Annotated in this window: 49 protein-coding genes (2 of these 49 cut by a window edge); 29 read left to right on the top strand and 20 right to left on the bottom strand. The window is 59.4% G+C overall.

The features are described 5' to 3' along the window. Window positions 1–9,583, bottom strand: the 5' portion of a protein-coding gene (locus tag KGB14_RS01870) for a non-ribosomal peptide synthetase (protein WP_223483838.1). Its footprint begins 3,401 nt before the window's first position; the window shows 9,583 of its 12,984 coding nt (coding positions 1–9,583); it begins with the start codon at window positions 9,581–9,583; the stop codon falls past the left edge of the window. Window positions 9,584–9,961: 378 nt separating this feature from the next. On the opposite strand from KGB14_RS01870, the gene KGB14_RS01865 reads away from it, so the two are divergent. Next, window positions 9,962–10,510 (top strand): RNA polymerase factor sigma-70, encoded by a 549-nt coding sequence (locus tag KGB14_RS01865; RefSeq protein ID WP_223483837.1) that lies wholly within the window; start codon window positions 9,962–9,964, stop codon window positions 10,508–10,510. A gap of 154 nt (window positions 10,511–10,664) precedes the next feature. Here the strand turns inward: KGB14_RS01865 and KGB14_RS01860 are convergent, their stop codons facing one another. The 3 genes from KGB14_RS01860 to KGB14_RS01850 form a co-directional block, all read right to left on the bottom strand. Further along, a complete protein-coding gene (locus KGB14_RS01860; RefSeq protein WP_223483836.1) occupies window positions 10,665–11,678 on the bottom strand; it encodes a GNAT family N-acetyltransferase in 1,014 nt (337 codons plus the stop codon). 100 nt (window positions 11,679–11,778) lie between these two features. Beyond that, window positions 11,779–12,576, bottom strand: a complete 798-nt coding sequence (locus KGB14_RS01855) for a substrate-binding periplasmic protein (protein WP_223483835.1) — start codon at window positions 12,574–12,576, stop codon at window positions 11,779–11,781. Between the two features lie 89 nt (window positions 12,577–12,665). Then, window positions 12,666–13,292, bottom strand: coding sequence for a TetR/AcrR family transcriptional regulator (locus KGB14_RS01850; protein ID WP_223483834.1), 627 nt, complete (start codon window positions 13,290–13,292; stop codon window positions 12,666–12,668). A 178-nt stretch (window positions 13,293–13,470) separates the two neighbouring features. Between KGB14_RS01850 and KGB14_RS01845 the strand changes: the two genes are divergently transcribed. The 8 genes from KGB14_RS01845 (at window position 13,471) to KGB14_RS01810 (ending at window position 22,844) form a co-directional block, all read left to right on the top strand. Then, window positions 13,471–15,273, top strand: a complete 1,803-nt coding sequence (locus KGB14_RS01845; RefSeq protein WP_223483833.1) for an acyclic terpene utilization AtuA family protein — start codon at window positions 13,471–13,473, stop codon at window positions 15,271–15,273. Between the two features lie 12 nt (window positions 15,274–15,285). Beyond that, a complete protein-coding gene (locus KGB14_RS01840) occupies window positions 15,286–16,200 on the top strand; it encodes an SDR family oxidoreductase (protein ID WP_223483832.1) in 915 nt (304 codons plus the stop codon). A gap of 2 nt (window positions 16,201–16,202) precedes the next feature. Next, on the top strand, window positions 16,203–17,819 hold the full coding sequence (gene atuC, locus KGB14_RS01835; protein WP_223483831.1) for a geranyl-CoA carboxylase subunit beta: 1,617 nt from the start codon (window positions 16,203–16,205) through the stop codon (window positions 17,817–17,819). A gap of 24 nt (window positions 17,820–17,843) precedes the next feature. Next, a complete protein-coding gene (atuD, locus tag KGB14_RS01830) occupies window positions 17,844–19,001 on the top strand; it encodes a citronellyl-CoA dehydrogenase (protein ID WP_223483830.1) in 1,158 nt (385 codons plus the stop codon). Further along, window positions 18,998–19,795 (top strand): enoyl-CoA hydratase/isomerase family protein, encoded by a 798-nt coding sequence (locus KGB14_RS01825; protein ID WP_223483829.1) that lies wholly within the window; start codon window positions 18,998–19,000, stop codon window positions 19,793–19,795. The genes atuD and KGB14_RS01825 overlap by 4 nt, the downstream gene beginning before the upstream one ends. 108 nt (window positions 19,796–19,903) lie before the next feature. Beyond that, window positions 19,904–21,865 carry an acetyl/propionyl/methylcrotonyl-CoA carboxylase subunit alpha gene (locus tag KGB14_RS01820; protein WP_223483828.1) on the top strand — a complete coding sequence of 654 codons (1,962 nt, stop codon included), beginning with the start codon at window positions 19,904–19,906 and terminating at the stop codon, window positions 21,863–21,865. A gap of 71 nt (window positions 21,866–21,936) precedes the next feature. Continuing rightward, the gene (locus KGB14_RS01815) at window positions 21,937–22,485 is read left to right on the top strand and encodes an exonuclease domain-containing protein (protein ID WP_223483827.1); all 549 of its coding nucleotides are present in this window, start codon (window positions 21,937–21,939) and stop codon (window positions 22,483–22,485) included. Window positions 22,486–22,559: 74 nt separating this feature from the next. Next, window positions 22,560–22,844: a pyrimidine/purine nucleoside phosphorylase gene (locus KGB14_RS01810; RefSeq protein WP_045058110.1), complete on the top strand. Its 285-nt coding sequence runs from the start codon at window positions 22,560–22,562 to the stop codon at window positions 22,842–22,844. Window positions 22,845–22,917: 73 nt separating this feature from the next. Here the strand turns inward: KGB14_RS01810 and KGB14_RS01805 are convergent, their stop codons facing one another. Together KGB14_RS01805 and KGB14_RS01800 are read right to left on the bottom strand one after the other, a co-directional pair. After that, window positions 22,918–23,721 carry an MOSC domain-containing protein gene (locus KGB14_RS01805; protein ID WP_223483826.1) on the bottom strand — a complete coding sequence of 268 codons (804 nt, stop codon included), beginning with the start codon at window positions 23,719–23,721 and terminating at the stop codon, window positions 22,918–22,920. Between the two features lie 267 nt (window positions 23,722–23,988). Then, complete coding sequence (locus tag KGB14_RS01800) at window positions 23,989–24,924, bottom strand: chemotaxis protein CheV (RefSeq protein ID WP_223483825.1); 936 nt, start codon at window positions 24,922–24,924, stop codon at window positions 23,989–23,991. A 463-nt stretch (window positions 24,925–25,387) separates the two neighbouring features. On the opposite strand from KGB14_RS01800, the gene KGB14_RS01795 reads away from it, so the two are divergent. The 3 genes from KGB14_RS01795 to KGB14_RS01785 all read left to right on the top strand — a co-directional run bounded on the left by KGB14_RS01795 (window position 25,388) and on the right by KGB14_RS01785 (window position 27,901). After that, a complete protein-coding gene (locus tag KGB14_RS01795; RefSeq protein ID WP_223483824.1) occupies window positions 25,388–25,858 on the top strand; it encodes a hypothetical protein in 471 nt (156 codons plus the stop codon). Window positions 25,859–26,351: 493 nt separating this feature from the next. After that, window positions 26,352–27,245, top strand: a complete 894-nt coding sequence (locus tag KGB14_RS01790) for a sensor histidine kinase (protein WP_223483872.1) — start codon at window positions 26,352–26,354, stop codon at window positions 27,243–27,245. Then, the gene (locus KGB14_RS01785; protein ID WP_223483823.1) at window positions 27,242–27,901 is read left to right on the top strand and encodes a response regulator transcription factor; all 660 of its coding nucleotides are present in this window, start codon (window positions 27,242–27,244) and stop codon (window positions 27,899–27,901) included. Before KGB14_RS01790 ends, KGB14_RS01785 begins: the two co-directional genes overlap by 4 nt. Here KGB14_RS01785 and yegS read toward each other — a convergent pair. Next, window positions 27,885–28,802 carry a lipid kinase YegS gene (yegS, locus tag KGB14_RS01780; RefSeq protein WP_223483822.1) on the bottom strand — a complete coding sequence of 306 codons (918 nt, stop codon included), beginning with the start codon at window positions 28,800–28,802 and terminating at the stop codon, window positions 27,885–27,887. The genes KGB14_RS01785 and yegS overlap by 17 nt on opposite strands. A gap of 323 nt (window positions 28,803–29,125) precedes the next feature. On the opposite strand from yegS, the gene KGB14_RS01775 reads away from it, so the two are divergent. After that, window positions 29,126–29,434 (top strand): hypothetical protein, encoded by a 309-nt coding sequence (locus KGB14_RS01775; RefSeq protein WP_223483821.1) that lies wholly within the window; start codon window positions 29,126–29,128, stop codon window positions 29,432–29,434. A 61-nt stretch (window positions 29,435–29,495) separates the two neighbouring features. Here the strand turns inward: KGB14_RS01775 and glp are convergent, their stop codons facing one another. Both glp and moaB read right to left on the bottom strand, forming a co-directional pair. After that, on the bottom strand, window positions 29,496–30,722 hold the full coding sequence (gene glp, locus KGB14_RS01770) for a gephyrin-like molybdotransferase Glp (protein ID WP_223483820.1): 1,227 nt from the start codon (window positions 30,720–30,722) through the stop codon (window positions 29,496–29,498). Further along, window positions 30,706–31,245, bottom strand: coding sequence for a molybdenum cofactor biosynthesis protein B (gene moaB, locus KGB14_RS01765; protein WP_007895059.1), 540 nt, complete (start codon window positions 31,243–31,245; stop codon window positions 30,706–30,708). The genes glp and moaB overlap by 17 nt, the downstream gene beginning before the upstream one ends. A gap of 81 nt (window positions 31,246–31,326) precedes the next feature. Between moaB and mobA the strand changes: the two genes are divergently transcribed. Then, a complete protein-coding gene (gene mobA / locus KGB14_RS01760; RefSeq protein ID WP_223483819.1) occupies window positions 31,327–31,929 on the top strand; it encodes a molybdenum cofactor guanylyltransferase MobA in 603 nt (200 codons plus the stop codon). Between the two features lie 76 nt (window positions 31,930–32,005). Further along, window positions 32,006–32,227, top strand: coding sequence for a YgdI/YgdR family lipoprotein (locus tag KGB14_RS01755; RefSeq protein WP_223483818.1), 222 nt, complete (start codon window positions 32,006–32,008; stop codon window positions 32,225–32,227). Window positions 32,228–32,315: 88 nt separating this feature from the next. On the opposite strand, the gene KGB14_RS01750 is transcribed toward KGB14_RS01755, so the two are convergent. The 3 genes from KGB14_RS01750 to KGB14_RS01740 form a co-directional block, all read right to left on the bottom strand. Further along, complete coding sequence (locus KGB14_RS01750) at window positions 32,316–33,206, bottom strand: pseudouridine synthase (RefSeq protein WP_223483817.1); 891 nt, start codon at window positions 33,204–33,206, stop codon at window positions 32,316–32,318. Between the two features lie 72 nt (window positions 33,207–33,278). Beyond that, window positions 33,279–33,599, bottom strand: a complete 321-nt coding sequence (locus KGB14_RS01745; protein ID WP_008075636.1) for a hypothetical protein — start codon at window positions 33,597–33,599, stop codon at window positions 33,279–33,281. A gap of 166 nt (window positions 33,600–33,765) precedes the next feature. Next, complete coding sequence (locus KGB14_RS01740; protein WP_223483816.1) at window positions 33,766–34,002, bottom strand: glutaredoxin family protein; 237 nt, start codon at window positions 34,000–34,002, stop codon at window positions 33,766–33,768. 206 nt (window positions 34,003–34,208) lie between these two features. On the opposite strand from KGB14_RS01740, the gene KGB14_RS01735 reads away from it, so the two are divergent. Continuing rightward, on the top strand, window positions 34,209–35,918 hold the full coding sequence (locus tag KGB14_RS01735) for a cation:proton antiporter (protein ID WP_223483815.1): 1,710 nt from the start codon (window positions 34,209–34,211) through the stop codon (window positions 35,916–35,918). Between the two features lies 1 nt (window position 35,919). On the opposite strand, the gene KGB14_RS01730 is transcribed toward KGB14_RS01735, so the two are convergent. Continuing rightward, window positions 35,920–37,128: an ammonium transporter gene (locus KGB14_RS01730; protein WP_223483814.1), complete on the bottom strand. Its 1,209-nt coding sequence runs from the start codon at window positions 37,126–37,128 to the stop codon at window positions 35,920–35,922. Between the two features lie 304 nt (window positions 37,129–37,432). Here KGB14_RS01730 and KGB14_RS01725 point away from each other — a divergent pair, with 304 nt between their 5' ends. The 9 genes from KGB14_RS01725 to KGB14_RS01685 all read left to right on the top strand — a co-directional run bounded on the left by KGB14_RS01725 (window position 37,433) and on the right by KGB14_RS01685 (window position 46,455). After that, complete coding sequence (locus KGB14_RS01725) at window positions 37,433–37,747, top strand: YqjD family protein (RefSeq protein ID WP_007895050.1); 315 nt, start codon at window positions 37,433–37,435, stop codon at window positions 37,745–37,747. A gap of 1 nt (window position 37,748) precedes the next feature. Beyond that, window positions 37,749–38,138, top strand: a complete 390-nt coding sequence (locus KGB14_RS01720) for a phage holin family protein (RefSeq protein ID WP_223483813.1) — start codon at window positions 37,749–37,751, stop codon at window positions 38,136–38,138. After that, a complete protein-coding gene (locus tag KGB14_RS01715) occupies window positions 38,135–38,476 on the top strand; it encodes a hypothetical protein (protein ID WP_223483812.1) in 342 nt (113 codons plus the stop codon). Before KGB14_RS01720 ends, KGB14_RS01715 begins: the two co-directional genes overlap by 4 nt. 123 nt (window positions 38,477–38,599) lie before the next feature. Next, window positions 38,600–39,763, top strand: a complete 1,164-nt coding sequence (locus KGB14_RS01710) for an EAL domain-containing protein (RefSeq protein ID WP_223483811.1) — start codon at window positions 38,600–38,602, stop codon at window positions 39,761–39,763. A 67-nt stretch (window positions 39,764–39,830) separates the two neighbouring features. Beyond that, complete coding sequence (locus tag KGB14_RS01705; RefSeq protein ID WP_223483810.1) at window positions 39,831–41,162, top strand: deoxyguanosinetriphosphate triphosphohydrolase; 1,332 nt, start codon at window positions 39,831–39,833, stop codon at window positions 41,160–41,162. A 167-nt stretch (window positions 41,163–41,329) separates the two neighbouring features. Then, window positions 41,330–41,734 carry a response regulator gene (locus KGB14_RS01700; protein WP_223483809.1) on the top strand — a complete coding sequence of 135 codons (405 nt, stop codon included), beginning with the start codon at window positions 41,330–41,332 and terminating at the stop codon, window positions 41,732–41,734. Between the two features lie 254 nt (window positions 41,735–41,988). Continuing rightward, window positions 41,989–42,615: a response regulator transcription factor gene (locus KGB14_RS01695; RefSeq protein ID WP_223483808.1), complete on the top strand. Its 627-nt coding sequence runs from the start codon at window positions 41,989–41,991 to the stop codon at window positions 42,613–42,615. Window positions 42,616–42,623: 8 nt separating this feature from the next. Next, window positions 42,624–46,268, top strand: a complete 3,645-nt coding sequence (locus tag KGB14_RS01690) for a transporter substrate-binding domain-containing protein (protein WP_223483807.1) — start codon at window positions 42,624–42,626, stop codon at window positions 46,266–46,268. A 49-nt stretch (window positions 46,269–46,317) separates the two neighbouring features. Then, window positions 46,318–46,455, top strand: a complete 138-nt coding sequence (locus tag KGB14_RS01685) for a hypothetical protein (RefSeq protein ID WP_223483874.1) — start codon at window positions 46,318–46,320, stop codon at window positions 46,453–46,455. On the opposite strand, the gene KGB14_RS01680 is transcribed toward KGB14_RS01685, so the two are convergent. Both KGB14_RS01680 and KGB14_RS01675 read right to left on the bottom strand, forming a co-directional pair. Next, a complete protein-coding gene (locus KGB14_RS01680) occupies window positions 46,456–46,938 on the bottom strand; it encodes a GAF domain-containing protein (protein WP_223483806.1) in 483 nt (160 codons plus the stop codon). It lies immediately after the preceding gene. Further along, window positions 46,935–47,825, bottom strand: coding sequence for an ATP-binding protein (locus tag KGB14_RS01675; protein ID WP_223483805.1), 891 nt, complete (start codon window positions 47,823–47,825; stop codon window positions 46,935–46,937). The genes KGB14_RS01680 and KGB14_RS01675 overlap by 4 nt, the downstream gene beginning before the upstream one ends. Before the next feature lie 166 nt (window positions 47,826–47,991). On the opposite strand from KGB14_RS01675, the gene KGB14_RS01670 reads away from it, so the two are divergent. Next, window positions 47,992–50,313, top strand: coding sequence for a response regulator (locus KGB14_RS01670; RefSeq protein WP_223483871.1), 2,322 nt, complete (start codon window positions 47,992–47,994; stop codon window positions 50,311–50,313). Here the strand turns inward: KGB14_RS01670 and KGB14_RS01665 are convergent. The 3 genes from KGB14_RS01665 to msrB form a co-directional block, all read right to left on the bottom strand. Then, a complete protein-coding gene (locus tag KGB14_RS01665; protein ID WP_223483804.1) occupies window positions 50,297–50,758 on the bottom strand; it encodes a MarR family winged helix-turn-helix transcriptional regulator in 462 nt (153 codons plus the stop codon). The genes KGB14_RS01670 and KGB14_RS01665 overlap by 17 nt on opposite strands. Then, window positions 50,755–51,240 (bottom strand): glutathione peroxidase, encoded by a 486-nt coding sequence (locus KGB14_RS01660; protein ID WP_223483803.1) that lies wholly within the window; start codon window positions 51,238–51,240, stop codon window positions 50,755–50,757. Before KGB14_RS01660 ends, KGB14_RS01665 begins: the two co-directional genes overlap by 4 nt. 229 nt (window positions 51,241–51,469) lie before the next feature. Further along, entirely contained in the window at window positions 51,470–51,865 is a 396-nt protein-coding gene (gene msrB / locus KGB14_RS01655) for a peptide-methionine (R)-S-oxide reductase MsrB (RefSeq protein WP_192344089.1), read from the bottom strand. Between the two features lie 225 nt (window positions 51,866–52,090). Between msrB and KGB14_RS01650 the strand changes: the two genes are divergently transcribed. Together KGB14_RS01650 and htpX are read left to right on the top strand one after the other, a co-directional pair. After that, the gene (locus tag KGB14_RS01650) at window positions 52,091–53,302 is read left to right on the top strand and encodes a pyridoxal phosphate-dependent aminotransferase (protein ID WP_223483802.1); all 1,212 of its coding nucleotides are present in this window, start codon (window positions 52,091–52,093) and stop codon (window positions 53,300–53,302) included. A 317-nt stretch (window positions 53,303–53,619) separates the two neighbouring features. After that, window positions 53,620–54,507 carry a protease HtpX gene (htpX, locus tag KGB14_RS01645; protein WP_008075669.1) on the top strand — a complete coding sequence of 296 codons (888 nt, stop codon included), beginning with the start codon at window positions 53,620–53,622 and terminating at the stop codon, window positions 54,505–54,507. 189 nt (window positions 54,508–54,696) lie between these two features. Here the strand turns inward: htpX and KGB14_RS01640 are convergent, their stop codons facing one another. After that, window positions 54,697–55,353: a thiopurine S-methyltransferase gene (locus KGB14_RS01640; protein ID WP_223483801.1), complete on the bottom strand. Its 657-nt coding sequence runs from the start codon at window positions 55,351–55,353 to the stop codon at window positions 54,697–54,699. Between the two features lie 103 nt (window positions 55,354–55,456). Here KGB14_RS01640 and KGB14_RS01635 point away from each other — a divergent pair, with 103 nt between their 5' ends. Further along, entirely contained in the window at window positions 55,457–56,224 is a 768-nt protein-coding gene (locus KGB14_RS01635; RefSeq protein WP_223483800.1) for a DODA-type extradiol aromatic ring-opening family dioxygenase, read from the top strand. A gap of 187 nt (window positions 56,225–56,411) precedes the next feature. Here KGB14_RS01635 and KGB14_RS01630 read toward each other — a convergent pair whose 3' ends face one another. Continuing rightward, window positions 56,412–57,671 carry the 3' portion of a DEAD/DEAH box helicase gene (locus KGB14_RS01630; protein ID WP_223483799.1) on the bottom strand. It continues 414 nt past the right edge of the window, so the window shows 1,260 of its 1,674 coding nt (coding positions 415–1,674); its start codon lies beyond the right edge, outside the window; the stop codon is at window positions 56,412–56,414.

The following is a 57,671-nucleotide window of genomic DNA, read 5'->3' as shown; positions in this document are numbered from 1 at the left end:
TTTGCAGGTCGTAGCGTTCGGCGCTGAAGGTCCAGCGCAGCACCAACTCACCGCCATAGACCTGACTGTCGACGCTCAGCTCGTTGGGCAGCGGAGCGTGTGGATCATGGGCCGCGCCCACCGGCTCATCGAGCGGACGGAACAGCGCATCGCTACCAAAACTCTGATCGAACTGACCCAGGTAGTTGAAGGTGATCGGCGCCACCGGCAGCGCGGCCATGGTCTGACGGCACACACCGTCGGCCAGGTAACGCAGCACGCCATACCCCAAACCTTTATGCGGCACCGCGCGCAGTTGCTCCTTGATCGCCTTGATCGACGCACCCTGTTCATTCACAGGTGTGAGGCGCAGCGGATAGGCGCTGGTGAACCAGCCAACGGTGCGGGTCAGGTCGATCTCGTCGAACAGGGTTTCGCGGCCGTGGCCTTCGAGTTGAATCAACGCCGATTCGTGACCGCTCCAGCGGCACACCACACGGGCCAATGCGGTCAGCAGCAAGTCGTTGACCTGAGTGCGATAAGCCGTCGGCGCCTGCTGCAGCAACTGGCGAGTGCGCTCGCTGTCGAGGCGCACGCTGACGGTGTGCGCGTGACGATTTTGCTGACCACCCTGCGGACGATCACACGGCAATTCAGCACTTGGACCAGCCAGTTGCGTCTGCCACCAACTCAATTCTTCACGCAGGGATTCGCTGCCGGCGTAGGCCTGCAACCGTGCGGCCCAATCCTTGAAGCCGCTGGTTTTCGCCGGCAGTTTTACCGACAGCCGGGACTCCAGTTGACGATAAACCGTTTGCAGATCGTCCAGCAGCACCCGCCACGACACCCCGTCCACCACCAGGTGGTGAATGGCAATGAACAGCCGTTGCTGCCCCTGAGGATCATCCACCAGCAGTGCCCGCATCAGCGGCCCTTGCTCAAGGTCGAGGCTGCGCTGGGCATCGGCGAACAGCGCGGCGCATTTGTCCAGGACAGGCACGTGCACCTGCCACAGCACAGCCGCATCGGAAACCGCCTGATGCTCGGCCTGCCAATGGCCGGCGACGTCGGTAAAGCGCAGGCGCAAGGCGTCGTGCTGTTCGATCACCGCCAGCAGCGCTTGCTCCAGACGATGGGGTTCCAGTGCCATCGTCGGTTCCAGCAGCAACGCCTGGTTCCAGTGTTGACGTTCCGGGATTTCAGTGTCGAAGAACCAGTGTTGAATCGGCGTCAAATGCGTTTCGCCCGTCAGCAAACCTTGCTCGGCCGTGACTTGCTCGGTGCGGGTCGCGACGGCGGCGAGGGTTTGCACGGTCTGGTGCTGGAACAGGTCACGCGGGCTGAAGTGGATGCCCTGCTGCCGCGCACGGCTGACCACCTGGATCGACAGAATCGAATCGCCACCCAGTTCGAAGAAGTTGTCGTTGAGGCCGACCTGCTGGACGTTCAGCACTTCACACCAAATGCCGGCCAGGGTCAGTTCAAGTTCGTTGCTCGGCGCCACGTACTGCTGACGGTTCAACTCCGGGTCCGGGGCCGGCAGTGCGCGACGGTCGAGTTTGCCGTTGGCGGTCAGCGGCATGCTGGCCAGCAGGATCAAGTGCGTCGGCACCATGTAATCCGGCAACTGAGAGTTGAGGTGCGCCTTCAACGCTTCGCACCATGCAGCTTGTTGCGCTTCATCCTGTTCGGCGACGTGGGTGACCAGGTAGCCGACCAATTGCTTGCCGCTCGGTGCGTCGAGGGCCAGCACCACCGCTTCACGCACGGATGCGTGTTCCAGCAAACGGGTTTCGATCTCGCCCGGTTCGATGCGAAAACCACGGATCTTCACTTGATGATCGATTCGGCCGAGGTACTCCACCAAGCCATCGGCGCGCTGGCGCACCAGGTCACCGGTGCGATACAGACGCCCGCCGTTCACTGCAAAAGGATCGGCAACAAACCGTTCAGCGGTCATGCCCGGACGCTGGTGATACCCCTGCGCCAGACCGGCGCCGCCGACATACAACTCGCCCGTCGCGCCTTGCGGCACCAACGCCAGATCAGCGTCGAGGATGTAGGCGACGCGAGCGCCAATCACACTGCCGATCGGCACGCTGCCCAGCCCTTCTTCCAATTGCTCGGGTGCCAGGCTGGCAAGCGGCATGACCACGGTTTCGGTCGGCCCGTAAGCATTGAAAAACAGGCTCGGCTTGAACGCCGCGCGAATTCGTTGCAGGTGTTCGCCGGTCAGGGCCTCACCGCCGGTGATGCACATGCGCACCGGCAGGGTTTCGCCCTGGGTCACCAGCCATTGCGCCAACTGGCTGCCATAGCTTGGGGTGAAACCAAGAATGTTGATGCGGTGCCGACGAATCAGCCCGCAGATTTCTTGCGCATCCCACTGGCCTTGCGCACGCAGGACCACCTGCGCACCGCTCAACAGCGGCACCAGTAGACGCTCGGTGGCGGCATCGAAGTTGATCGAGTAGAAGTGCAATTCGCAGTCGTTCGGGCGCATGCCGAAGCGTTCGATCACCGCACGGCAGTGCATGGCGATTTCACCGTGGGACACCACCACGCCTTTCGGTTTGCCGGTGGAGCCGGAGGTGTAAATCAGGTACGCCTGATGTTGCGGCAGGCTGATAAATGGCAGTTCGCTGGCTGGGTAGTTGGCCAGTGCAGCGGCGTCGTCTTCCAGGCACCAGCGACCGACGCTGGCCGGCAACTCACCGAGCGCCGCGAACATCGCCGCATCGCTAAGCAGCAAACCGATGCTGCTGTCTTCGATCATGTAATGCAGGCGATCCAGCGGGTATTCCGGGTCCAGCGGCACATAGGCGCCGCCCGCCTTGAGAATTGCCAGAAGGCCGACGACCATCTCCAGCGAACGCGCAAGCATAAGGCCGACCCGCACCTGCGGCCCGACACCGCGCTCGCGCAGCATCCAGGCCAGACGATTGGCGCGACTGTCGAGCTCGGCATAGCTCAGGGTTTGCCCGGCGAAGGTCAGGGCCGGCGCGTCCTTGCGCACCAGGGCTTGCTCGCTGAACAGATGATGGATGCATTGATCGAGGCGATGCTCGCCCGGCTCGATGCCGAGGCTGTCCAACAGGTTTTGCTGTTCGGTGGCCTCCAGCAATGGCAGTTCGCTGAGGCGTTGCTGCGGATCGGCGAGCAACGCTTCCAGCAGGTTGCGCCAGTGCCCGGCCATGCGCGCAATGCGCGGCTCGTCGAACAAATCAGTGCTGTAAGTCAGGCAGCAACCGAGGCGATGGTCGAGGTCGGTGACTTCCAGGTTGAGGTCGAACTTGGTCGCTCGCGCATCGTTGGCCAGGTACTCGACGGTCATCCCGGCCAGGGTGCGGCTCTGCTGGAATTCCCAGCGCTGCACGTTGCACATCACCTGGAACAGCGGGTTGTACGCCGCACTGCGCGGTGGCTGCAAGGCTTCCACCAGATGATCGAACGGCAGGTCCTGATGGGACTGGCCTTCGATCACGGTGTGGCGAACCTGCTCGAACAACTCGCCGACAGACATCTGCCCATCGAGCCGGCAACGCAGCACTTGAGTGTTGAGGAACGCGCCGATCAGCCCTTCGCTTTCCGGGCGAATGCGGTTGGCCACCGGCGCGCCGATGCGCAGATCGGTCTGGCCACTGTAGCGGTAAAGCAGCACTGCCAGCGCGGCGGTCATGGTCATGAACAGGGTCAGACCGTTTTGGGCGTTGAAGGCACGGACCCGTGCCGCGAGGTCATCGCTCAGATCGAAACGGAACAGTTCGCCCTGATGGCTTTGCACCGGCGGACGCGGGCGATCGGCTGGCAGTTCCAGCAGCGGATGTTCGCGGCCCAGTTGCGCGGTCCAGTAATCGAGCTGGCGTTGACGTTCGCCGGACTCCAGCCACTGACGCTGCCACACGCTGTAATCCAGGTACTGCACCGGCAGCGGTTGCAACGGTGACTCGCGGTCATCGACGAAGGCTTCGTAGAGCGCGCTCAGTTCCCGGGCAAAAATGTCCATCGCCCAGCCTTCGGTGACGATGTGGTGCAGGGTGAGGACGAAGTAATGCTCCTGTTCGGCGGTCTTGACCAGGCAAGCACGCAGCAGCGGCCCGGTTTCCAGATTGAACGGCTTATGGGCTTCGTCATCGGCCAGTTGCTGGACCTGCCATTCGCGGCCATCGGCATCCAGCGTGGTGAAATCCTTCCAGTCCATGCGCAGGCCAGTGTCCGGATGAACCTGTTGCCGGGCCACGCCGTCGATGCTCGGGAAGGTCGTACGCAGGGTTTCGTGACGCATGATCAGCGCTTGCAGCGCCGCTTCGAAACGCCCGACATCCAGCACGCCGCGCAACCGCGCCATGCCGCCGACGTTGTAGGCCGGGCTGTCCGGTTCCATCTGCCAGAGGAACCACATGCGCTGCTGGGAATAGGACAACGGCACCGGTTGGCGGCGGTCGACCTTCTCGATCGGTGGCTGCTTGTTGGTTTTGCCGCTGGCCTGGATCAAGCGAACCTGTTCGGCGAATGCACCCAGTTCGCTGTTTTCGAACAGCGCCCGCAACGGCAACTCGACGTCGCAAGCCTGGCGGGTGCGGGAAATGATTTGCGTGGCCAACAGCGAGTGGCCGCCGAGGGCGAAGAAGTCGTCGCGCAGGCCGATCTGTGTTTGGCCCAGCACTTCACGCCAGATGCTGGCGATTTGTTGCTCAAGGGCAGTGACCGGTTCGACGTGCTCGCGAACTTGCCACTGGGGCTCCGGCAAGGCACGACGGTCGAGTTTGCCGCTCGGGCTGAGCGGCATTTCATCCAGACGCATGAGTTGCGCCGGGACCATGTATTCCGGCAGCGCTGCCGTCAGCGCGGTTTTCAGGCGCGTGGTTTGAGCATCGATGGTTTCGCTGGTTTCAGTGGCGGTGTAGTAGCCGATCAACTGCCCACCCGCCGCCGTTTCACGCACCAGCACCACCGCTTGGGCGACTCCGGGCTGCGCCAGCAGACGCGCTTCGATCTCTTGCGGCTCGACACGAAAACCACGCAGTTTGACCTGCTGATCGAGACGACCGAGGTATTCGATCGCGCCGTCGGCAGTCCAGCGGGCACGGTCGCCGGTGCGGTACAGACGTGCGCCCTGCTCGCCCAGCGGATCGACCACAAAACGTTCGGCGGTCAGCGCCGGACGGCCCAGATAGCCCCGGGCCAGACCGATACCGCTGATGCACAGTTCACCCGGCACACCGGCCGGCACCGGGTTGAGGTCGTCGTCGAGTACGCGGCACAACACGTTGCCCAATGGCCGGCCAATCGGCGAGCGCTCGCCATCAGCCGTTGTGCAGTGCCAGTGGGTGACGTTGATCGCCGTTTCGGTCGGGCCGTAGCGATTGTGCAGTTGCACCGCCGGCAGGTGTTCCAGTACGCGATTGCGCAGTTCGGCGGGCAACGCTTCGCCGCCGCAGAACAGCCGGCGCAGGCTGGTGCATTCGGCGCTGAGCGGTTCGTCAATGAACAACGCCAGCAACGGCGGCACAAAGTGCAGCGTGGTCACACCGTGCTGTTGAATCAGTTGCGCGATGCGATGCGGATCACGATGTTCACCGGGACCGGCGATCAACAAACGGCAGCCAGTGATCAACGGCCAGAAGCATTCCCACACCGACACGTCGAAACTGATCGGCGCCTTTTGCATCAGCACGTCAGTTTCGTCCAGGCGGTAGGTGGCTTGCATCCATTGCAGGCGTTCCGCGAGCGCCGCATGAGTATTGCCAACACCCTTCGGCTGACCGGTGGAACCGGAGGTGTAAATCACATAAGCCAGGTTGTCGCCGTTCAGATGCAAACCCGGCGCATGGCTTGGCCAGCTCTCCAGATGCAGGGCGTCCATGGCGATCACGCTGACGCCGTCGGTGGCCGGCAGGCGGCCGAGCAATTCGGTCTGAGTCAGCAGCAGCTCGACGCCACTGTCGCTGAGCATCCAGGCCAGACGCTCGGCCGGGTAATCCGGGTCCAGCGGCACATAAGCGCCACCGGCCTTGATGATCGCCAGCAAGCCGATCAGTAACTGCGGCGAACGCTCGGCGGCGATCGCCACGCACACGTCCGGGCCGACGCCTTTGTCGCGCAGGTAATGCGCCAGGCGGTTGGCCTGGGCGTGCAGTTCGGCGAAGTCCAGGCTGCCGCCATCCCACACCAACGCGGTGCGCTCCGGGGTCTGGCGCGCTTGTTCGTTGAGCAATTCTGGCAGCCAATGACTGGCTGGCGTGCAGGGTGCGGTGCCCCAGGCGGATTGTTGATCGTGTTCGCACGGGGTCAGCAATTGCAGGTCGCCGATGGCGGTCGTCGATTGTTCGCAGACCGCTCGCAGCAGGTTGGCGAAATGCTCGGCCAGGCGCTCGATGGTCGTCGGGTCAAACAACTCGCTGGCGTAGTCGAACGACAGGCTCAGGCGACCGTTGCGATCTTCCTCGCTGTGCAGTTGCAGGTCGAACTTGGCTTCGCGGCTGTGCCATGGCAGCTCCTCGGCGAGCAACCCTGGCAAGCGACGCAGCGCGCTGAGATCCCGTTGCTGATGGTTGAACATGACCTGAAACAGGCCTTGTTCGCGGGCCTGCGGGAAGGCTTCGAGCAGTTGTTCGAACGGTAGATCCTGATGCGCTTGCGCGCCCAATGCGGCGTGACGGGTTTGCGCCAGTAGCTCAACGAACGGCAGTCGCGAATCCACCTCGGCGCGTAATACCTGGGTGTTGATGAAGAAGCCGATCAGCCCTTGGGTTTCCAGGCGCGGACGGTTGGCATTCGGCACGCCGATGCGGATGTCGCGTTGCCCGCTGTAACGATGCAGCAGGCTCTGGAATGCCGCGAGCAACAGCATGAACGGCGTCGATTCATGGGCCTGGGCAGTCTGGCGAATGGCATCGCTCAGGCTCGCGTCCAAGCGCAGCGTGTGTCGGGCGGCGCTGTGAGTGTGTTGGGTCGAACGCGGATGGTCGGTGGCCAGGCTCAAGGTCGGATGATCAACGCCCAACTGCGCTTTCCAATAAGCGAGTTGACGCTCGCCCTCCCCTTGCGCCAACCATTGGCGCTGCCAACTGCCGTAGTCGGCGTATTGAGTCGGCAAGCCTGGAAGACTGACGGTCTGGCCTTGAGAGGCCGCCGCGTACAGTCGCGAGAACTCGTCGATCAGCACGTTCAGCGACCAGCCGTCAGCGATGATGTGGTGCATCGTCACCAGCAATTGATGGTCCTCATCGCCGAGGCGCACCAGCGTCACCCACAGCAGCGGGCCTTTTTCCAGATCGAACCGGGTACGGGCTTCGTCCTCGCGGATGTGCTGCGCACGGGCTTCACGCTCGGCGGACGGCAGGTCGCTGATGTCGATTACTTGCAGGTTGAATTCGCCGGCAGCAATGACCTGTTGCAAGGCCACGCCATCACGCTCGAAAAACCGCGTGCTCAGGGATTCGTGACGTTCGATCAGTTGCTGGAAACAGGCGCGCAAGGCGTCTTCGTCCAGTTCACCGCGCAGGCGCAAGGCACCGGGAATGGTGTAGGCGCTGCTCTGCGGGTCGAGTTGCCAGGTGATCCATAAACGGTTTTGCGCCAGGGATTGCGGCATGGCTTCGCTGCGCGACAAGGGCATGATCGCGCCCTGAGCCACGCCGCCATCCTGTTGTTGCTGAGCAACCGCGGCGGCGAACGCGCCGAGGGTTGGCGCTTCGAACAACAGCCGCAGGTTCAACTCCAGACCCAACGCTTCACGCAGTCGCGCGACCACTTGAGTGGCGGCGATGGAGTTGCCGCCGAGCAAGAAGAAATGGTCATCGGCACTGACCTGTTTGACGCTGAGCTGTTGGCACCAGATATTGCCGATCAGGGTTTGCAACTCTGAGCCAGTGCTGGTTTCAGACGTGCTTGCGATGTCTGCCGACGGGAATAGCGCATAGCGGTCGAGGCTGCCATCGGCCAGACGATTGCGGCAGGCCGAGCGTTGCAACTTGCCGCTGGACGTCTTCGGCAGCGCGCCCGGATTGAGCAACACCACCACGCTCGGCGCCTCCTGATACGCCTCGGCCACCGCTTGGCGAATGGCTTTGATCAGCGCCTCGGGCGGCAGGATTTTTTGCACACTGCGGCTGATTTCCGCAGCGATGCCGATGCCCTCCTGCCCCTCGATGTTGACCGCGAACGCGGCCACGCGACCTTTGCGCACCACCTCCACTTCACCCTCGATGGTCTGCTCGATGTCCTGCGGATAGAGGTTGTGACCGCGAACGATCAGCATGTCTTTCAGGCGCCCGGTGATGAACAGTTCCCCGTCACGCAAAAAGCCCAGGTCGCCGGTGCGCAGCCAGGTGCGGCCGGCGTGCTGGACGAACGTCTTGGCCGTGGCTTCGGGGTTGCGCCAGTAGCCATGGGCGATGCTCGGCCCGGTGGCCCAGACTTCACCGACCGCGTTGTCGGCGAGTTCGTCGAGCGATACGGCATCGACAATCAGCACCGCGTGATCCGGCTGACTGATGCCGCAACTCATGATCGAATGGCCATCGCCCGGCTCGGCACGGTTCTGCGCCAACGCCTGATCATCCACGCGCAACGATGGAATGCCCTGACCGCGTGGACTGCCGGCAACAAACAGTGTCGCTTCCGCGAGGCCGTAAGAGGCCATGAAACTGTCCGAGGTAAAGCCACAAGCCGCGAACTTCTCGGCGAAGCGCTCCAGGGTGTCGAGGCGAATCGGTTCGGACCCTGAATACGCCACGCGCCAGCCGCTCAGGTCGAGGCGCTCCAGCGCCGATTCGCTGACCCGTTCGCTGCACAACCGATAGGCGAAGTCTGGCCCGCCGCTGATGGTGCCGCCGTATTCGCTGATCGCTTCCAGCCAGCGCAATGGCCGGCCGAGGAAGTAGGCCGGCGACATCAACACACACGGCACGCCGCTGAAAATCGGCTGCAACAGACCGCCGATCAAGCCCATGTCGTGATACAGCGGCAGCCAACTGACAATCACATCGTCAGGATTGAGATCGATGCCAAAGCCATGGCGAATCAGCCGTTCATTGGCCACCAGGTTGCCGTGGCTGACTTGCACACCTTTAGGCAACGCGGTGGAGCCGGAGGTGTATTGCAGGAAGGCGATGTGCTCGCCGTGCAAGTCCGGCGCGACCCAGCGTTCGGCCAGGGCGCTGTCGAGGGTGTCGACACACAGCAGCGGCGGCGCCTCGTTGATTTGCAGTAACGCGTCACGCAGGTCGGCGCTGGTCAGCAGCAAGCGCGGTTCGGCATCGCCAATGATCGACAGCAAGCGTTCCTGGTGATGACGACGGGTCGATTCAGGCGGATAGGCCGGCACCGCAATGACACCTGCGTACAGGCAGCCGAAAAACGCCGCGACGTAATCCGGGCCGCTGGGAAACAGCAGCACCGCGCGATCGCCGAACGACACCTGGGCCTGCAACGCGCCGGCAATGGTTCGCGCCCGCTGATCCAGCTCACGATAACTGAGCACCACAGCCTGATCCCGGGTTTCGGCGAGAAAACGCAAGGCCACCCGGTCCGGCGTCAGGGCCGCGCGGCGCTGAAGGGCTTGGACCAGTGTGCTGGGGAGTTCGAACGCGTCGGTCATGAGGTTTCCTGCCTGAATTCGGCTTGCAAGTGGAATCGGTTTTCGTACGTCACACCCGTTCATGGGCATGCAGGACGCGGTCTTCGCCGACCGCGCAAGGCTTGGGAATGCTGTTTTTGGCGGGGCTTGCGCCCGCAGCCATTCACCAATGAGAACGGATGAGGTCTTGAAATAATTAGTCGCCAGGCTTGAGCGCCAGCAGGCTTGCGGTCAGTAGGCGAGTCAGCGTGTCGCGGTTCTCATGCTGCTCTTTCGATGGGAATCAATTCTATTTCTCAATTGACAATCATTATCATTCAACCTAATTTGTCGCTCGATGTTCAGGACGACTCCGCCCCCCTGTCGTCCACGACCCTATTTGCAGCAAGGTGATTTCCAATGACGGAACAAGTATCCACAAGCAGGTGCGATTCACCGCTACTTCAGGCCTTCGTCGACAACCGACTGATTCTGGTCAAAATTGCCGCCCGCATTACCGGCTGCCGATCACGCGCCGAAGACGTGGTGCAGGATGCGTTCTTCCGCTTGCAATCGGCGCCGCAGATCACCTCGTCAATCAAGGCGCAGCTCAGCTACCTGTTCCAGATCGTGCGCAACCTGGCGATCGATCATTACCGCAAGCAGGCGCTGGAGCAGAAGTATTCGGGCCCGGAAGAGGAAGGCCTGAACGTGGTGATTCAGGGCGCTTCGCCGGAAACCTCGCACATCAATTTCTCGACCCTGGAAAACATTGCCGATGCGCTGACGGAGCTGCCCAACCGCACCCGTTATGCCTTCGAGATGTACCGCCTGCACGGCGTGCCGCAAAAAGACATCGCCAAGGAACTCGGCGTCTCGCCAACCCTGGTGAACTTCATGATTCGTGATGCACTGGTGCATTGCCGCAAGGTGTCGGGCAATCGTGCGGATACCTTCGTGCGCCGTTAATATCTGAAATCTCGGCGCCCCCATCGCGAGCAGGCTCGCTCCCACATTCTATTTTTGGTGTTCACAAATTATGTGTTCACAGGAGATTCAATGTGGGAGCGAGCCTGCTCGCGATGGCTGACTCAAGACCAAAGCAAGTCTTGAGCCTTACGCATCAAGCCAACGAACACCGATCAAAAAACCGCTCACGCCCCAGCATCATCAACGCCGCGCGCTTGTGCGGGAAGTCGAACTCTTTTTCACAGTGAAAACACTGGTTGTGCAGATGCCCGATCATCTTCGCGTTGTCGGCGCGAGGCTCGGCGACCACCCGTTGAGTGCGTGGATCATCAAGAAACAGGTAATGCACCAGCGCCGATAACCAACTCGCCACTTTATGCGGGCCACGGTGATGCTCTTCGCCCACCAGCATGTGAATGCCACGGTCGTAATCGCCGGCGTCATAGAACGGCGCAATGCGATCTTCCTTGGCCCAATAGGCTTCGAAATAGGCAAACGGCTGATCATCGAAGCAACCGATCAGTGTCAGTGTGTGCGGATCAGCTTGGAGCTTGCTCAGGTATTCCCGATGTTTTTCGAGACTGCCCTCCTCCTGCCAGAAATTCGCCACACGCGGGCTGTTTTGCCAGCGGTTGAAGCGCGCCAGGTCATGCTCGATTTCTACCGTGCGCAAGGAAACCCACGCGCCGAGCCGCGCATCGAAGCGTCGATAGACTTCACCCCGGGGTTTGACCGCACGCAATGGATGGCGCTTACCGCCACTGATGACCATTTGCTGCGGATAGCTGCCGGTGCGCGATTCACCCAGCCAAGGCTGAGGCAATTGCCAGAACAACGTGCGCTCGCAACGATACTGAGCGGTAACGTCGGTGGGGATCAGCAATCCGCTGAGCAAGGCTTGCGTGGGCATCTCATCGAGGTGCCAGGTCAGCCGCTGGCAAGCCGGATCACGGGCAAACAGCCAATAACAGGCCGCCCAGAAAGCCTGGCCGTCCGGGCGGTCGAAGCGCTCCTCCAGCCACAGGTGCAACTCGGGCTCGCGGGTCAGCCGCAACTCGATCAGCGGCTGCCCTAGCAGGCTGAGGCTCAGGCGGCTTGCGGTTTCATCGGCTACAAGACGGCTGCCTGACGGCAATGCCAGGGTGGTCAGGTCATTCAGATTGGACATGGGAGGGGCTCACGGTAATCGTCGACAGTTCAACGATGTGACGTGAGCCGGGGCAGATAATTTAAGCACCGTCGCCAAAATGCGCGACCCATCGCCCGCTTCAGGTTTTTTTGCCCACCGGCACCAGGGCAATTTTGTAGGGGTCGAAAATCTTCAGCATCTGGCCGTTGTTTCGCAGGCCTTGCAGCAACTTGCCGAAGGCTTCGCCAGTAATCGGCGCCTGCGGGCGAATCAGCGCGTAATGGTGATAGACCTGATCGATGCGTTGCGACACCAGCAACTGCTCGCCGACTGTCTCGTTACGCAGCAGGTAATCGCTCAGATAGGAACGTGTCACCAAGGCAACGTCTGCTCGCCCGCGCAGCACCATCAGCAGGTTACTGTCGTGGGAATAGGTCAGCGTGGCGTTGTAGGTGTCGGCCAGATACTTGGGGTCGGCATTGAAATTGGCAAACTCGTAGTGATAGCCGCTGTACAGTGCCAGGCGCTTGCCCGCCAGGTCCTTGAAGTAATTCTCATCGCGATCGGGTTTCTTCTGCGCGACAAAGATTTCTGCATCTTCCAGGCCCATGTCGACGTCGGTATGCGCAATGTCCTTCCAGCCCCAGTCCGGGTTCTCGAAAATCGCCATATCGACCCGGCCTTCCTTGAAGTCGTTGAAACGTCGAGGAATGGAGGTGGGCACCAGCACAAACTGATAGTCGGTTTGCAGCTGATTCAGCGCTTCTACCAGCTGCGGCAGCAGACCGGTATCGGCGCCGGACTCCGGGCGCACGGTATAAGGCGGAAAATGCGCGGCACCGACCCGCACCAGTTGTGCGGCCTGAGACGGCAACACCCAGCACACTGCAAGCGCCGCCAGCAAAAGCCGCGACGCCGTTCGAATTGGTGAAGACATCAAGACAGCCACTCCCCGAAAAAACTAATCAATGCATTCAAGCTAGGCGGTTTCGCCAACTTAGCCAGTTTCCTGCCGAGATAGACGGCTCACTGCCGTTCTTCAAGCACCAGAATCAGCGCCTCAACGGCCAATTGATCGAGGCTCATGCTGCCATCGGCACGAAACCAGGTGGTGGTCCAGGACAACGCGCCCGTCAGGAAACGGCGGGTGATGAACACGTCGCCACGGATAAAACCCGCGTCCTTGGCTTCACCCAGCACCTGCAGCCAGATGGCTTCATAAATATCACGCAGCGCCAACACTTGCGCCTGGCCTTCGGCTGACAGCGAACGCCACTCATACACCAGCACCGCCATGGCCTCGCCGCTGCCGCCCATGATCGACTGCAATTCGCAGCGAATCAGCGCCAACACACGCTCCCGCACGTTGCCAGCCTCGGCCAGGGCCGCGCGCATCAATGCGGTGTTGTAGCGAATAGTCTCCTCCATCACGGCCCGCAGGATCTCGTCCTTGCTTTTGAAGTGATGAAAGATACTGCCTGACTGAATGCCCACCGCACCGGCCAGATCGCGCACGGTGGTCCGTTCATAACCTTTGTTGCGAAACAGGTGAGCGGCCACTTGCAGCAGTTTGCCGCGAGCGCTGTCCGGGTCGGTCAATTGGCCGTTGTCGACCAATTCGCGCATCACCCTCAGGGCTTTTTGCTCGTCCACCCGTTCTCTCCTACAGTCGATCAATCAATTGCGCCGCTGCCCGCTGAAACAGTGGGGTTGCGCGGGCAATTTAAGCTGGCGGGGGCGACCAAGCAAGCGCTTGGGAAGAAGATAGTTCAGCCGTTTACAAACCAAGCGCTTGCTTGGTAGTCTCGAAGCACTTCTGTCGGAGGTGGTTATGGAATTGACTGCGCCTGAAACAATCCGCATCGGTTGCGCCAGCGCATTCTGGGGCGACACCTCGACCGCCGCCGCGCAACTGGTGGAAGGCGGGCGGCTGGACTACCTGGTGTTCGATTATCTGGCCGAGATCACCATGTCGATCATGGCCGGGGCGCGGATGAAAGATCCTGCCACCGGTTACGCCAACGACTTCATCGAAGTGCTCAGCCCCCTCCTCAACCAGCTCGCGGAACAACAGATCCGGGTGATCAGCAATGCCGGCGGCGTCAATCCACGAGCTTGCGCCTCTGCCCTGCAAGCTGCCTGCGACAAGGCCGGGGTGGCGCTGAAGATTGCCGTGCTGTCGGGTGACGACCTGCAACCACAATTCAAACACCTGAGCAGCCTGGGCCTCCATGAGATGTTCAGTGGCGCGCCCCTGCCGCCGATGTGCGTGTCGACCAACGCCTACCTCGGCGCGCCGGGGATCGTCGAAGCCCTGCGTCTGGGTGCCGACATTGTGATTACCGGGCGCGTGGTCGACAGCGCCGTGGTCAGCGCCGCACTGGTGCATGAGTTTGGCTGGTCGTGGCACGACTACGACAAACTAGCCCAGGCTGCACTGGCCGGGCACCTGATTGAATGTGGTGCCCAGTGCACCGGCGGCAATTTCACCGACTGGCGCGATGTGCCCGACTACGAACACATCGGTTTTCCCATCGTCGAAGTCGGCGCCGATGGCCAGTTTATCGTCAGCAAACCCGACGGCTCCGGTGGCCTGGTCACGCCCCTGACGGTGGGCGAGCAGATGCTCTATGAAATCGGCGACCCGCAGGCCTACCTGCTGCCCGACGTGGTGTGCGATTTCAGTCAGGTCAAACTCGTGCAACAAGGCAAAAACGCGGTTCAGGTGCATGGGGCAAAAGGCTTGCCGCCGACCGGTCAGTACAAGGTCAGCGCCACCTACCCGGACGGTTTCCGTTGCACCGCCAGTTGCCTGATCGCCGGGATCGATGCCGTGGCCAAGGCCCGCCGGGTCAGCCAGGCGATTATCAACAAGACGTCGGAAATCTTCAGCCAGCGCGGCTGGGCGCCCTACAGCGAAGTGAATATCGAACTGCTGGGCAGCGAAGCCACTTACGGCCCCCACGGCCAGCGCCAGGACAGCCGCGAAGTGGTGATCAAACTCGCCGTGCGCCATCCGAGCAAGCAGGCCTTGATTCTGTTTTCCCGGGAAATCGCCCAGGCCGCGACCGGCATGGCGCCAGGGTTGACCGGGATCGTCGGCGGGCGGCCGACGGTGTACCCGCTGATCCGGCTGTTTTCATTCCTGATCGACAAAACGGCCTGCACCCTGGAAATCGACCTCGCCGGTGAGCGCCACCCGTGCGCCCTGCCCGCCCTCGATGCACTCGACCCGGATGACTTGCCGCTACCGTTCGATCCGCCCCAACCCACAGAACGCGCCGACGCCAGCGTGGCCCTGATCAAACTCGCCGTGGCGCGCTCCGGCGACAAGGGCAATCACAGCAATATCGGCGTCATGGCCCGTCACCCCGACTACCTGCCGTGGATTGCCGAAGCGTTGACACCTGCGGTGATGGTCGACTGGATGAGCCATGTCCTCGATCCGATCCACGGGCGCGTGGAACGCTGGTATTTACCCGGCACTCAGAGCTTTAATTTTCTTCTGGAGAACGCGCTCGGCGGCGGTGGCGTGGCCAGCCTGCGGATCGATCCGCAAGGCAAGGCATTCGCCCAACAACTGCTGGAGATCCAGATTCCGGTGCCGCAGCGCATCGCTGATCAGGTCAACTAGAGGACCGTCGCCATGGCTTATGACTCGATTTTCAAACCCGACCTGTTCGCGGGCCAAAACATCATCGTTACCGGTGGCGGCAGCGGCATCGGCCGTTGCACCGCCCATGAGCTCGCCGCCCTCGGCGCACACGTGCTGCTGGTGGGGCGCAATACCGAGAAACTGAAAAAGGTCACCGCCGAAATCACCGAAGACGGTGGTAAAGCCAGTTGGCAGGTCTGCGATATCCGCGATGAAGATGCCGTCACGCGACTGGTCAGCGAGCTGATCCGCAAACACGGGCCGATTCATGGGCTGGTCAACAATGCCGGCGGGCAATACCCCTCGCCGCTGGCGTCGATCAATCAGAAAGGTTTCGAAACCATATTGCGCACCAACCTGGTGGGCGGTTTTCTGATGGCCCGGGAGGTGTTCAATCAATCCATGAGCAAGCACGGCGGCGCCATCGTCAACATGCTCGCCGACATGTGGGGCGGCATGCCCGGCATGGGCCACTCGGGCGCGGCACGCTCGGGCATGGACAACTTCACCAAGACCGCCGCGTTCGAATGGGGTTACGCCGGCGTGCGGGTCAACGCCGTCGCGCCAGGCTGGGTCGCCTCCAGTGGCATGGACACCTACGAAGGCGCGTTCCGGGCCGTGATCCCGACCCTGTGCGAACACGTGCCGCTCAAGCGCATCGGCACCGAATCGGAAATCAGCGCGGCGATTGTTTTCCTGCTCAGCCCGGCAGCGGCGTTTATCAGCGGCAGCACGTTGCGCATCGACGGTGCCGCCAGCCTCGGCGGGCGCGCCTGGCCGATGCACAAGGCGCAGAACAGTCACTCGTACAACGGCTTTCACCGCGCCTATTTACCCGAGGTACTCAGACCCGACGCGCTCAAACCCGACGCATCCAAACCCGATGAGCTCAAGGACAAGGAATAAGCATGCCGGTCATCCAGTCCCAGGTAGACCCGTTCAGCGAACCGTTCGCCCGCAACCGGGCGGCCATGCTGGCCGGCATCGAGCAGGTCCGCCAGCTCGAGCAGAACCTGCTGAACAAAGCCGCCGAAGCCAAGCCCAGGTTCGACAAGCGCGGGCAACTGCTGCCCCGTGAACGCCTCAATCTGTTGCTCGACCCCGGCGCGCCGTTTCTCGAACTGGCGAGCCTGGCCGGCTACAAGCTGCACGACGACAAGGACGGCACCTCGGCCGGCGGCGGTTTGATCGCCGGGATCGGTTATGTGTCCGGCGTGCGGGTGCTGGTGGTGGCGAACAACAGCGCGATCAAGGGCGGAACCATTTCCCCCAGCGGTTTGAAAAAATCCCTGCGCCTGCAACAGATCGCCATGGAAAACAAACTGCCGGTAATCACCCTCGCCGAGAGCGGGGGCGCCAACCTCAATTACGCGGCGGAGATTTTCGTCGAAGGCGCGCGCAGCTTTGCCAATCAGGCGCGGATGTCGGCCATGGGCTTGCCGCAGATCACCGTGGTCCATGGCTCGGCCACGGCGGGCGGCGCTTATCAGCCAGGGTTGTCGGATTACGTGGTGGTGGTGCGCGGCAAAGCCAAGCTGTTTCTGGCCGGGCCGCCGCTGCTCAAGGCCGCCACCGGTGAAGTCGCCACCGATGAGGAGCTGGGCGGCGCCCAGATGCACGCGCAAACCGCCGGCACCGCCGAATACCTGGCCGAGAACGATGCCGACGGCGTGCGCCAGGTGCGCGAGATCATCAGCCTGTTGCCGTGGAACGATCAGCTGCCATGGTTACCCGAACGTCGGTGGGAAGAACCGCTCTACCCCATCGACGAACTGCTGGGGCTGATCCCGGATGACCCGAAAAAACCCTACGACGTGCGCGAAATCATCGCCCGGATTGCCGACGCGTCGAACTTCCTCGAATTCAAGGGCGAATTCGACCAGCAAACAATCTGCGGGCATTTGCAAATCCAGGGTCGAGCCTGCGGTTTCATTGGCAACAACGGCCCGATCACGCCCAAAGGCGCGAGCAAGGCGGCGCAGTTCATTCAGCTCTGCGACCAGAGCCAGACGCCGCTGCTGTTCTTCCACAACACCACCGGTTTCATGGTTGGCACCGAGTCGGAACAGCAAGGCGTGATCAAGCACGGCGCGAAAATGATTCAAGCGGTGGCCAATGCCCGAGTGCCTAAACTGACGATCATCGTCGGCGGTTCCTACGGCGCCGGCAATTACGCGATGTGCGGTCGCGGCCTCGATCCGCGTTTCATTTTCGCCTGGCCCAACAGCCGCACAGCAGTGATGGGCGGCGCCCAGGCCGGCAAAGTGCTGCGGATCGTCACCGAAGCCAAACAGCTGAAGGACGGGTTGGTGCCCGATCCCAAAATGCTCGACATGCTGGAACAGGTCACCGCGCAGAAACTCGACAGCCAGTCCACCGCGCTGTATGGCAGCGCCAATCTGTGGGACGACGGGCTGATCGATCCGCGGGACACCCGCACGTTGCTCGGCTATTTGCTCGACATCTGCCATGAGTCCGAGGTTCGTGCGCTGCAACCCAACAGCTTCGGCGTAGCCCGCTTCTAAGCGGCGATCAGGAGAACAATAAAAATGATCTTCACCCAGGAACACGAAGCACTGCGCCGCACCGTCCGCCAATTCGTCGATCACGAGATCAATCCTCACGTCGAGGAATGGGAAAAAGCCGGGCGTTTTCCGATCCATGAGATCTTCCGCAAGGCGGGCGACCTCGGTCTGCTGGGGATTTCCAAACCGGAAAAATTCGGCGGCATGGGGCTCGACTACAGCTACTCGATTGTGGCGGCCGAGGAGTTCGGCACCATTCATTGCGGCGGCATTCCGATGTCCATCGGCGTGCAGACCGACATGTGCACCCCGGCCCTGGCGCGCTTCGGCTCCGATGAGTTGCGCGAAGAATTCCTCCGCCCCGCGATCACCGGCGAACAAGTCGGCTGTATCGGTGTCTCCGAAGTCGGTGCCGGTTCCGACGTGGCAGGTTTGAAAACCACCGCCCGCAAGGACGGCGACGACTACGTGATCAACGGCAGCAAGATGTGGATCACCAACTCGCCGAGCGCCGATTTCATCTGCCTTTTGGCCAATACTTCGGACGACAAACCGCACATCAACAAGTCGCTGATCATGGTGCCGATGAACAGCCCCGGCATCAGCCTCAGCTCGCACCTGGACAAACTCGGCATGCGCAGCTCGGAAACCGCCCAGGTGTTTTTCGACAACGTGCGCGTGCCGCAACGCAACCGCATCGGCCACGAAGGCGCCGGGTTCATGATGCAGATGCTGCAGTTCCAGGAAGAACGGCTGTTCGGCGCGGCGAACATGATCAAAGGCCTGGAATACTGCGTCGACAGCACCATCGAGTATTGCAAGGAGCGTAAAACCTTTGGCAATGCGCTGATCGACAATCAGGTCATCCACTTCCGTCTGGCTGAATTGCAAACCGAAATCGAATGCCTGCGGGCGCTGGTCTACCAGGCCACCGAGCAATACATCAGAGGCCAGGACGTCACCCGTCTGGCATCCATGGCCAAGCTCAAGGCCGGGCGACTCGGGCGGGAAGTCAGCGACAGCTGCCTGCAATATTGGGGCGGCATGGGCTTCATGTGGGACAACCCGGTGGCCCGGGCTTACCGCGACGTGCGGCTGGTATCGATCGGCGGCGGTGCCGACGAAATCATGCTGGGGATCATCTGCAAACTCATGGGCATCCTGCCGGGGAAAAAGAAATGAGCACCCTCCCCGTTTGTCAGACCCTGTTGCTCGAACGGCATAACGGCGTCCTGCACATCACCCTCAATCGTCCCGACAGCCGTAATGCCATGAGCCTGCAGATGGTCGCCGAGCTGCGTGCGGTGCTGGCGGCGGTCCGGGATGACCGGCAGATTCGCGCGTTGGTGATCGGCGGTGCCGGTGGGCATTTTTGTGCCGGTGCCGACATCAAGGACATGGCCAATGCCCGCGCTCAAGGCGCGACCGCCTACCGCGACTTGAACCGCGCGTTCGGCGCCTTGCTGGAAGAAACCCAGCACGCGCCGCAAGTGGTCATCACTGTTCTACAAGGCGCGGTGCTTGGCGGCGGCTTCGGCCTGGCCTGTGTCAGTGACATCGCCATGGCCGATCATCAAGCGCAATTCGGCCTGCCGGAAACCAGCCTCGGCCTGTTGCCAGCGCAGATCGCGCCGTTCGTGGTACAGCGCATCGGCCTGACCCAGGCCCGCCGACTGGCCCTGACGGCGGCGCGTTTCGATGGCACCCAGGCACGGCGCATGGGGCTGGTGCATTTTGTCGAGCATGACCCGCAAGCGTTGGCCGAACGCCTCGATGAAGTGCTGGCCCATGTGCTGTGTTGCGCCCCGGGGGCGAATGCGGTGACCAAAAAACTTTTGCTGGCGAGTGCCGGACAACCCTCCGATGACCTGCTGGATCAGGCGGCGCAGTGGTTCGGTGAAGCGGTGACCGGGGCCGAAGGCGTCGAGGGGACCATGGCCTTTGTGCAAAAGCGTAAACCGGGTTGGGCGCCTTAAAAGCATCGCGAGCAGGCTCTCCCCCACAGGGGAATGCATTTCAAATGTGGGAGCGAGCCTGCTCGCGATGGGGCCATCACATTCACAGCAATACAAAGGGAATATCCCATGCCCGCCTTCAGCAAAATCCTGATCGCCAACCGAGGTGAAATCGCCTGCCGCATCCAGCGCACCGCGCAAGAGCTAGGCTACCGCACCGTCGCGGTATTCAGCGACGCCGACGCCGATGCCTTGCATGTGCAGATGGCCGACGAAGCCGTGAACATCGGCCCGGCCCCGGTGCAGCAGTCGTATCTGAACATCCCGGCAATCATCGACGCCGCCCGGCGCACCGGTGCCGATGCGATCCACCCCGGTTACGGATTCCTCTCGGAAAACGCAGAATTCGCCCTCGCCTGCCAACAGGCCGGCATCATCTTCATTGGCCCGAGCCCCGAGGCCATCGAGCTGATGGGCAGCAAGCGCCTGTCGAAACTCGCCATGATCAACGCGGGCGTGCCCTGCATCAAAGGCTATCAGGGCAGCGAACAGGACGACGCGACCCTGAGCCGCGAAGCCGAACGCATCGGCTACCCGCTGATGATCAAGGCCAGCGCCGGCGGTGGCGGTCGTGGCATGCGCCTGGTGCACAGCGCTGGAGAGTTGCTGGAGCAGATCCGCACTGCACGCTCCGAGGCGCTGAATGGGTTTGGCAGCGACGAACTGATCCTGGAGCAGGCCCTGATCGATCCGCGTCACGTCGAGGTTCAGGTGTTTGGCGACCTGCACGGCAACCTGATCTACCTCGGCGAGCGCGATTGTTCGATCCAGCGCCGCCATCAGAAAATCATCGAAGAAGCGCCTTGCCCGGTAATGACCGCCGAGTTGCGCCAGGCGATGGGCGAAGCGGCGCTCAAGGCGGGACGCGCAGTGCATTACGTCGGCGCCGGCACCGTGGAGTTTTTGCTCGATGCTCGCGGGCAGTTCTACTTCCTGGAGATGAACACCCGGCTGCAAGTGGAACACCCGGTGACCGAACTGATCACCGGCCTCGACCTGGTGGCCTGGCAGTTACACGTTGCCGAAGGGCTGCCACTGCCGTTGCGACAGGAACAGGTGCAGCTCAACGGGCATGCCATGGAGGTGCGCTTGTATGCCGAAGATCCGGCCCTGGGATTTTTGCCGCAAACAGGGCGAGTTGCGGCCTGGGAGCCGGCGTTGCAAGGCGGCGTGCGGATCGACCATGGCTTGATCGAAGGTCAGTCTGTCAGCCCGTTCTATGACCCGATGCTGGGCAAGCTCATCGCCCACGGCGCCACGCGCGAAGAAGCCCGGCGCAAGTTGCTGCGGGCGGTACAGGACAGCGTCTTGCTGGGCGTGCAGAGCAATCAGCGCTTGCTCGCCAGTCTGCTGGAGCATCCGCAGTTCATCAGCGGCGAGTTCAGCACCGGGTTCATCCCCACACACCTTGCCGACCAGCCCTGCCTGCACCCCCATGTGCCAAGCGCCGAGGAACTGGCCATCGCGGCGACGCTGTTTTATCAAGCTTCAGCCCAGGCTCACCGTGCCCCGCTGGCCGGTTGGCGCAATAACGCCAGCGTCCCTTTGCACTACCGAATCGGCCTGGAGGATCGGGATTGGCCGGTGGAATTGAACGCTGAACCTGGCAAACCCTACCGCGCTCAGATCGGCGCCCGCGCCGTCGAACTGCAGGTCATCGGGTGCGACGGACGCTGGGCCACCCTGGAAATCGACGGCATCCGCCAACGCCATGCCTACCGCCTCGAGGCCGGACAACTCTGGTTGTTCACGCGCCCCGGCAGCCTGCGGCTGGTCGATCGGACCCAGGCGCTGGTCAGCGGCCAGGCCAGTGTCAGTTCCGGCACGCTCAAGGCGCCGATGGACGGGGCGATCGTCGATGTATTGGTCAGTGAGGGCAGCCCGGTCAGCAAAGGTCAGCTGTTGGTGGTGCTCGAAGCGATGAAAATGGAGCATCCGCTCAAATCGGGTATCGACGGCGTGCTCAAACGCTTGCAGGTCAGGGTCGGCGATCAGGTCAAAAATCGTCAGATTTTATTAGAGGTCGAATAAGCCGCTAGGCGGATCCGCCGGGTTTGGCTACGCTCAAGCCCTATCAGGACGCGGATACCAGGAACCCTGCGATGCCTCACTGGTTGGTCATTGATCTGGAAGCCACCACCGATGAGGGTGGCTGGCCAGTAACGGAAATGGAAATCATCGAAATCGGCGCCACCCTCGTGGACCGCAAGGGCCAGGAACTGGATCACTTCCAGTGCTTCGTGCGCCCGTTGCGCAGGCCCTTGCTGACGCCGTTTTGCCGGGAACTGACCCACATCACCCAGGCCAATATCGATGCCGCACAGCCGCTCACCGACGTCTGGCCGTTGTTCGAACGCTGGCTCGGCCAACATCACGCGCGTCTCGAAGGCTGGGCCAGTTGGGGCGATTACGACCGCAAACAACTGCTTCAGGACTGGCAGCGCCTGCAACTCGACAGCGCCCTGAGCCGGGTGCCGCACATGAACCTCAAGCAACGCTTCGCCAAGGCTCGTCGGCTCGAGCGCCCGCTGGGGCTTAATGGCGCCTTGCAACTGGCGGGCCTGCAATTCAACGGTCAGCAGCATCGGGCGCTGGAGGATGCACGCAATACCGCACGTTTGTTACCGCTGATTTTCCCTGCTAATCCTTGAGTGCAGGAGGTGACGCCTATCGACACCTTGTGCATACTGGCCGGCCCTTTTTAGCCCTTTTCGAGGAACCGCCCATGTTTAAAGTCAACGAGTACTTCGACGGCACCGTCAAGTCGATCGCCTTTGGCACCGCTGAAGGTCCGGCGACCATCGGCGTCATGGCACCGGGCGAATACGAATTCGGCACCAGCCAGCGTGAAATCATGCACGTGGTGTCCGGCGCCCTGACCGTCAAACTGCCTGACAGCACTGATTGGGAAACCTTCGCCGCCGGCAGCCAGTTCAACGTGCCCGCCAACAGCAAGTTCCAGCTGAAAGTGGCCGTCGACACCGCTTACCTGTGCGAATACCGCGGCTAAAACCCTGGGTTTTCACAGCGATAAAAAAATGCCCGTGTCCTTGGACACGGGCATTTTTCATTTTGAAGGGCTTTTATTCGAGGATCGTCACCGGCATGCCGACTTCGAGCCGGCCATTGCCGTCATTGACCAGATTCTGACCGAACATCGCGCCGTCTTCCTGGGCCCGGTATTTCTGCAAGGTCGCCAAAGGTTCGCGATCTTCGCTGCGCTCGCCGGTCTGCGGATCGATAGTGGTCAGAATACAGCGTGAACAGGACTTGACTACGCGGAACTCGACATCGCCGATGCGGATGCGCTTCCAGCTATCTTCGGCATATGCCTCGCTGCCCTCGATCACCAGATTGGGCCGAAAACGCAACATCTCCAGCGGCCGCCCGACCTTGCTCGACAAGTCTTCCAGCGACGCCTGACCAATCAGCAACAATGGAAATCCGTCGGCAAAAGCCACTTGATCATCGTCCTTGCCATAGCCGGCCTGGGTGGTCCGCGCGCGATCAAGCGGCACTTGCACCAGACGCGTCGGCTTACCGATGAACTCACTGACCCAGGCACCCGCCGCATCGCCGGCATCGGGAACGCGCAAGGTGTCGCGCCAGATGGTCACGCCACGCAGATCGGCCTCACCGTCAGGCAACGCAATATCGATCGGCGAATGGTCCGGGGCACTGAGGGTCAAGCCGCCGTCGGCATTCCATAACGCCGACAGCTGACTCATTTTCGCCACCGCGCGCTGGGTCAGAAAGCGCCCGCTGGCCTCGTCCACCAACATCCAGCGTCGATCACCGTCCAGCCCCAGCTTGTCCAGGCTGACCTGATTGAGGGTCTCGCCCTTGCCGGATTTCAACGGAAAACGATAAAGCGCGCTCAGACGCATGGCCAACTCCCTGGTGGGTAAAAACGCCACCCTATACGAGCTTGATCACCGAATCAAAGCCCCTGTGGCGGGGGGAGTTTGCGCAGAACCTGTGGGAGCGTGGCTTGCCCGCGAAGAACGATGACGCGTAATACCTGAAAAACCGCGGTGCATTCTTCGCGGGCAAGCCACGCTCCCACAGGATTTTCGTCGCTCAACTTACCGGCATTGGGGCTTGGCTGCGCAGCGCGCCCGAACACTGCAACTGCGCTTTTTTCCAGATCGTTATCAAGCAGGTACTGCGTCGAGCATCAGGCGCTGGCGCACTACGTCGACGAGTTTGTCGGGCTGGAACTTGGAGAGGAAGTTGTCGCAGCCGACCTTCTTGACCATCGAATCGTTGAAGCTACCCGACAGCGAGGTATGCAAAACCACATAAAGGCCGCGCAAACGGGGATCGTTACGAATTTCGGTGGTCAGGCGATAGCCGTCCATCTCCGGCATTTCCGCATCGGTGAAGATCATCAGCAGCTTGTCGGTCATGACCTCACCGGTATCAGCCCAGGCCTTGAGCATGTTCAGCGCCTTCAGGCCATCGCTGGCGATGTGCATCTTCACGCCCAACTGGCCCAAGGTGTCGCGCAATTGCGACAGGGCCACGTTCGAGTCATCCACCAGCAACACTTCACGGCCGCGGGCGAGCTCCAGAACCGGATCATCGAGTTTGTCGCGGGAAACCTTGGCGTTATAAGGAACGATTTCGGCCAGGACTTTTTCGACGTCGATGATTTCCACCAACTGGTCATCGACTTTGCTGATGGCGGTCAGGTAATGCTGGCGACCGGCACTGGTGGGCGGTGGCAGGATGGCTTCCCAGTTCATGTTGACGATGCGATCCACCCCACCGACCAGAAACGCCTGTACCGAGCGGTTGTACTCAGTGACGATGATCGTACTGGTGGGGCTTGGCACCAGCGGACGCATGCCGATGGCCTGGGACAGGTCGATCACCGGCAGCGTCTGGCCACGCAGGTTGACCACGCCGCAAACAAAGGGGTGACGCTGGGGCATCAGGGTCAGCTTCGGCAGTTGCAGCACTTCCTGGACCTTGAAGACGTTGATCGCGAACAATTGCCGTCCGGCCAGCCGGAACATGAGAATTTCCAGGCGATTCTCACCCACCAGTTGCGTGCGTTGGTCTACCGTGTCGAGAATGCCGGCCATTAATGACTCCTGGGCTTGTTCTGATGAATTCACTAAAGGGAGTTATCGGCTGTTTTCGCCGGACCTTGACCCCCGCACAAAATGCCATGATCAGGCATTGATGTCACATTAACATCATGTTTTACTGGCTCCGTGATTTCCATCTGCTTCATCCCCTGCCGCGCGACCTCGGTTTGCACGTTAGGTTCCCCTGCGTAAGGGATTCCCCTAGTAACAATCAGGCCCAACCTGATGTTCGCAATATCCAATAGCCATTAATGTGACGCCATTCTCATTGCATGAACGGAGTCAGGCTTTTGTGTGCGATCGCAGGTCAGTGGCCATCCACCCTCTCGAGTTCCCCAGCCGGCGCCCAAGCCTGCCGGAGCGCGATCTCACGACCGTCTGGCAGCGCCGGGACACGTAAGGTTCTCGTTGGCACACACGACATTCCCTCATCTGACATGACGTTGTGGAGATAAGCATGCCGAACGATCCGAAAGAATGGGCTCAGCGGTTTCCGGAGTTTCTCATCGAGGCTGAAACACTCCTGGCCAAATCCGAGGAGTGCCTGAGTCATTTGCAATTGATCAGCAATGACAAGGACGCCATCGATTGCATGCTCAGCACCCTTCTCAAACTGGCCAGCAAGGCCGATGCCCTTGCACTGGCGGCGGTTTCGGAGTTCTCGCTGCATCTTCATGGATTGCTGAGCCACGCTCAGAACCACATGAACCTGCACGATCAGGCACTGGATGCGCTCAAGGATTGCTTCACGCTAATGGCCTGGCAACTCGAACTCATTGATCAGACAACGGGTCAACTCGGTCTCGATGACAGCGAGCAGACCTCCTTGATTGAAGCGTTTGCGTTTCAAGTGGGGCAAAGCCAATTTCAACCGCCTGGCCGCTCCAGGCCGTTCACGCTCGTTTCGTTCTCGGAACGGCAGGCTTGAATTCACCCGATATCCTTGCCGTGTCGCCGATGTTTATTGCCATGCTGGCGCTCTTTAACTTGAGTGTGCTCAGTCGTAATTGAATATTGCATACCGGGTAACGACAGCTCGAAACAAATAATTAACGCCTGTCAAAGCAGACTTCTATCTCGATTTACAGGCCCGTGCCGGTCAATAAGCGTTTGGCACAATCGAGGACAAGTCGAAAGTTTTTCCATTGTGGAAGCTTCGTCCAGAAAGCTAATTGGCCAATTGTATAGCGCTATATACCGAACGCGACCAACGGTATCTTAAGTGGTATTATGCCGCCCATTAGTTGACGCCAATTAATGGCAGAGTGACGCTATTCGAGAATAGCCGGATAACACTGAAGGCTGTATTTCGCAGCCTTACCCGGCCATCGAAGATGAGTCATACAGCAGATTTCCACATAGAGACACGCCAGCCACTATGGCGGTCTGCCCGCAGCGAACATCCATTGGCTCCATCCGCTATGTACGCCAGCCTCAAGTCAATCACCCTGTGGCGACCTTCACGAAAAAACGCGCGCCGGTTCACGCTTTTAGTGTGTACCTGCTCGGCACTGGGCAGCCTGCTGGTCTACAGCTTGTCCATGCCTCTGCCGACGAGTCTGCTGGTGCTCAATTGCGCAGCGCTGGCCTGCGTCTGGGTGAGGCATCGCCTCTCGCGCAAATCAATAAAGTTTCAGCCTCAAGAGTTGGCCGACCGCCTGCTGGAGGTGCAAGAAAACGAACGCCACCGACTCAGTCGTGAATTGCACGACGATATCGGTCAATTGCTGACGGCTGCAAAACTTCAAAGTGAATGGCTCAAACGTCGATTGCCCGAAGAACTGCAGGGTCAATGTTCGGTGCTCTGCGATACGCTGGACGAAACCCTGACCAAGGTTCGTGATGTGTCGGCCATATTGAATCCGCGGCAACTGGCCAGTCTCGGTCTGGAAGCCAGTCTGCGTGCACACTTGCTCAGGACCCTGGCCAATACGTCAGTAAACTGGAGTCTGGAATGCCATCAACGCTTGGCAGGCATACCGGAGGAAATGGCGGTGGCGGCCTTTCGAATCACTCAAGAAGCCGTTACCAATATATTGCGTCACGCCCAAGCCAAGAATCTGTTGGTCCGCCTGCAACGCCTGCCCCAAGGCCTGGCACTGTTGATCAGCGACGATGGCCAGGGTTTCGCCCCCGCGGCGGACCCCGCTCGTGAGGGGCAACGCGGAATGGCCGGGATGTCGGAACGGATCGATCTGTTAGGTGGCACGCTGACCGTGACCAGCGAACCGGGCAAAGGCACTCAAATCGAAGCACTCTTCCCTTGGGCTCCCCGGGCGCTCGAACGGGCCAGTACGAATAGGGTTATGCGTTGACTTGTAACTTACTTCTAGTGGACGACCACTCGCTTATCAGGGCTGGCGTGCGCGCTCTGGTGCTGGATATTCCCGGCTATGCGGTAATCGGTGAGGCCAATGATGGCTCACAGTTACTCGAGATGGTCGAGCAATTGTCCCCGGACATCATCCTGCTGGATATTTCCATGAAGGAAACCGGTGGCCTTGAAGCCTTGCAGCGACTCAAACGAGCCCGCCCGCAGAGCAAAGTGCTCATCCTGTCGATGCACACCGATCCAGCACTCATCATGCAAGCACTGGAATCCGGTGCTTATGGCTATCTGCTCAAAGACACCACGGCCACCGAACTCGCACATGCCCTGGATGCCTTGCGCAACAACGAACGCTACCTGAGCCCGGCCATCGCCCATACCGTGATCAACCAGGCGCTGATCCGAACCCAGAAAAATCAGCCACAAACCCTGGACTCGCATAACCTGACGGCACGTCAACTGGAGATTCTGCGGCTGATTGTTCGTGGCAAGTCCACTCGGGAAATCGCCAACGGTCTGGGCCTGAGCATCAAGACTGTCGAAACCCACCGCTCGCAAATCATGAAACGCTTGCAGATCTATGACGTGGCTGGCCTGGTGCTATTCGCCGTGCGTGAGCAGATCATCAGCCTGGACGATTAACGGGATACGACGCACTCAGCAGCGGCGAGCCCTCAGGCAAATGCACGCGTAATGCCGCCGCACGCGCCGAGAAACGCAGGCTATCTCCCTCCAAAGGCTCGCCGTCGAGGTTGATGTAAAGCCCCTCCGAGACTTTGATTTCGACCCATGGCAAGCGGGCTCGCACAAACATGTTGTCGATCCCGAAGCCGTCGGTCAGCAGGTCTTTCAAGGTGCCGACCACTTCCTGCGGCGCCGGCAAAATACTGATATCGAGCAAACCATCGTCAGCCAGCGCCTGCGGGCACAACACATGACCACCGCCAGCCTGTCGACCATTGCCGATGCCCAATGCCAACAGCTCACCGCGCCAGTGGAAATCCGGCCCCTGCAACTCTCCATAAGCCGCATGCAGCTCACTGAAACGCGATAAACCCGTAAAGAGATAAGCCGCGCCTCCGAGAATTTTTTTCAGATCCTCGGAGGTATTGGCCGTGACCTGGCTGCCAAAGCCGCCCGTGGCCATGTTCAGGAAAACCTGCCCGCCGACTTCTCCCAGATCAATGGCTTGCGGCGCAACCTCCAGAAGGTCCAACGCCTGAGCGGGCTCCAGAGGCACACCGGCGGCGCGAGCAAAATCGTTGGCGGTGCCCAAGGGTAAAAGCACCAGACTGGCCTGCGTCGAATGCGCCGCCATGGCTTCGGCGACATCACGCAAGGTGCCATCACCGCCGCCAGCAATGAGTTGCATATAACCTGCCGTCAGCGCTTCCCCCACCAGCCGCTGTGCATCACCGGCCTCCCAGGTCAGTCGAACAGCCAGTTCCCAGCCCTGCTGGCGCTTGCTCTCGACTGCTGCACGGACCAGCTCATTGAGTGCCTGCTTGCCATGCAGAATCAACAGCGCCTTGCGCTCGCTCATTTTTGTTACTCCCCCTTTCTGGAATCCACATGAGACATGTTGACCTCACAGCGCCTCATAAAAGTTGCAAGGATTTGAATTATTTCCAGAAGAAGCAGGCTTGAGTCCTACAGAGCGGTATTTTTTCTTACAAGATATGAGGAATAGGCTCAATTGACCCGCAAGGACGATCTGGTACAACGTTGGCTCTGCGGTTATCCGCTAATCAGCAATGAAAACACACAGGGACGTGCAAACAATGAATGGAACTTCTTTAAGCCCCCCAAAATCCATAGTCAACATCAGCCACTGGAATGGCTTTAAAGCAAGGGGCGTTTTACTCCATGCAGAACCATAAGCTCAGGCTACCGGTAACTCCGGTTGCGCCGTCCGCAGAGAATCGTGCCAATCATCATTGCGAATTCAAAAACAGCGCAAAGCCCACCGGAGAAGTCGATATGGAACCTCGCGTCATTGAACTGGAGGCACACCTCAAGAACATCCGGAAAGACATGGATGCAGTCCGCGGCGACGTCAAGTCCATCAAACACAGGCTCGCTTACTCAGTGGGTGGGACAGCCGTAGTCCTGGGGCTTTTGGCCTGGATCGCCAACAGTCGTTTCGACCAGGTCGTGACACTTCTGGCTCACTGATAGAGCGTCCTCCACGCAAGACTGACTCGCCCGACCAGGCTTGCGTGGAAAAAGGCAAAGATCAGCTCAAGACTTCGCTCAGGGGGATGAAGCCCACACAATCACCTTCGGTCAGGGTACGGCCCTCCAGCACTTCAACCAGGCCATCAGCCCAGGCAGCACTGCGCAGTACACCCGAGCTCTGATTCTTGTAGATGATTGCCCGGCCACTCTCCAGACGTCCGCGCAAGTACTCACGTCGATTGCCGGCCTTGGGCCAGACAAATCCTGCCGGCACCTGAATCTTCAAGGGCTCGACTTCTTTCACGCCTTGGCGGCGCAAGAGATAGGGTCTTGCCAGCAAAGCAAAGGTCACCAGGGTTGACGCCGGATTACCGGGTAAACCAATCACAGGCACCCCGCGAAAATGCCCGACCGTCAGCGGTTTGCCTGGTTTGATGGCAAGCTTCCACAGCGTCAACTCGCCCTCTTCCCGCAAGGCAATGCCCAGGAAGTCGGCCTCTCCCACCGATACACCACCCGTTGAGAGAATCAGGTCGACATCCTTCAACTCGCCCAGTCGGGCACGAGTGGTCACTAAATCATCGGGAAGAATGCCGGCATCGATCACCTCACAACCCAAGCGCTGCAACCAACTGCAGAGCAACACTCGATTACTGTTGTAGATCTGTCCCGGCCCAAGGGTCTGGCCTGGCTCAACCAATTCATCCCCGGTAGACAGGACCGCGACACGAACCTTGCGTACCACGTCCAGTTCAGCGCATCCCAGGGAAGCCGCCAACCCCTGTTCGATAGGACCCAAGCGCGTTCCGGCAGACAAGATCAGCTCACCAACGGTAGTTTCCTGGCCTTGTGGCCGGATATTTTGTCCCGGGGTCATGATCTCGGCGAAACGTATCCGCTCATCCGCCAGGACTTCGGCGTTTTCCTGCATCTCGACACAGTCGGCACCTGCGGGCACAGGCGCGCCGGTGAAGATCCGCGCACAGGTTCCCGGCTCCAGGGGCTGAGGAGCATTGCCTGCAAAAATCTTCTGACTGACCTCCAGCGGTTCTCCCGTCCAGTCGGCCAGGCGCAAGGCATATCCGTCCATCGCGCTGTTGGGCCAGGGCGGCAGATCGAGTGTCGAAATCAGATCATCCGCCAGTACGCGGCCCTGAATCCGAGCTAACGGCAAGCGCTCGCGCTCCCGAATTTTCGAGGCTTCAGCCATTTCCAGTAAACGTGCCAGCGCCACCTCGACAGCCAACAGACTGCCAGCCTTGCCTGGCTTACCCACGGGATTCACAGGGTGCCGCCTGCTTTAAATGAGCCACGAAATTGCAAGGACGGTGCCGGGAATCCAGCTGTTCGGCGAGAATGCCATCCCAACCGGTGCGCACCGCATTGGTCGAGCCCGGCAAGCAGCAAACCAGCGTGCCATTGGCCAGACCGGCCAAAGCCCGGGACTGAACCGTCGATGTGCCGATATCCGCTACCGAAATCTGCCGGAATAATTCACCGAAACCATCAACTTGCTTATCCAGCAGGCAACTCACCGCTTCCGGCGTGCTGTCGCGACCGGTGAAACCGGTGCCGCCAGTTATCAGCACCACCTGCACGACCTCATCGGCAATCCAGTTGGCGACTTGCGCGCGAATTTTGTAGAGATCATCTTTGAGCAATACCCGGGCGGCCAGGTTATGACCGGCGGCGCTCAAGCGGTCGACGAAGACCTGGCCTGAGGTATCGGTTTCCAGGGTACGGGTATCGCTGACCGTCAACACCGCGATGTTGAGCGGTGCGAAAGGTACATCAGCCTTGGCTTTCATAGGCTCGTCCAGTTGTAGGAGAAACAGCCCGGTGTTATATCACAGCGCCTTATTTTTTCGCCGCCCCCATGGAGAAGTGCGATGACTTCGAATACACCTCTGCCGCCCTGCTCCATTCTGCTCCTGGCGGGCGGTCGCGGCCAACGCATGGGCGGTCAGGACAAGGGTTTGCTGGCGTGGCACGGCGAGCCGCTGATCGCGCATCTGCACCGCAAGGCCCGTCCGCTCAGCGATGACCTGATCATCTCCTGCAACAGGAATCAGGAAAAATATGCGCCTTACGCCGACCAATTGGTCGTTGACGACGAAGGCGACTTCCCGGGGCCATTGGCGGGTATTCGCGCAGGCCTGAAAGTCGCCCGCCATACCCATCTGCTGGTTTTGCCTTGCGACGTACCGCGCATCGATGCCGCGCTGCTCCAGAGCATGCGCGAAACTGCCGGGGAGCATCCAGACAAACCGCTGATGCTGCGCCATGGTGAACACTGGGAACCCTTGCTGTGCATGATCCCCGTCGCTCTTTCGGCGGCGTTCGAGACGGCCTGGAACGAGGGCGAGCGCAGCCCGGGTCGCCTTATGCGAAAACTGGGCGCCACAGCCCTGCAATGCCCCGAAAACGATCCTCGCCTGGCCAACCTCAACACGCCGGAACTGTTAAGCACACACCACACTGTGTCAGACTGACACGCGAAGGAACTTGCTCGCGTTGTATACGTCTCAAGCTCAGCAACCAAAAGAATTCCCATTCGGAGACACACTCATGACTCAACGGACCCTCGCCACTTTCATGCTTGCACTGGGCCTTGCCACCCTCGCCGGTTGCGCATCGCCTTCAGTGATCACCTTGAATGACGGTCGAGAAATCCAGGCCGTCGACGCGCCTAAATACGATGAAGAATCGGGCTTTTACGAATTCGAACAACTGGATGGCAAGCACACCCGCATCAACAAGGATCAGGTCCGGACCGTTAAAGAGTTGTAATCTTTGCGGCGACAACCGGATACAGAAAAGCCCGCTTTAAAGCGGGCTTTTTCGTGGCTGAAGAACAGCAGAGTCGTTAGCCTTGTGATCACCATTGCAAGGTGATGGTGCTTTCGAATTCTCTTTCCTGCCCCGTGACCGGATCGACAAACCGTAACCCCTGAGCCAGCAGTTTCAAGGGGTTGGCATAGTCATCCTCAACGTCTTTGAGTACCTGCGGATAGAACGGATCATTGCAGATACTGGCCCCCAGGGCTGTCATGTGTACTCGCAACTGATGTTTCTTGCCCGTCACCGGATAAAGCGCATAACGCCAGAGTTCGCCGTTTTTTTCCCTGACCTCGACAGCCGTCTCGGTATTGCTGACGCCCGGGCCTTCCTGCATGCGAAAGAACGGCTCGCCATCGATAAGTCGACTTTTATGGACCCGTGGGAATGTCAGTTCAGGCAATGCCCGGGCAATTGCCTCGTAGCGTTTTTCGATCTGACGTGTAGGAAACAATGACTGATACGCCGAACGACTCTGAGGATTGGCTGAAAACAGCACCAGCCCCGCTGTATGCCGATCAATGCGATGCAAAGGCACGAGATGCGGGTTATCCAGGCGACGGATCAGCCGTCGCAGCAACGTCTGCTCCACGTATTCGCCAGCCGGAGTCACAGGCAGAAAGTGCGGTTTGTCCGCCACCACCAGATGCTCGTCGGCGTAGAGGATCGACTCCACCACCGGGATCGGTTTTTCGTCCGGCACCTCACGGAAATAATGAATCCGCAGACCTTCCTTGTAGGGCAGGTCCAGGGCGATGGGCAGGCCTTGCCCATCGAGGACACGACCGCGAGCGATTCTGTCCAGCCATTGTTCGCGACCGATCGCGCTGAAATGTTCGCACAGGCAATCGAATACGGTCTGCCACGGACCCGGCGGCAGATAGAGCGTGCTGGCCTGGTTGTGTGCAGCAGAAAAAGATGAAGTGGACATACGAAAAGCTCTAACCCTCAATGCAGAGGGGCATTATCCAACAGTGGCCGGAACGAACCTAGAAGAGAATCCTCAGGCGGGTATCGACTGCGCTCGAGCGGCCGCTTCGGTGAACTCCTTGAGCCAGCGCAGCACATCGACCGCTTCCCAGCGACCTGGATCATAAAGCGCGTACAACAAACCCTGATAGCCCACAACGTCCAACTGCCGGTGATAACCCGCTCGCTGGAACAAGGCTTCGATTTCGGCGAAACAGGTGTTGAAATGCAGTTTGTTGAAGGGCGTTTTTCCCTCCGTGACCAGGCCATCCAGACGCAATTCGAGGACGGCCTCGCGCACCACATCCGCCGACATCCGGTTCACACTGTTCTTCAATTGTTCGACATTGACCAAGTTTCATCCCTCTGATTTCCGGGATCGCCTGCCCAAACCCGAAACGGGAAAAGCATGGCAGGCAATCGGAATAGCTGTATACGCATACAGTAGCCGAATAACCAACCTTTCGCCAATGGATGAAACGAGAACCGCGACGGATGGGGCATCGCTGGCAGTGCCAGAGTCAGCGCAGGAACGCCACCACTTCATCGGCACTGAACGGCCAGCCCAACTCAGCGCCGGTATCGACCCGTCGCAACACTGGAATGCGCAGACTGTAAGCTTCGAACCACGTTTCATCGTCAGCGATATCCACCAACTCCACCATCAAACCGTGTTCGACCAAAGGCATCAGCTCTGCTTCAGCGACTTCACAAAGATGGCAACCAAGGGTGCCGAAAAGCTGACATTCAGGAGGCATGACAACAAGACCAAGTAAAGTAAGCGCTCATTCTAGGCCCGCGATTAAAAGCAGTCGAGCCGATGCCCCACATGTCTTGCAATGGCTGATTTCAAGAGGTTTCGGCAAACTCCTGACGCAAATCATTCGCCTCAACGGTCATTTGCGCGATGCTCGCGTCTTTTTTGCCTCTACGCTTGAGTAGCCAGAACCCCACGGAGTTTTTTGTGTTCGCCAATCTGTTGATCATCCTCGCCTCCTCCCTGGTGGTGATTGCACTGTTCCAGCGCCTGCGATTGCCACCGGTGCTGGGCTACCTGTGTGTAGGGCTGATGATCGGGCCGACAGCGTTCAATTGGGTGAATGAAAGCGAAGATTTGCCCGACCTCGCTGAAATGGGCGTGGTGTTCTTGCTGTTCTCCCTCGGGCTGGAGTTTTCCCTATCGAAAATGCTCGCACTGCGCCGGGTTGTATTTGGCCTGGGCAGCCTGCAAGTGCTGGGGTCCGGGATTGTGCTGGGGGGGTTGCTGATGCTGTTCGGCATGCCAACCACGCCTGCGTTGTTACTCGGTGCCGGTTTGGCGCTGTCGTCTACCGCCATTGTCAGCAAGGAGTTGAGCAGCCTCGGCGAGATTTTCAGCCGTCACGGCCAGAATGCCATTGCCGTGCTGTTGTTCCAGGACGTGGTGGCCGTGTTGCTGCTGACCTTGGTGCCGGTGTTCGCCGGCAGCAGCGACCAGGCCTGGTATTGGGCTCTGCCATTGACGCTGGGCAAGACCATGGTGCTGTTCGTCGGTCTGCTGCTGGTCAGTCGCTGGTTTCTGCCACGGCTGTTCCATGAAGTCGCCGCGTCCCGGTCCGCGGAGCTGTTCGTGCTGCTGGCACTGGTAATCGTGCTGCTGACGGCCTGGCTGACTCATCTGCTGGGACTCTCCCCTGCCCTGGGCGCCTTTCTCGCGGGCATGCTATTGGGGGAAAGCCACTATCGACACCAGATCGAGGCCGACATACGCCCGTTCCGCGACATTCTGCTCGGGGTGTTCTTCGTCAGTATCGGCATGCTGATCGACTTGCGGTTGTTTGCCAGCCACGGCCTGCTGATTCTTGGTCTGACACTGGGGTTGCTGCTGATCAAAGGCACCGTGGTTGCATTGCTGGTCAAATGGCGCGGCAGCGATAGCGAAACTGCGTGGCGCAGCGGCCTGGCATTGGCTCAGGGGGGCGAGTTCTGTTTTGCCCTGATGGCGCAGATGCAGCAGCACAAGCTGATGCCCACCGACCTCGGTGGTCTGCTGCTGGCCGCCACTTTCTGCTCGATGCTGGTAACGCCGTTGCTGCTGCGCCTCGCTCCCCACATCGCCACACGCCTGCACCGCAAGCCCAACGAAGAAGCCGAACTCGAAGAAATCAGTGCCCTCAACGCTGGCTTGCACAATCACGTAGTGATCTGTGGCTACGGCCGCGTAGGTCAGTCCATCGGGCGCTTTCTGCGTCATGTCCATCAACCCTACATTGCACTGGACACCGACCCGGTGCGGGTTCAGGAAGCAGCCGTCAATGAACGCTGCGTTCATTACGGCGACTCATGTCGCGCAGAACTGCTGGTCGCCATAGGGCTGGAACGCGCCAGACTGCTGGTGGTCGCCGTGGACAAGACTGACATCGCACTGCTGATACTCAAGGAAGCACGCCGGTTCAACCCAGACGTGCCGATCCTGGTGCGCACACGGGACGACAGTCAGTTGGCCGAGTTGAAGGCGGCCGGCGCCAGCGAAGTCGTACCCGAGTTGCTGGAGTCCAGCCTGATGCTCGCCTCACACGCGCTGATCATGCTGGGCATACCCGGCCAGCAGGTGCAAGACCGGGTCGATCAGGTAAGGCATGACCGCTATCGCCTGCTGCACGGTTTTTACCCCGGCGCCGACGATGAACAGTGATTCAATCCTGGCTCACGGCCCCGATCTTGTGAACCGACAAGTCCGCGCCGTAATACTCCTCTTCCTGGCTCAGGCGCAGGCCATGAAGCACCTTGATCGCTCCATACACCGCAAAACCGCCGGCCAGCGCCACGATCACGCCCAAAGAAGTGCCAATCAACTGACTGATCAGGCTCACGCCACCCAAACCACCCAAGGCGGTTTGACCGAAAAGACCACACGCGATCCCGCCCCATACGCCACACAGCCCATGCAAAGGCCAGACGCCCAGCACATCGTCGATATGCCATTTGCCTTGGGCGGCGGTAAAGCACCAGACAAACAAGGCCCCGGCGACGGCGCCCGTCACCAGCGCACCCACCGGGTGCATCAGATCGGAGCCGGCGCAGATCGCCACCAATCCGGCCAGCGGGCCGTTATGCAGGAAGCCCGGGTCATTACGCCCGACGATCAGCGCCGCCACAGTGCCGCCGACCATGGCCATCAGCGAATTCACCGCCACCAGCCCGCTGACGCCTTGCAGCGTTTGAGCGCTCATCACGTTGAAGCCGAACCAGCCGACGATCAGAATCCATGAACCCAACGCCAGAAAGGGGATGCTCGACGGTGCGAATGCCACCAGTCGCCCGTCGCGATAACGACCTTGCCTCGGCCCGAGCAACAACACCGCCGCGAGTGCCAGCCAGCCGCCCATGGCGTGAACCACCACGGAGCCTGCGAAGTCATGGAAGCTGGCACCGAAGCGTTCCAGCAACCAGGCTTGCAAACCAAAGTTGCCATTCCAGATCATGCCTTCGAAGAAGGGATAGATGAACGCCACGATCAATACCGTTGCGCACAACTGCGGAACAAACCGGGCGCGCTCGGCGATGCCTCCGGAAATGATCGCCGGTATCGCCGCGGCAAAGGTCAGCAGAAAGAAAAACTTCACCAGCCCATAGCCATGGTCGGCGGTGATCACCGCCGCCGGTTGCATGAAAGTCACCCCGTAGGAAATCCAATAGCCTATAAAGAAATAGGCCAGTGTCGAAATGGCGAAATCACTGAGGATCTTCGACAAGGCATTGACCTGATTCTTTTGTCGAACCGTACCCACTTCCAGAAAGGCAAAACCGGCGTGCATGGCCAGGACCATGACCGCACCAATGAGAATGAACAACGTGTTGGAGCTATGGACCAGACTGTCCACAGCACTTTGCAGATTTTCCATGGATTGGCAGACCTGAAGGCTAAGAAAAGCACCAAAGCAGTTCGCTAAGGCCATCGACGCACCAAGTTGCAGCTCATTCAGACCCAAGCGCTGATCCGGATGAACCGCTTTGGCGCACCAGACCGGAGCCTTTGCGCAAGTTTTGATTATTTGAGTTAAGGTTTTTCTGAAATCATGCCCGGCAACAGCGCAACGGCGCCGGCCGACGCACCACAACACAGCAAAAGTTGTACCAGCATTACTACTGAACCTTCGCGCAAGGCTCATACTCGAACGCTTCAGAAGCCACTTACGGAGATCACCAATGGCACGCACCACAGCAAAGACTGCTCAAGAAGTTCTGATGGAAGATTTTCAGACGCTGGTCACCGATACCGAAAGGTTGCTGGAACACACCAAATCCCTGGCTGGCGATCAGGCCGATGAGTTGCGCCAGCAGATCCATGACAGCCTGCTGCGTGCACGCGAAACCCTGAAGTTGACTGAAGATTCCGTGCGCGAACGCGGTAAAGCCGCTGTGACCGCCACCGAAGACTACGTTCAGGCCAACCCATGGCAATCGGTGGGGATCGCGGCTGGCGTGGGCTTCCTGATCGGCCTGCTGGCCACTCGGCGCTGATATGGCGATCGACGAATCCGACCCGTCCGCGACGGGCACCGGCTCATCACCGCGACGCCTCGGGGCCGCGTTTCTTGGACTGCTGCACAGTCATGTCGAACTGTTCGGTATTGAATTGCAGGAGCAAAAAACACGCACCGTAAGCCTGTTGCTGTTTGCAGGCCTGACGCTGGTGTTTGCCTTGCTGCTGCTGGTGGGGCTGTCGACGCTGGTGTTGATCCTGTTTTGGGACACCTATCGCCTGGCAGCGATCATCGGGCTCTGTGTGTTCTATACCCTTGCGGCGTTGTTCTGTGCGATGCGCTTGAGGTCGGCGATTTTCGATGAGTCCTCGCCCTTCCAAGGCACCCTGGAAGAGTTGGCCAATGATCGGGAGCGGCTGTTGCCATGAGCATGCCTGAACTCCCCCGCAACAGCTCGCGCACGGAAATGCGCAAGGCGCTGGTCCGCCTGCGCATGGAAATGCATCGCCAGGAGATTCGCCACGAATCCCAACAACTGCTGCACCCCCTGCAACGGGTACGTGGCATGACGCAAAACCTGCAAGAAGGCTTTGGCATCAAACACGCTCCGCTTTGGGGCATAGCGGCCGTGATCGGGTTGGGGTTCCTGACCGGCAAAGGTGCCAAGGGTGGCGGTACCGGCCGCCTGACTCGACTGGTTCGCCTGGGCGTCACGCTGGGCCCGCTGATCAAACTGATCATGCAAAACTCTTCGCGCAAACACTAATCAGCCCTGTCTGGCTGCATTCTTGCAATACCACCAGGATTAACCTTTTTATCGAAAGGTTAATCCTGCGTGCCTACCTGGTAAGCGGGAGTATCCAGAACAAGACCTTACTAAGGAGGCCTCGTGATCGACGGGCAACCGCTCGCCTGCTTTCAGCCGTTCATCGATACCGCTACAGGCCTTATCGCTGGTATTGAAGCGCTGGGTCGACTGCGCCAGGCTGATGGTCAATTGACCTCGGTAGGACCGTTGTTCGCCGATCCGCGAATGCCCGCCATCGCTCTGCGTCGTCTCGACCGCCAGATTCGCGACAACGCCCTGAGCCGTCTGCATGAAGCGCCCTCGGACTGGTTTCTCAGCCTGAACATGTCACCCCGCTGGATCAGCCGCTTGCGCCCGGACCAGGCACTGCCGAGCCTCAAACAACTGAGCCGGCATGGCGTCGATGCGCGGCGGATCGTATTCGAGATCACCGAACTGGGTGGCAACAGTCAGCGCCTGACCGAGGTCGTGGCCCGTTACCGACAGGCCGGGGCGCGGATCGCCATCGATGATTTCGGTGCCGGCTACTCTCAGCTCGATCGCGTGCTGGCACTGCAACCGGATATTCTCAAGCTCGACATGCGGCTGTTCCAGGCCGCCGCGTTGGGCGGCCCCAGCAGCGACGTGGTAAAGGCACTGGCGCAAATGGCGGAAAAAACCGGTTGCTGGATCATCGCCGAAGGCGTGGAAACCGAAGCTCAACTGAATTTTGCCCTGGAGTGTGGCTCACGCTACGTGCAGGGCTTTCTGTTCGCCCGTGCGCAAGCGGACTTCTTCGCCACAGATGCCTTCGTCAAGCGCTTCGCGCAACTGCGTCAGCGCTATGTTCAGCAAAAACTGGCTGAGCGCGGTCGCCTGATGATCATGCGCCAGCAACTCAGCGAACTGATGGCCATCCTGCAAGCCTGGGCTCAGGCCAGCGCGCCTCTCAGCACCTTGCCGCAATTGGAAGCGTTTCCCTGGCTGTTGCGTTTTTATCAATGCGACCGCCATGGCACGCAGCTGACGCCCAACCTGGAATGGCGCAACAATGGCTGGGAAGCCGATAGCCGCTACCTGGGTCATAACTGGTCGTGGCGCCCCTATTTTTATCACTTGCTGGCCGAAGGTTGGGATGAACGTCGCCTGACGCTATCCAACACCTACCGCGATGCCACCAGCAATCAGTACTGCCTCACCGCCGGGCAATTTTTCGACAACGGCGAGCGATTGCTGCTCATCGATATCGATGCCGCAGGGTTGTAGTTCTCCTTGCAGGGATCCGCTTGAACCGGGAAGCTAGGGGATCAGTCACCTGACGGAGAAACCAGCCTTGGATTGGCAAACCCTGCTTACCCGCGAACGCCTCGGAAAGCCTGTGCACAGCCCGGAAGAACTCGGCCGCAGCCCTTTCCATAAAGACCACGACCGCATCATTTTCTCGGGCGCGTTTCGCCGTCTCGGGCGCAAGACCCAGGTCCATCCGGTCTCCAGCAACGATCACATCCACACGCGGCTGACCCACTCGCTGGAAGTCAGCTGCGTCGGCCGCTCGCTGGGCATGCGTGTGGGTGAAACCATCCGCAGCGCCCTGCCCGACTGGTGCGAGCCGAGCGACCTGGGGATGGTGGTGCAATCGGCTTGCCTGGCCCATGACATTGGCAATCCACCCTTCGGCCACTCCGGCGAAGACGCGATCCGCCACTGGTTTCAGCAGGCCGCCGGGCGTGGCTGGCTGGATGCCATGAGTGAAGTCGAACGCAATGACTTCCTCAATTTCGAAGGCAATGCCCAAGGCTTCCGTGTGCTCACCCAGCTTGAATACCATCAGTTCGAAGGAGGAACCCGGCTGACCTACGCGACCTTGGGCACCTACCTGAAATACCCATGGACCGCTCGGCACGCCGACTCATTGGGCTACAAAAAGCACAAGTTCGGCTGCTATCAGAGCGAACTGCCGCTGCTGGAACAGATCGCGCATAAACTCGGCCTGCCACAACTGGAAGAACAGCGCTGGGCGCGCCACCCACTGGTGTATCTGATGGAGGCCGCCGACGACATCTGCTATGCGCTGATCGATCTGGAAGATGGCCTCGAGATGGAGCTGTTGGAGTACGCCGAAGTCGAATCCCTGCTGCTGGACCTGGTGGGCGACGATCTTCCGGAGACCTATCGCCAACTCGGCCCACAGGACTCGCGTCGACGTAAGCTGGCGATCCTGCGGGGCAAAGCCATCGAACACCTGACCAACGCAGCGGCCCGAGCCTTCGTCGAGCAACAGGACGCGTTGCTCGCCGGCACGCTACCGGGTGATCTGGTGGAACACATGCATGGTCCTGCCAAGCGTTGCGTCTTGAACGCCAAGGACATGGCGCGCAAAAAAATCTTCCAGGACAAGCGTAAAACGCTTCACGAAATCGGCGCCTATACCACCCTGGAAATTCTGCTCAATGCCTTTTGCGGCGCGGCGCTGGAACAGCATAACGGTCGTACGCCATCCTTCAAGCATCGCCGCATACTCGATCTGCTGGGCAACAACGCTCCCGACCCTCACGGCCCTTTACACACCGCATTCTTGCGCATGATTGATTTCATCGCCGGCATGACCGACAGCTATGCCAGCGAAATGGCACTGGAAATGACGGGGCGATCCAGCCACGGATAAAAAACGTATCGATCAGCCGTGTCAGGACCTGAACGGCTGATCGAATTCGATACTCACTTGTATTTCAACCTCGACAGAATTGCCCTACACACTGTGCAGAGCCGGCTGATCGATTGCTCGGACTTGCCGTGAAACAATCACGCTCCCACCGCTCGGCAGACGAGAGCATGAAAAACCCTATGTTCAAACACGACTGGCGCATCTTGCTGGTGGAAGATCATCCTTTTCAGCTAAGAGCGACTCAATACCTGCTAGAGAGTTACGGCTTCACCCAACTGACCGCCACTGACAGTGCCGAAGGCGCCTTGCAACAAATGCTCAAGGCTTCGCAACCGTTCGATATTCTTCTGTGCGACCAATGCCTGCCTGACCTTCCAGGACTTGATTTGATCGAGTACGCCAGTCACCGGGGAATGATCAGGCAAGCCATACTTCTGAGCAGCCTGACATCCCATGAACTGGACGAACTTAAAAAAGTGGCGTACGCACATGAACTACCCTTGCTGGGTTACTTGATCAAGCCATTGAAACAATCGGACTTTAGAAAGCTATTGACCTTGGCATCACAATAAACTACGAAACCTGAACACACTAAAAACCGGAACCGAATAAAAATAGAAACTTATAATTAAACGCTTTCAGACCTTTGACTACACCTGTCGCCTTTTTACCCTTCCTCATTCAAAATCTAATTGACACGTAGGCCGACTCTTTTTCTGTTGTAGGACTTTTCCTATATTGCTGCTATAGCCCCGTCAGTTCATGCGCCCCCTCAACTATCTGAGCTAAGGTGCTCGCTTTATTTGTGTACGTATGGGATTTTATTATGAACTCCGTTTTTATTATCGACGATCACCCCGTCATTCGCCTTGCCGTTCGAATGCTGTTGGAACATGAAGGTTATAAAGTCGTCGGCGAAACTGATAATGGGGTCGATGCGATGCAGATGGTTCGCGAATGCATGCCCGACCTTATCATTCTCGACATCAGTATTCCGAAGCTCGATGGGCTCGAAGTTCTCTCCCGTTTCAATGCAATGAGCACCCCACTGAAAACACTGGTACTCACCGCACAAAGCCCGACACTCTTCGGTATCCGCTGCATGCAATCCGGAGCATCGGGATATGTATGCAAACAGGAAGATCTGAGTGAACTGGTGAGCGCGATCAAAGCAGTCTTATCAGGTTACAACTATTTCCCGAGCCAAGCCTTGAATCCGGTTCGCAATGATGACCCACGGTGGGCAGACCTGGAGCTATTTAAATCCGTTAACGATCGAGAGCTGATGGTATTACAACTTTTTGCCCAAGGTCGCACCAACAAGGAAATTGCCAAGGGCATGTTTCTTAGTAACAAGACGGTCAGCACCTATAAAAAACGACTCATGCAAAAACTCAAAGCCAAATCCCTGGTTGAACTCATCGATATGGCAAAACGTAACGCATTAGTGTGAGAGAAAGGATGCCCAGTCGTTTGAAGGATTATCTGATACTCATGGCCATGGGTTTATGTCTGAGCACCTCGGTGCTCGCGGCACAGACGGCCAGCGAAAACTACACCCTGCTGAGTCGCTCAACAGCCGGGAACATGGAAGTCCAACTGGATGCCTCACAACGACAATGGATTAGAAACAAACGTGAATTGATCCTGGGCGCCTCGGCCCCGGATTATCCTCCTTTCGACCTGACCCTCAGCGGCCACGACTATGAAGGTTTTACCGCCGATTATGCCGGCATCCTTGGCAAGACGACGGGGTTGCCCGTCAAGATTCAGCGCTTCGCCTCCCGAGGCGCCGCGATCGAGGCGCTGGAAAAAGGCGAGGTCGACATGCTCGGCACCGCCAATGGGTACGAGGCCGACAATACCGATATTGTGCTGTCCACGCCTTACGCGGTGGATCAACCCGTACTGGTGACACGCGAAGGCGAAACCAGGTCCCTGAGCGACGGTCTTGCCGGCATGCGGTTGAGCATGGTGTATCACTATCTGCCTCTGGAGGAAGTCAGAGCGCTGTATCCGAAAGCGATCATCACCTCTTACCCGTCCTATCAGAATGCAATCAACGCGGTGGCCTTTGACCAGGCTGACGTTTTTCTCGGTGACACCATCTCGACCCATTACATGATCAACAAGGGGTATCTGAACAATATCCGCATGGCCAACTTCGGTCAGCACGAGACCCACGGCTTCAGCTTCGCCGTGCATAAGGACAACCCGGATCTGCTCGGCATCATCAATGCGGTACTCAAGGCCATCCCCACCAGCGAGCGAGAAAACATTGCCAAACGCTGGAGTGCCGGCAGCGACATTCTTCTCACCGATCAAAAACTGCAACTCACTCACCGCGAAGAACGCTGGCTGGCGCAACATCCGCAGGTTCGTGTCGTAGTCAATGAAGCGTTTGCACCGCTGACGTTTTTCGACGGCGACGGCAACTTTCGTGGCGTTACAGCTGACCTGCTCGAATTGATCAGATTGCGCACCGGTTTACGGTTCGAGATTCAGCGCAGCCGAAGCGACGACGAGATGATCGAACAGATCAATATCCACAAGGCCGACCTGATCGCGTCCCTGCTCCCCAGCGCCCAACGTGAAACGACCTTGAGCTTCAGCCGTCCTTATCTGGAAAACTCCTTTGTCCTGCTGACACGCAAAACGGCCGGCAGCCCGACGAACCTTGCACAACTGCAGGACAAACGCCTGGCGATCGCCCAAGGCAATCCACTGGTGGAATACCTGCGTAGCGAGTTTCCGCAGATCAACCTGATTGAAACCCCTGATACATTCAGTGCCGTGGAGTTGCTCGCCGATGGCCGGGTAGAGGGAGCGGCCACCTCACTGGTGATCGCCAACTATTTCATCTCGTCACAGATCTTCAAGCATTCACTGCAAATCAGCACCACCATCGGCACCCAACAGGCGGCGTTTTCCCTGGCGACCGGGCGCGATGCCAAAGAACTGAGTTCCATCCTCGACAAGGCCCTGTTGAGCATCGCACCGGAAGAGCTGGGCATCATTAACAACCGCTGGCGTGGCTATTCGGCAGCTTCGCAAAATACCTGGCGCAACTATCACCGGGTGTTCTATCAGATCGTTATCGGTGCCGGCGTGTTGCTGCTGATTTCCGTTGCCTGGAACGCTTACATGCGTCGCCAGATCAAACAGCGCCAGGCGGCCGAACGGGCATTGAGCGATCAATTGGAGTTCATGGGATCGCTGGTCAACGGCACGCCCCATCCCATTTACGTGCGTGATCGTCAGGGTTTACTGAAAAGCTGTAACGACAGCTACCTGGAAACGTTCTGCGCGAGACGCGAAGACGTGATTGGTAAAGGTGTCATGCAAGGCGCCCTGAGCAACGTTTTCGAAGCACGGGAATATCAGTCGGACTACCAGCGCGTCATGGCCGAGGACACACCGCTGGTTCTTGATCGCCCTTTGCACATCGGCAGCCGCACGCTGACGATCTACCACTGGATTCTTCCCTATCGAGACTCGAGCGGTGAGGTGCAAGGCATCATTGGTGGCTGGATCGACATCAGCGAACGGCGGCAATTGTTCGATGAGCTGCGCGCGGCGAAAGAGCGCGCCGATGAGGCCAACAGAGCTAAAAGCACCTTTCTGGCAACCATGAGCCATGAGATCCGCACGCCCATGAATGCGATCATCGGCATGCTCGAACTGACACTCAAACGGATCGATCACGGCCACCCGGATCGACCGGCCATCGACGTCGCGTACAACTCGGCCAAAGACCTGCTGGAACTGATCGGGGATATTCTCGATATTGCGCGTATTGAATCCGGGCATCTGAGCCTGAGCCCGGAACGGGTCAAGCTGGATGAAACCGTGGCGTCGGTGGTGCGAATCTTCGATGGGCTGGCCCGGCAGAAAAATCTGGGCCTGTTATTGGAGTTCAGTCCCGCCAAACCGGCGATCGATGTTGTATTGGACCCGATGCGCTTCAAGCAAGTGCTGTCCAATCTCGTCAGCAATGCGATCAAGTTTACGCAACAGGGCCAGGTCAGGATCAGCGTTGAACTGCATCCCGTCGACGATCCCGACCGGGTCCAGTTGCAGTTGCAGGTCGAGGACAGCGGCGTAGGGATCAGCGAGCAGGATCAACAGCGACTGTTCGAACCTTTCGCCCAGGCCGATCACCCTGGGCAGCCGCCAAGAGGCGGTGCGGGGTTAGGCCTGGTGATCAGCCGCCATCTATGCGAAATGATGGGCGGCGACCTGCAGTTGAGCAGTCAGCCGGGGGGTGGCACTCAGGTCCGGGTCTCATTGAACCTGGCAACTCTGTCACCGGAACGGATGCCCGAACTTGCCGAGCCGCCAATCCATCCGAGCGCAGCCCCCTTTAACGTTCTGGTGGTCGATGATCACCCGGCCAATCGCTTGCTCATGTGTCAGCAACTGGAGTTTCTGGGGCATCGGTTCAGTGTCGCACCGGATGGCGAGGCGGGATTCAAGGCCTGGAAAAGTGAGCCATTCGACCTGGTGATTGCCGATTGCAACATGCCGATCATGAATGGCTATGACCTGGCCCGTGCCATTCGCCAGCATGAACAACACATGCAGCGCCCTCCCTGTACCGTTCTGGGTTTCACTGCCAACGCGCAGCCGGAAGAAAGACAGCGCTGCAAACAGGCCGGAATGGACGATTGCTTGTTTAAACCCCTCAGCCTGACTGCCTTGAGCCGATGGATTGCAGGCATTACGCCGACGGTCCACAACCCGGCCTTCAGTCTGGAGGGGCTGCACCTGTTGACCGGTGGCAACCCGACACTGAACCAGCGATTGTTGACCGAGCTGCTGAACAGCAATCGCCTGGACCGACAGGCGCTGATGGCGTTGTCCCCGTCGAATGACCGCCAATCACTTCTCGACATGGCCCATAAAATCAAAGGCGCCGCCAGAATTGTCCAGGCCTCTCGACTGATCGACACCTGCGAGGCGCTCGAAAAAGCCTGCCATGAGGTGCTCCACGACGAGGAAGTGGTCGAGTGCAGCAAGTCCATGGAGCGCGCCATGCTTGAACTGGAGCAGGCATTGCAACATCAGATGGCACGCCATGGCAAAAGCAGAATGAAGGAGCATTAACTATGCTTGAAGGCTGAGCAGTGAGTTAATCGTCATGGAGAAAGCTGCAATGCCCGATGGTGAACTGTCCGGACTGTTCATCAACGCCGAAATCTACTTGCAGTACGCCAACCAATATCTCGATCCACGACAGATCGATGCCGTCGACCCGTCAAGCCTGCTGATCAAGGCAGGCTTGATGGCCTGATCAGCAGTTAGTCAGGCGCAGGAAAATCGCCGCCAGCTGTTCGATACCGGCCTGATCGTCAGCGGTAAAACGTGCCAGTTTCGGGCTGTCCAGGTCCAACACGCCGATCAGTCGACCGTCCTTGACCAAAGGCACCACTAATTCACTGTTCGAGGCGCTGTCGCAGGCGATATGCCCGGGGAACGCATGTACGTCTTCAACCCGCTGGGTCTGCAAGGTGGCCGCCGCCGCACCGCACACGCCCCGACCGAATGGAATCCGCACGCAGGCGATCTGCCCCTGAAACGGGCCAAGCACCAGTTCTTCGTTGCGATTCAGGTAGAAACCGGCCCAGTTCAGGTCGTCGAGCTGGTTGAACAGAAACGCTGAAAATTGCGCGGCGTTGGCGATAAAATCACGCTCGTCCGCCAGCAGTGATTCCAGCTGCGCCCACAGCATGCCGTAGCCCTCAAGGCCCTGGCCGCTTTTTTGTAAATCGATCATGCCTTGTGCTCCAACAGCTTCAGCCCGACCCAATAGCGGGCAAATTGATACGCGCAGCGGCCATTGCGATTACCCCGGCCCGTGGCCCAGCGCACCGCCAGGATGTCCAGCTCGTCGTCACGCTGCCACTTGAGGCCGGCCTTGTCGGCCAGTTGACCGATCCAGTGCTCGACGACGTTGAGGAAATGTTCCTGAGTAAACGGATAGAACGACAACCACAGACCAAAACGGTCCGACAGCGCGATCTTGTCTTCCACCGCTTCATTGGGATGGAGTTCGCCATCGACCCTTTTCCAGTTTTCGTTATCGCTTTCCTTTTCCGGCACCAGATGGCGACGGTTGGAAGTGGCATACAGCAGAACGTTGTCGGGCGCCTGCTCAAGGGAGCCATCCAGCACACTCTTGAGCACGCGATAGTCGCCCTCACCCGATTCAAACGACAGGTCATCGCAGAACAGCACGAAACGCTGGGGCAGTTTGGCGATCTGCTCAACCACTCGCGGCAGGTCCGCCAGGTGATCACGTTCGATCTCGATCAGCCGCAGGCCGCTCTTGGCGTGTTCGGACAGCAAGGCGCGTACCAGCGACGATTTACCGGTGCCTCGCGAGCCCCAGAGCAAGGCGTGGTTGGCGGGCATGCCGTCGAGAAACTGTTGAGTGTTGCGGCCCAGTTGTTCCAGTTGCCGGTCAACGCCGATCAGGTCGGACAAACGCGTGTCCAGGCTGACTTGCAGCGGCAGCAGAAAACCGCTGCGTCCCTCGCGTTGCCAGCGCGCGGCCAGACAGTGCGTCCAGTCGATGGCCTGTCGAGGCGCCGGCAGCAGCGGCTCGATACGGGCCAGAACGGCGTCGGCGCGTTCAAGAAAAGCATTCAATCGGGAATCCACGTCTTCTCCTCGGGCACGTTCACAGTGATGATTGCGGTACAGCGACGAAATACAACGTCCGATGCCCGGTCTACACCCAGCACAGGTGTTTTTCGAGACCATCGGTATGCAATGATGATCGACTATGCTTGAGCAGCGAAGGGAAACGGAAGTGGTTCAACACCCCATGGACATCAAGTTCAGCCACCGGCTGTCGTACAAGCAAGCCAGGCTTACAGTGCTGGTCGGTTTCATTCTGGGCACGCTGCTCAGCCTGCTGCAAATAGGCATCGATTATGCCAGCGAAGACGCCTCCATCAACCGTGAAATACTGTCTTTACTGGAAATCAGCCATAACCCCGCGTCCCGCATCGCCTACAACATCGACGCCGAACTTGCCCAAGAGCTGACCCTGGGCCTGCTGCGCTCCCCGGCGATCATCGGTGCGCAATTGACCGACAACAACAATACCGTGCTGGCCAGCGTCAAGCGCCCGGAGCTGCAAAGCAGTTACCGGATGATCAGTGACTTCCTGTTCGGCGCCAACCGACAGTTCGAAGACCGTCTCTACCTCGACCACTTGCCGGACGAATCCCTTGGGACCCTGCACCTGGACGTCGATACTTATGCCTTCGGCAGCCGCTTTCTGCGCCGGGCCGAAGTCACCCTGCTCAACGGCTTTGCGCGCAGCCTGCTGCTGAGCGGGATTCTGCTGGCGCTGTTCTATGTGATGTTGACCAAACCATTGGTACGGGTCATCCGCGAACTCAGTGGCCGCGATCCACGCAGCGCTGAGCCGACGTGGCTGGAGTGTCCAGCGGGGCATGAAAACGACGAAATCGGCGTTCTGGTCAAGGTCGCCAATCAGCAGTTCGAAAACATCGCCACCGAAATCCAGCAGCGAAGCAACGCCGAAAACCGCCTGACCGACTACCTCGGGCAACTGGAAAACATCGTCTCGGCCCGCACCGCCGAACTCAAAGCAATCAACGCCCGGCTCAGCCAATCGAACGAGGAGCTGGAAGTCGCCCGCCGCACCGCCCTGGACATGGCGGAAGCGCGCTCGGTGTTCCTGGCCAACATGAGCCATGAAATCCGCACGCCCCTCAATGGTTTGTTGGGGATGATCGCGCTCTCGCTGGACGGCCCGCTCAATGCCGAGCAACAGCAACAACTGTCCATCGCCCATGACTCGGGCAAAGTGCTGGTGGAACTGCTCAACGATATTCTCGACCTGTCGAAATTCGATGCTGGCCAGCTCGAACTCGAACACATTCCATTCGACCTCGGCTCGCTGATCGAAGACACCGCCAACTTGCTGTCCCAGAACGCCGCGCCCAGCGTCGAACTGACGTGCCTGATCGATCCGCAATTTCCCGCACTGGTGCTCGGTGATCCGACCCGGGTCCGGCAAATTGTCAGCAACCTGCTGTCCAACGCCCTGAAGTTCACCCGTTTCGGGCGGGTCGATGTGCGTCTTTCAACATTCGAGGATGGCGTAAGAGTCGAAGTCTGCGACACCGGTATCGGCATCGCCCAGGACGCGCAGGTCAAAATCTTCCAGCCATTCACCCAGGCCGGCGCCGGCATTACCCGGCAATTCGGCGGGACCGGGCTGGGGCTGGCGTTGACCTACAACCTCTGCGAAGCCATGCAAGGGCGGCTGACCATCAGCTCGGAAGCCGGTTTTGGCAGCCAGTTCTGCGCCGACCTGCCGTTGCCATGCCACACTCGGGCCACCCCCCCGGCCCCCTTGCAGGGCAATATCGTCGCCATCACTGCCGCCAGCAGCGGTCTGGCGGAACTGTTGAGCAACCTGTTACCCGGTTGGGGCCTTGACTATCAGCAGCGCTCCATCGATGACCGGTTGATCGGCCTGAAACCGGATGTACTGATTACTGACTGCCCCGAATGCCTGTTTGGCCTGCGCCCTACATTCGATGCACCGATTCTGCTGGTAACCGCCTATGGCAGCTTCATGCCCACTCAGGAAGCAAGTGCCTTGGCGCCCTTGCAGCAACAAGCACGACCTCTGGCGCGCAACGCGCTTTACCAGACGTTGCGGCGGATCCTGCAGCCGGAAGTTCACCCGATCAACGGTGCCCGGATCGAAGCCCTTTCCGCCCATCGACGCGGACGCATCTTGTTGGTGGAGGACAATCCGGTCAATCAGTTGGTGGCCAAGGGAATGCTCGGCAAGCTCGGGTGCGAGGTGATCGTCGCCGCCCACGGTGCCGAGGCCCTGGATCAACTTGAGCAAAGTGAATTCGATCTGGTGCTGATGGACTGCAACATGCCGGTGATGGATGGCTATGAAGCCAGCCGGCAAATCCGTCGCAGCGGGCGCTGGCCACAACTGCCCATCGTCGCCCTGACCGCCAACGCCATGTCCGAAGAACGCGAACGTTGCCGCGCGGCGGGCATGAGCGACTATTTGGCCAAGCCTTTCCGCCGGGAAGAACTGGCAGCCCTGCTCGACTTGTGGATACCCACTACGACAGCGCTTTGATTTGCCCCAACAGGTGATCGAGACCGTTGCGCAGATCATTCAGGTGATCCAGATCGATGCCGCTGTCGCACAACAGGCGGGCCTTGAGCGGCCCGACCTGATCGCGCAAGGCCTTGCCGGCTGGCGACAGGCTCAAGTGCACCTCACGTTCATCGCGCGCCGAACGCTGACGCTGCACCAGCTGCAGTTGTTCAAGACGCTTGAGCAGCGGCGTCAGGGTCCCGGAATCCAGTGCCAGGCGCTCACCCAGGGCCTTGACCGTGGGCTGCTCCGGCGCCGCCTCCAGCCATTCCCACAACACCAGCATCGCCAGGTATTGCGGATAGGTCAGGCCCAACTGATCGAGCATCGGCTTATAGGCACGGATCACCGCCCGAGAAGCGGCGTACAGCTTGAAGCAGAGCTGACTGTCGAGCTTCAGCGAATCAACTGACAACGTGTTCATTTGAGCAGGGCTTCGATCTCGCGGCTCAGGTCCTGCGGTTTAGTCGCCGGAGCAAAGCGCTTGACCAACTGGCCGTCCTTGCCGATCAGGAACTTGGTGAAATTCCACTTGATGCCTTGGGAGCCCAACACGCCCGGTGCGCGCTTTTTCAACTGAACAAACAGGGGATGGGCACCGGCACCATTGACTTCAATCTTTTTGAACAGCGGGAAACTCACCCCGTAATTCAACTCGCAGAACTCGGAAATCGCCCCCTCGTTGCCCGGCTCTTGCTTGCCGAACTGATTGCAGGGAAAACCAAGCACTACCAGGCCTTGATCCTTGTAGGTCTGCCACAGCTCTTCGAGGCCTTTGTACTGCGGGGTGAAACCGCATTTGCTGGCGGTGTTGACCACCAGCACCGCTTTGCCGGCGAAATCGGCCAGGGTCTTTTGCTCACCCTTGATGGTGGTGCAAGGGATGCTCAGCAGGTTATCGCTCATGGCACGAACTCCGAGTGAAGGAATATCAAACATAGCGAGCAATTGAATTGTGTGCAATTTAATAAATCAATAAACACCTGGCGCACAACCTCCACCGTAGGAGCTGCCGAAGGCTGCGATCTTTTGATCTTGTTTTTCTTGAGATCGCTGAAGATCAAAAGATCGCAGCCTTCGGCAGCTCCTACATGTGCACATTACATTTGCGACATCAGCAAAATACAGATGCAGACTATTCGCGGGGAACGAGGTCCAGGCACACCGAATTGATGCAATAACGCAAACCGGTAGGCGGCGGGCCGTCCGGGAACACGTGCCCAAGGTGGGCATCGCATTTGGCGCAGACCACTTCGGTGCGGATCATGCCGTGGCTGACATCACGGATCTCGACCATGGCACTGTCGCCGATCGGCGCGTAGAAGCTCGGCCAGCCGCAGCCGGAATCGAACTTGGTTCTGGAGTCGAACAGCGGCGCGTTGCAGCAAATGCAGTGGTAGACACCATCGACTTTGCTGTCGTTGTACTTACCGGAGAACGGCCGTTCGGTGCCTTTGAGGCGGCAAACGTTGTACTGCTCCGGGTCGAGCATTGCACGCCATTCTTCCAGGGTTTTTTCCAACTTTTCCATTGTTACACCTCAGCAGCTGAAAAAGCCCGATCTGTATCTTTTCCACGGATCGGGCGGCACGTATGATTGCGCCTCGTCAAACGCCAGTCTGGCAGCCAGACCACGCGCATTCAAACGGATTATGAGTGCCGCCATTCGAGGCGTCAGGCCTGTGTGAATACGCAGGATTCCCAGTACGGTCGTTCATACGCCGCCTGGATCGTTCATTTTCGGGAACACATCGCCATGCAGGTCAGCAAATCGAACAAGCTCGCCAACGTCTGCTACGACATTCGCGGCCCAGTGCTCAAGCACGCCAAACGCCTGGAAGAGGAAGGTCATCGCATCCTCAAGCTGAACATTGGCAACCCGGCGCCCTTTGGTTTCGAAGCACCGGATGAAATCCTTCAGGACGTGATCCGCAACCTGCCGACCGCCCAGGGCTACAGCGATTCCAAGGGATTGTTCAGCGCTCGCAAGGCCGTGATGCAGTACTACCAGCAAAAGCAGGTGGAAGGTGTCGGCATTGAAGACATTTATCTAGGCAACGGCGTTTCCGAGCTGATCGTGATGTCGATGCAGGCCCTGCTCAACAACGGCGACGAAGTGCTGGTGCCGGCTCCCGACTATCCGTTGTGGACTGCCGCAGTCAGCCTGGCGGGCGGCAACCCGGTGCATTACCTGTGCGATGAACAGGCCAACTGGTGGCCGGACCTGGCCGACATCAAGGCCAAGATCACCCCCAACACCAAGGCCCTGGTGATCATCAACCCGAACAACCCCACCGGTTCGGTGTATTCGAAAGAGGTCCTGCTGGGCATGCTGGAACTGGCCCGCCAGCACAATCTGGTGGTGTTCTCCGACGAAATCTACGACAAGATCCTGTACGACGACGCCGTGCACATCTGCACCGCCTCACTGGCGCCGGACCTGCTGTGCATGACCTTCAACGGTCTGTCCAAATCCTATCGCGTGGCCGGTTTCCGTTCCGGCTGGGTCGCCATTTCCGGCCCGAAACATCACGCCCAGAGCTACATCGAAGGCATCGACATACTGGCCAACATGCGCCTGTGTGCCAACGTCCCGAGCCAGCACGCCATCCAGACCGCACTCGGCGGCTACCAGAGCATCAACGACCTGGTATTGCCCCAAGGGCGTCTGCTGGAACAGCGCAATCGTACCTGGGAGTTGCTGAACGATATTCCAGGCGTGAGCTGCGTCAAACCGATGGGCGCGCTGTATGCGTTCCCGCGGATCGACCCGAAAGTCTGCCCGATTCATAACGACGAGAAATTCGTGCTCGACCTGCTGCTCTCCGAGAAGCTGCTGGTGGTACAAGGCACGGCCTTCAACTGGCCATGGCCGGACCACTTCCGCGTGGTCACCCTGCCACGGCTGGACGACCTGGATCAGGCCATCGGCCGAATCGGCAACTTCCTCAAGTCCTACCGCCAGTAAGTGGCCTGTCACCGTGCGACGCTTGCGAAAGTCGCACGGTGATTAATTCAGCAACACATCTGTGCGCCCTGCCCTGCATCGTTGTTTCAAGCGCTGACTGACGACACGTTTCATGCCCGCGCCTAACAGCGGCGGGCGCCTGCGACGCTAATGGGCTGACAACCGTTTCCCATGTCGACGTCGGAAATGCCCTTCATGCAGCTAAACTGTTGCCGTAGGACACAGTTTGAAATAGTCACCCGGTTGAATAGCCCGGTGCAGCACCTTATATACCCCGCAGTACGCTACATCTTTAGCACGAGGAGATTTCTACAACCATGATGCGCATTTTGCTGTTTTTGGCCACTAACCTGGCGGTCGTGCTGATTGCCAGCATCACCCTGAGCCTTTTCGGCTTCAACGGGTTCATGGCGGCCAACGGGGTTGATCTCAACCTCAATCAGCTGCTGATTTTCTGTGCGGTCTTTGGTTTCGCCGGTTCCCTGTTCTCGCTGTTCATCTCCAAGTGGATGGCGAAAATGAGCACCAGCACCCAGATCATCAGCCAGCCGCGCACCCGGCACGAACAATGGCTGCTGCAAACTGTCGAGCAACTGTCCCGCGAAGCCGGGATCAAGATGCCCGAAGTCGGGATCTTCCCGGCCTATGAAGCCAACGCCTTCGCTACTGGCTGGAACAAGAACGACGCACTGGTCGCGGTCAGCCAGGGCTTGCTCGAGCGTTTCTCGCCGGATGAAGTGAAAGCCGTCCTGGCTCACGAAATTGGCCACGTGGCCAATGGCGACATGGTCACCCTGGCGCTGATCCAGGGCGTGGTAAACACCTTCGTGATGTTCTTCGCCCGGATCATCGGCAACTTTGTCGACAAGGTGATCTTCAAGAACGAAGAAGGCCAGGGCATCGCTTACTACGTGGCGACCATCTTCGCCGAACTGGTTCTGGGTATTCTGGCCAGCGCCATCGTCATGTGGTTCTCGCGCAAACGCGAATTCCGTGCCGACGATGCCGGCGCACGCCTGGCGGGCACCAGCGCAATGATTGGCGCCCTGCAACGCTTGCGTGCAGAACAAGGGCTGCCGGTGCATATGCCGGACACCCTGAATGCCTTCGGCATCAACGGTGGTCTCAAACAAGGGTTTGCCCGCATGTTCATGAGCCACCCGCCGCTGGAAGAACGCATCGACGCACTGCGTCGTCGGGGCTGACAGGCTCCGCTCCGCACTAAAAGAAAAGGCCCGCAGTGATGCGGGCCTTTTTTTTGGCTGCTTGATTAATGCGGTGTTCATCAGGACCTCTTCGCGGGCAAGCCTCGCTCCTACAGGTTTTGTGGTGGACGACACAAATCCTGTAGGAGCGAGGCTTGCCCGCGAAGAGGCCAACAAACTCAACACACCTTAATGGCTGGAAACCCGATAAACCCGCTCTTCAAGCCGCGTGACACCGGCGTCGAGAAACTTCCAGCTCTCACCCAGGACGTCCTGGTCTTCCAGAATCTTCAGCGCCCACACATCGCCGAACAATCGTTGCACCTCATCATCCAGCACTGCGAAGGGCGGCCCATCCATCTGCGTCTGGTCGTAATCCAGGGTAATCAATAGCCCCAGAGAATCCTTTGGCAGAATGCGAATCAGATGAGCCGCATATCGCTCACGCATCGCCGGCGGCAAAGCGATCAACGCTGCGCGGTCGTACAGTGCGCTGCAATCGGCGACATCGCCTGCCGTCAACTCGAAGAAATCACCGCACCACAACTCGATCGACCCCGCCCGATAGACCTTGAACGGCCCCTGCTCACTGACGTCCGGGTCAAATTGATGCTCATTGAAGAAGTCCTCCACGGCCTTTTCCGACAGTTCAATCCCCAAGACCTCATGACCTCGGTGCGCCAGCCACAACAGATCCAGACTTTTCCCACACAGCGGCACCAGCACGCGAGTGCCCTCTTCCAGGCTCAACGCTGGCCAGAACCGTTGCAGATGAGGATTCACTTCCGGCAGATGAAAGCCGATCTGATTCGACGCCCATCGTTTGTGCCAAAACTCCGGCTGCATAATTAACCCCGAAAAATTCGATCAAAAGACCCTAAAACTTATATTAGATTTAGATCAATGATCTGACTGAAGATGGTGCCATCTTACTCTCAGGAGCTCATTCATGTTCCCCAGCCTGTATATCTCTCATGGCTCCCCGATGCTAGCCCTGGAACCCGGCGCCAGCGGACCGGCCCTCGCACGTCTGGCCGCCGCATTGCCGAAACCCAAGGCTATCGTAATTGTTTCCGCGCATTGGGAAAGCAGCGAACTGCTGGTCAGCGGCAACCCCCAGCCTGAAACCTGGCACGACTTTGGTGGTTTTCCAAAGGCCTTGTTCGAGGTGCAATACCCAGCCCCCGGCAATCCACAACTGGCGGCGGAGGTAGTCGAGCTGCTGAAGACCGATGGTCTGCCAGCGCGCATTGACGCCCAGCGACCGTTCGACCATGGCGTTTGGGTGCCCTTGTCGTTGATGTATCCGCAGGCTGACATCCCGGTGGTGCAAGTCTCGCTGCCCACCCGTGGCGGCCCTGCCCTGCAAACCCGCGTCGGCCATGCCTTGGCCAGCCTGCGCGAACACGGCGTGCTGTTGATCGGCTCCGGCAGTATCACCCACAACCTGCGCGAACTGGACTGGCACGCCGGCCCGGAAAGCGTCGAGCCCTGGGCCAAGGCGTTCCGCGACTGGATGATCGAGAAACTCGAAGCGAACGACGAAGCCGCGCTGCACGATTATCGTCAGCAAGCTCCGAACGCTGTGCGTAACCATCCAAGCGATGAGCATCTGCTGCCACTGTACTTTGCCCGCGCGGCCGGGGGTGAGTTCAGCATTGCGCACCAAGGGTTCACCATGGGGGCGCTGGGGATGGATATTTATCGCTTTGGCTGAAAGGTAGACCGAGTCGCCCGCATCGCGAGCAGGCTCGCTCCCACACTGGAATGCGTTTCCCTGTGGGAGCGAGCCTGCTCGCGATGGGGACGACGCCGCTCAACAGCCATGAACAAAACAGCAGGCAAAAAAAATCCCCGAACCAGTCGGGGATTTTTTATGTTCGATCAATCAGCTCGAGAGCGGATCAATCTTCGCGATAGCGACGCAGCTTCAACTGCTTACCGGCAACGCGAGTGTCCTTCAGTTTGGTCAGCAGACGCTCCAGACCATCTTCCGGCAGCTCGACGAGGCTGAAGCTGTCACGCACCTGGATGCGACCGATGGCTTCACGTGCCAGACCACCTTCGTTGAGGATGGCGCCCAGCAGGTTCTTGGCAGCGATACCATCACGCGCACCCAGCGCGGTACGGCAACGAGCACGACCTTCAGCCAATGGAACCGGAGCACGACGCTCGCGGTCACCACGGTCCGGACGATCACCGGTACGCTCTGGACGATCGCCACGCGGTGCGTTGTTCGGCACCAGTGGACGTTCTTTCTCGATTGCAGCCAGGGTCAGCGCCTGAGCGTTGGTTGCCTTGCGCAGCAGAGCAGCGGCCAGTGCACGCGGGGTGCAACCGATGTCGGCGGTCAGACGATCCAGCAGATCACCGTGAGTCGATTCGGCATCAGCAACCAGCGGCGACAGGCTGTTGGTCAGTTTCTTGATGCGGGCATCGAGAACGGCCTGAGCATCCGGCAGACGAACTTCGGCAACCTTCTGACCGGTTACACGCTCGATCACTTGCAGCATGCGGCGCTCACGCGGAGTCACCAGCAGCAGTGCACGACCTTCGCGACCGGCACGGCCAGTACGGCCGATACGGTGAACGTAGGACTCAGGGTCGTACGGCATGTCAACGTTGAACACGTGAGTGATACGCGGAACGTCCAGACCACGAGCGGCAACGTCGGTCGCCACAACGATGTCCAGACGGCCATCCTTGAGGGATTCGATCACGCGCTCACGCTGGTTCTGAGCAATGTCACCGTTCAGCGCAGCGGCTTTGTAGCCTTTGGCTTCCAGGGCACTGGCCAGGTCCAGGGTCGCTTGCTTGGTGCGCACGAACATGATCAGGGCGTCGAAATCTTCCACTTCCAGCAGGCTCAATACAGCCGAGGTCTTCTGGTCAGCGTGAACCAACAGGTGAGCCTGTTCGATCGCGGTAACGGTCTGAGTCTTGGTCTGAATCTTCACGTGTTGCGGATCGCGCAGATGGCGTTCGGCAATGGCACGGATCGACTGCGGCAGGGTGGCCGAGAACAATACGGTCTGACGGGTTGCTGGCAGAGCCTTGAAGATAACTTCGAGGTCGTCCATGAAACCCAGTTTGAGCATTTCATCGGCTTCGTCGAGAACCAGGTGGTTCACGGTGGCCAAGACTTTTTCGTCACGACGCAGGTG

It is taken from the genome of Pseudomonas sp. A-RE-19, assembly GCF_019956555.1.
GTDB lineage: Bacteria > Pseudomonadota > Gammaproteobacteria > Pseudomonadales > Pseudomonadaceae > Aquipseudomonas.
This window is presented reverse-complemented; position numbering and strand designations above follow the sequence as displayed.

Bases quoted from the DNA above. Each gene is read 5' to 3' on its own strand.
- KGB14_RS01840 (WP_223483832.1), top strand. From the start codon at position 15,286: ATGGCTTATGACTCGATTTTCAAACCCGACCTGTTCGCGGGCCAAAAC.
- KGB14_RS01680 (WP_223483806.1), bottom strand. From the start codon at position 46,938: ATGATCGATTTACAAAAAAGCGGCCAGGGCCTTGAGGGCTACGGCATG.
- mobA (WP_223483819.1), top strand. From the start codon at position 31,327: ATGACTTCGAATACACCTCTGCCGCCCTGCTCCATTCTGCTCCTGGCG.
- KGB14_RS01715 (WP_223483812.1), top strand. From the start codon at position 38,135: ATGAGCATGCCTGAACTCCCCCGCAACAGCTCGCGCACGGAAATGCGC.
- KGB14_RS01660 (WP_223483803.1), bottom strand. From the start codon at position 51,240: ATGAGCGATAACCTGCTGAGCATCCCTTGCACCACCATCAAGGGTGAG.
- KGB14_RS01820 (WP_223483828.1), top strand. From the start codon at position 19,904: ATGCCCGCCTTCAGCAAAATCCTGATCGCCAACCGAGGTGAAATCGCC.
- KGB14_RS01700 (WP_223483809.1), top strand. From the start codon at position 41,330: ATGAAAAACCCTATGTTCAAACACGACTGGCGCATCTTGCTGGTGGAA.
- yegS (WP_223483822.1), bottom strand. From the start codon at position 28,802: ATGAGCGAGCGCAAGGCGCTGTTGATTCTGCATGGCAAGCAGGCACTC.
- KGB14_RS01855 (WP_223483835.1), bottom strand. From the start codon at position 12,576: ATGTCTTCACCAATTCGAACGGCGTCGCGGCTTTTGCTGGCGGCGCTT.
- KGB14_RS01815 (WP_223483827.1), top strand. From the start codon at position 21,937: ATGCCTCACTGGTTGGTCATTGATCTGGAAGCCACCACCGATGAGGGT.
- KGB14_RS01845 (WP_223483833.1), top strand. From the start codon at position 13,471: ATGGAATTGACTGCGCCTGAAACAATCCGCATCGGTTGCGCCAGCGCA.
- KGB14_RS01750 (WP_223483817.1), bottom strand. From the start codon at position 33,206: ATGTCCACTTCATCTTTTTCTGCTGCACACAACCAGGCCAGCACGCTC.
- KGB14_RS01740 (WP_223483816.1), bottom strand. From the start codon at position 34,002: ATGCCTCCTGAATGTCAGCTTTTCGGCACCCTTGGTTGCCATCTTTGT.
- htpX (WP_008075669.1), top strand. From the start codon at position 53,620: ATGATGCGCATTTTGCTGTTTTTGGCCACTAACCTGGCGGTCGTGCTG.
- KGB14_RS01650 (WP_223483802.1), top strand. From the start codon at position 52,091: ATGCAGGTCAGCAAATCGAACAAGCTCGCCAACGTCTGCTACGACATT.
- KGB14_RS01635 (WP_223483800.1), top strand. From the start codon at position 55,457: ATGTTCCCCAGCCTGTATATCTCTCATGGCTCCCCGATGCTAGCCCTG.
- KGB14_RS01640 (WP_223483801.1), bottom strand. From the start codon at position 55,353: ATGCAGCCGGAGTTTTGGCACAAACGATGGGCGTCGAATCAGATCGGC.
- KGB14_RS01690 (WP_223483807.1), top strand. From the start codon at position 42,624: ATGCCCAGTCGTTTGAAGGATTATCTGATACTCATGGCCATGGGTTTA.
- KGB14_RS01810 (WP_045058110.1), top strand. From the start codon at position 22,560: ATGTTTAAAGTCAACGAGTACTTCGACGGCACCGTCAAGTCGATCGCC.
- KGB14_RS01865 (WP_223483837.1), top strand. From the start codon at position 9,962: ATGACGGAACAAGTATCCACAAGCAGGTGCGATTCACCGCTACTTCAG.
- msrB (WP_192344089.1), bottom strand. From the start codon at position 51,865: ATGGAAAAGTTGGAAAAAACCCTGGAAGAATGGCGTGCAATGCTCGAC.
- KGB14_RS01695 (WP_223483808.1), top strand. From the start codon at position 41,989: ATGAACTCCGTTTTTATTATCGACGATCACCCCGTCATTCGCCTTGCC.
- KGB14_RS01805 (WP_223483826.1), bottom strand. From the start codon at position 23,721: ATGCGTCTGAGCGCGCTTTATCGTTTTCCGTTGAAATCCGGCAAGGGC.
- KGB14_RS01800 (WP_223483825.1), bottom strand. From the start codon at position 24,924: ATGGCCGGCATTCTCGACACGGTAGACCAACGCACGCAACTGGTGGGT.
- atuD (WP_223483830.1), top strand. From the start codon at position 17,844: ATGATCTTCACCCAGGAACACGAAGCACTGCGCCGCACCGTCCGCCAA.
- KGB14_RS01790 (WP_223483872.1), top strand. From the start codon at position 26,352: ATGTACGCCAGCCTCAAGTCAATCACCCTGTGGCGACCTTCACGAAAA.
- KGB14_RS01730 (WP_223483814.1), bottom strand. From the start codon at position 37,128: ATGGAAAATCTGCAAAGTGCTGTGGACAGTCTGGTCCATAGCTCCAAC.
- KGB14_RS01825 (WP_223483829.1), top strand. From the start codon at position 18,998: ATGAGCACCCTCCCCGTTTGTCAGACCCTGTTGCTCGAACGGCATAAC.
- moaB (WP_007895059.1), bottom strand. From the start codon at position 31,245: ATGAAAGCCAAGGCTGATGTACCTTTCGCACCGCTCAACATCGCGGTG.
- KGB14_RS01685 (WP_223483874.1), top strand. From the start codon at position 46,318: ATGCCCGATGGTGAACTGTCCGGACTGTTCATCAACGCCGAAATCTAC.
- KGB14_RS01670 (WP_223483871.1), top strand. From the start codon at position 47,992: ATGGACATCAAGTTCAGCCACCGGCTGTCGTACAAGCAAGCCAGGCTT.
- KGB14_RS01860 (WP_223483836.1), bottom strand. From the start codon at position 11,678: ATGTCCAATCTGAATGACCTGACCACCCTGGCATTGCCGTCAGGCAGC.
- KGB14_RS01775 (WP_223483821.1), top strand. From the start codon at position 29,126: ATGCAGAACCATAAGCTCAGGCTACCGGTAACTCCGGTTGCGCCGTCC.
- KGB14_RS01755 (WP_223483818.1), top strand. From the start codon at position 32,006: ATGACTCAACGGACCCTCGCCACTTTCATGCTTGCACTGGGCCTTGCC.
- KGB14_RS01665 (WP_223483804.1), bottom strand. From the start codon at position 50,758: ATGAACACGTTGTCAGTTGATTCGCTGAAGCTCGACAGTCAGCTCTGC.
- KGB14_RS01795 (WP_223483824.1), top strand. From the start codon at position 25,388: ATGCCGAACGATCCGAAAGAATGGGCTCAGCGGTTTCCGGAGTTTCTC.
- KGB14_RS01720 (WP_223483813.1), top strand. From the start codon at position 37,749: ATGGCGATCGACGAATCCGACCCGTCCGCGACGGGCACCGGCTCATCA.
- KGB14_RS01725 (WP_007895050.1), top strand. From the start codon at position 37,433: ATGGCACGCACCACAGCAAAGACTGCTCAAGAAGTTCTGATGGAAGAT.
- atuC (WP_223483831.1), top strand. From the start codon at position 16,203: ATGCCGGTCATCCAGTCCCAGGTAGACCCGTTCAGCGAACCGTTCGCC.